The 55,367-nt window shown below is 66.7% G+C and carries 51 protein-coding genes, 1 other RNA gene, 1 pseudogene and 1 riboswitch (1 of these 54 running past the window's edge); of the genes and pseudogenes, 26 read left to right on the top strand and 27 right to left on the bottom strand.

Going from position 1 to position 55,367, the window contains the following annotated elements; translation table 11 throughout:
• The 6 genes from AC13GI_RS14660 to pepQ form a co-directional block, all read left to right on the top strand.
• Positions 1-336: the 3' portion of a VOC family protein gene (locus AC13GI_RS14660; RefSeq protein WP_380657998.1), read on the top strand. The gene continues 51 nt to the left of window position 1, outside the view; 336 of the gene's 387 nt are visible here — the last part of the coding sequence; its start codon lies off the left edge, out of view; its stop codon occupies positions 334-336.
• A complete protein-coding gene (gene rdgB, locus AC13GI_RS14655) occupies positions 336-932 on the top strand; it encodes an RdgB/HAM1 family non-canonical purine NTP pyrophosphatase (protein WP_482996674.1) in 597 nt (198 codons plus the stop codon). Before AC13GI_RS14660 ends, rdgB begins: the two co-directional genes overlap by 1 nt.
• Before the next feature lie 58 nt (positions 933-990).
• Entirely contained in the window at positions 991-2,217 is a 1,227-nt protein-coding gene (gene hemW, locus AC13GI_RS14650; protein WP_482996673.1) for a radical SAM family heme chaperone HemW, read from the top strand.
• A 120-nt stretch (positions 2,218-2,337) separates the two neighbouring features.
• Positions 2,338-4,614, top strand: coding sequence for a DUF1631 family protein (locus tag AC13GI_RS14645; RefSeq protein WP_482996672.1), 2,277 nt, complete (start codon positions 2,338-2,340; stop codon positions 4,612-4,614).
• The gene (locus AC13GI_RS14640; RefSeq protein ID WP_380657990.1) at positions 4,611-4,985 is read left to right on the top strand and encodes a PilZ domain-containing protein; all 375 of its coding nucleotides are present in this window, start codon (positions 4,611-4,613) and stop codon (positions 4,983-4,985) included. The genes AC13GI_RS14645 and AC13GI_RS14640 overlap by 4 nt, the downstream gene beginning before the upstream one ends.
• Positions 4,986-5,060: 75 nt before the next feature.
• Entirely contained in the window at positions 5,061-6,392 is a 1,332-nt protein-coding gene (gene pepQ, locus AC13GI_RS14635) for a Xaa-Pro dipeptidase (RefSeq protein ID WP_482996671.1), read from the top strand.
• A 533-nt stretch (positions 6,393-6,925) separates the two neighbouring features.
• On the opposite strand, the gene AC13GI_RS14630 is transcribed toward pepQ, so the two are convergent.
• On the bottom strand, positions 6,926-8,254 hold the full coding sequence (locus AC13GI_RS14630; protein WP_482996670.1) for an aminopeptidase P N-terminal domain-containing protein: 1,329 nt from the start codon (positions 8,252-8,254) through the stop codon (positions 6,926-6,928).
• Complete coding sequence (locus AC13GI_RS14625) at positions 8,254-8,802, bottom strand: YecA/YgfB family protein (RefSeq protein WP_089236676.1); 549 nt, start codon at positions 8,800-8,802, stop codon at positions 8,254-8,256. The genes AC13GI_RS14630 and AC13GI_RS14625 overlap by 1 nt, the downstream gene beginning before the upstream one ends.
• Positions 8,803-8,955: 153 nt before the next feature.
• Between AC13GI_RS14625 and AC13GI_RS14620 the strand changes: the two genes are divergently transcribed.
• From AC13GI_RS14620 to AC13GI_RS14585, 8 genes are all read left to right on the top strand, one after another.
• Positions 8,956-9,177: a TIGR02449 family protein gene (locus tag AC13GI_RS14620; RefSeq protein WP_025874200.1), complete on the top strand. Its 222-nt coding sequence runs from the start codon at positions 8,956-8,958 to the stop codon at positions 9,175-9,177.
• Complete coding sequence (locus tag AC13GI_RS14615) at positions 9,174-9,470, top strand: cell division protein ZapA (protein ID WP_025874199.1); 297 nt, start codon at positions 9,174-9,176, stop codon at positions 9,468-9,470. Before AC13GI_RS14620 ends, AC13GI_RS14615 begins: the two co-directional genes overlap by 4 nt.
• 97 nt (positions 9,471-9,567) lie before the next feature.
• A non-coding RNA gene (gene ssrS / locus AC13GI_RS14610) (6S RNA) lies at positions 9,568-9,753 on the top strand.
• Positions 9,754-9,836: 83 nt separating this feature from the next.
• Complete coding sequence (locus AC13GI_RS14605; protein WP_482996669.1) at positions 9,837-10,430, top strand: 5-formyltetrahydrofolate cyclo-ligase; 594 nt, start codon at positions 9,837-9,839, stop codon at positions 10,428-10,430.
• Positions 10,427-10,906, top strand: coding sequence for an EVE domain-containing protein (locus AC13GI_RS14600; protein WP_265955900.1), 480 nt, complete (start codon positions 10,427-10,429; stop codon positions 10,904-10,906). Before AC13GI_RS14605 ends, AC13GI_RS14600 begins: the two co-directional genes overlap by 4 nt.
• A gap of 24 nt (positions 10,907-10,930) precedes the next feature.
• Positions 10,931-11,578, top strand: coding sequence for a ribose-5-phosphate isomerase RpiA (rpiA, locus tag AC13GI_RS14595; protein WP_099820806.1), 648 nt, complete (start codon positions 10,931-10,933; stop codon positions 11,576-11,578).
• Between the two features lie 21 nt (positions 11,579-11,599).
• The gene (locus tag AC13GI_RS14590) at positions 11,600-12,046 is read left to right on the top strand and encodes a DUF192 domain-containing protein (RefSeq protein WP_180165848.1); all 447 of its coding nucleotides are present in this window, start codon (positions 11,600-11,602) and stop codon (positions 12,044-12,046) included.
• Positions 12,047-12,366: 320 nt separating this feature from the next.
• Positions 12,367-13,212 carry a SirB1 family protein gene (locus tag AC13GI_RS14585; RefSeq protein ID WP_265952683.1) on the top strand — a complete coding sequence of 282 codons (846 nt, stop codon included), beginning with the start codon at positions 12,367-12,369 and terminating at the stop codon, positions 13,210-13,212.
• A 63-nt stretch (positions 13,213-13,275) separates the two neighbouring features.
• Here AC13GI_RS14585 and AC13GI_RS14580 read toward each other — a convergent pair whose 3' ends face one another.
• A complete protein-coding gene (locus AC13GI_RS14580; protein WP_312705166.1) occupies positions 13,276-13,500 on the bottom strand; it encodes a rubredoxin in 225 nt (74 codons plus the stop codon).
• Positions 13,501-13,534: 34 nt separating this feature from the next.
• On the opposite strand from AC13GI_RS14580, the gene thiE reads away from it, so the two are divergent.
• Positions 13,535-14,170 carry a thiamine phosphate synthase gene (gene thiE / locus AC13GI_RS14575; RefSeq protein WP_482996668.1) on the top strand — a complete coding sequence of 212 codons (636 nt, stop codon included), beginning with the start codon at positions 13,535-13,537 and terminating at the stop codon, positions 14,168-14,170.
• Positions 14,171-14,185: 15 nt separating this feature from the next.
• On the top strand, positions 14,186-15,475 hold the full coding sequence (gene hemL / locus AC13GI_RS14570; RefSeq protein WP_482996667.1) for a glutamate-1-semialdehyde 2,1-aminomutase: 1,290 nt from the start codon (positions 14,186-14,188) through the stop codon (positions 15,473-15,475).
• A 173-nt stretch (positions 15,476-15,648) separates the two neighbouring features.
• Here hemL and azu read toward each other — a convergent pair whose 3' ends face one another.
• Positions 15,649-16,098 carry an azurin gene (gene azu, locus AC13GI_RS14565; protein ID WP_100554198.1) on the bottom strand — a complete coding sequence of 150 codons (450 nt, stop codon included), beginning with the start codon at positions 16,096-16,098 and terminating at the stop codon, positions 15,649-15,651.
• A gap of 122 nt (positions 16,099-16,220) precedes the next feature.
• Between azu and AC13GI_RS14560 the strand changes: the two are divergent.
• Positions 16,221-16,817, top strand: a pseudogene (locus tag AC13GI_RS14560) (HAD-IA family hydrolase); the annotation flags it as partial.
• Positions 16,818-16,967: 150 nt separating this feature from the next.
• On the opposite strand, the gene AC13GI_RS14555 reads toward AC13GI_RS14560, so the two are convergent.
• Complete coding sequence (locus AC13GI_RS14555) at positions 16,968-18,194, bottom strand: acetylornithine transaminase (protein WP_482996666.1); 1,227 nt, start codon at positions 18,192-18,194, stop codon at positions 16,968-16,970.
• A gap of 63 nt (positions 18,195-18,257) precedes the next feature.
• Here AC13GI_RS14555 and AC13GI_RS14550 point away from each other — a divergent pair, with 63 nt between their 5' ends.
• On the top strand, positions 18,258-19,130 hold the full coding sequence (locus tag AC13GI_RS14550; RefSeq protein ID WP_089238093.1) for an ion transporter: 873 nt from the start codon (positions 18,258-18,260) through the stop codon (positions 19,128-19,130).
• A 256-nt stretch (positions 19,131-19,386) separates the two neighbouring features.
• Here AC13GI_RS14550 and AC13GI_RS14545 read toward each other — a convergent pair whose 3' ends face one another.
• Together AC13GI_RS14545 and AC13GI_RS14540 are read right to left on the bottom strand one after the other, a co-directional pair.
• On the bottom strand, positions 19,387-20,379 hold the full coding sequence (locus AC13GI_RS14545; protein ID WP_482996665.1) for a YiiG family protein: 993 nt from the start codon (positions 20,377-20,379) through the stop codon (positions 19,387-19,389).
• A gap of 92 nt (positions 20,380-20,471) precedes the next feature.
• Positions 20,472-21,290 carry an SDR family oxidoreductase gene (locus AC13GI_RS14540; protein ID WP_093817934.1) on the bottom strand — a complete coding sequence of 273 codons (819 nt, stop codon included), beginning with the start codon at positions 21,288-21,290 and terminating at the stop codon, positions 20,472-20,474.
• A gap of 107 nt (positions 21,291-21,397) precedes the next feature.
• Between AC13GI_RS14540 and AC13GI_RS14535 the strand changes: the two genes are divergently transcribed.
• Entirely contained in the window at positions 21,398-22,081 is a 684-nt protein-coding gene (locus AC13GI_RS14535) for a hypothetical protein (RefSeq protein WP_482996664.1), read from the top strand.
• Between the two features lie 47 nt (positions 22,082-22,128).
• Here the strand turns inward: AC13GI_RS14535 and AC13GI_RS14530 are convergent, their stop codons facing one another.
• Together AC13GI_RS14530 and AC13GI_RS14525 are read right to left on the bottom strand one after the other, a co-directional pair.
• Complete coding sequence (locus AC13GI_RS14530; protein WP_482996663.1) at positions 22,129-22,617, bottom strand: DUF2867 domain-containing protein; 489 nt, start codon at positions 22,615-22,617, stop codon at positions 22,129-22,131.
• The gene (locus tag AC13GI_RS14525; RefSeq protein ID WP_099821611.1) at positions 22,614-23,276 is read right to left on the bottom strand and encodes a serine/threonine-protein kinase; all 663 of its coding nucleotides are present in this window, start codon (positions 23,274-23,276) and stop codon (positions 22,614-22,616) included. The genes AC13GI_RS14530 and AC13GI_RS14525 overlap by 4 nt, the downstream gene beginning before the upstream one ends.
• 85 nt (positions 23,277-23,361) lie before the next feature.
• Between AC13GI_RS14525 and AC13GI_RS14520 the strand changes: the two genes are divergently transcribed.
• The gene (locus AC13GI_RS14520) at positions 23,362-25,359 is read left to right on the top strand and encodes a bifunctional DedA family/phosphatase PAP2 family protein (protein WP_099821612.1); all 1,998 of its coding nucleotides are present in this window, start codon (positions 23,362-23,364) and stop codon (positions 25,357-25,359) included.
• Positions 25,360-25,580: 221 nt separating this feature from the next.
• Here the strand turns inward: AC13GI_RS14520 and AC13GI_RS14515 are convergent, their stop codons facing one another.
• The 3 genes from AC13GI_RS14515 to AC13GI_RS14505 form a co-directional block, all read right to left on the bottom strand.
• Positions 25,581-26,159, bottom strand: coding sequence for an LON peptidase substrate-binding domain-containing protein (locus AC13GI_RS14515; RefSeq protein WP_482996662.1), 579 nt, complete (start codon positions 26,157-26,159; stop codon positions 25,581-25,583).
• The gene (gene mpl / locus AC13GI_RS14510; protein ID WP_482996661.1) at positions 26,156-27,520 is read right to left on the bottom strand and encodes a UDP-N-acetylmuramate:L-alanyl-gamma-D-glutamyl-meso-diaminopimelate ligase; all 1,365 of its coding nucleotides are present in this window, start codon (positions 27,518-27,520) and stop codon (positions 26,156-26,158) included. The genes AC13GI_RS14515 and mpl overlap by 4 nt, the downstream gene beginning before the upstream one ends.
• Positions 27,521-27,847: 327 nt before the next feature.
• Positions 27,848-28,411 carry an adenylate kinase gene (locus tag AC13GI_RS14505; protein WP_025874177.1) on the bottom strand — a complete coding sequence of 188 codons (564 nt, stop codon included), beginning with the start codon at positions 28,409-28,411 and terminating at the stop codon, positions 27,848-27,850.
• Positions 28,412-28,547: 136 nt separating this feature from the next.
• On the opposite strand from AC13GI_RS14505, the gene AC13GI_RS14500 reads away from it, so the two are divergent.
• Positions 28,548-29,804 carry a 6-phosphofructokinase gene (locus AC13GI_RS14500; RefSeq protein ID WP_482996660.1) on the top strand — a complete coding sequence of 419 codons (1,257 nt, stop codon included), beginning with the start codon at positions 28,548-28,550 and terminating at the stop codon, positions 29,802-29,804.
• 95 nt (positions 29,805-29,899) lie between these two features.
• Here the strand turns inward: AC13GI_RS14500 and AC13GI_RS14495 are convergent, their stop codons facing one another.
• Positions 29,900-30,403 carry a hypothetical protein gene (locus tag AC13GI_RS14495; protein WP_099821616.1) on the bottom strand — a complete coding sequence of 168 codons (504 nt, stop codon included), beginning with the start codon at positions 30,401-30,403 and terminating at the stop codon, positions 29,900-29,902.
• A gap of 306 nt (positions 30,404-30,709) precedes the next feature.
• On the opposite strand from AC13GI_RS14495, the gene AC13GI_RS14490 reads away from it, so the two are divergent.
• On the top strand, positions 30,710-32,737 hold the full coding sequence (locus tag AC13GI_RS14490; protein WP_099821617.1) for a sodium-translocating pyrophosphatase: 2,028 nt from the start codon (positions 30,710-30,712) through the stop codon (positions 32,735-32,737).
• A gap of 133 nt (positions 32,738-32,870) precedes the next feature.
• On the opposite strand, the gene AC13GI_RS14485 is transcribed toward AC13GI_RS14490, so the two are convergent.
• From AC13GI_RS14485 to AC13GI_RS14465, 5 genes are read right to left on the bottom strand one after another with little or no spacing between them, the layout of a single operon-like run.
• Entirely contained in the window at positions 32,871-33,590 is a 720-nt protein-coding gene (locus tag AC13GI_RS14485; protein WP_482996659.1) for an energy transducer TonB, read from the bottom strand.
• On the bottom strand, positions 33,587-34,012 hold the full coding sequence (exbD, locus tag AC13GI_RS14480) for a TonB system transport protein ExbD (protein ID WP_482996658.1): 426 nt from the start codon (positions 34,010-34,012) through the stop codon (positions 33,587-33,589). Before exbD ends, AC13GI_RS14485 begins: the two co-directional genes overlap by 4 nt.
• Positions 34,013-34,021: 9 nt before the next feature.
• A complete protein-coding gene (gene exbB / locus AC13GI_RS14475; RefSeq protein WP_482996657.1) occupies positions 34,022-34,750 on the bottom strand; it encodes a tonB-system energizer ExbB in 729 nt (242 codons plus the stop codon).
• The gene (locus AC13GI_RS14470) at positions 34,737-35,204 is read right to left on the bottom strand and encodes a YbaN family protein (protein ID WP_482996656.1); all 468 of its coding nucleotides are present in this window, start codon (positions 35,202-35,204) and stop codon (positions 34,737-34,739) included. Before AC13GI_RS14470 ends, exbB begins: the two co-directional genes overlap by 14 nt.
• Positions 35,205-35,235: 31 nt before the next feature.
• Positions 35,236-35,823, bottom strand: coding sequence for a biliverdin-producing heme oxygenase (locus tag AC13GI_RS14465; protein ID WP_088101223.1), 588 nt, complete (start codon positions 35,821-35,823; stop codon positions 35,236-35,238).
• Between the two features lie 108 nt (positions 35,824-35,931).
• Here AC13GI_RS14465 and AC13GI_RS14460 point away from each other — a divergent pair, with 108 nt between their 5' ends.
• Positions 35,932-36,189, top strand: coding sequence for a DUF2789 domain-containing protein (locus tag AC13GI_RS14460; protein ID WP_099785305.1), 258 nt, complete (start codon positions 35,932-35,934; stop codon positions 36,187-36,189).
• Between the two features lie 159 nt (positions 36,190-36,348).
• On the opposite strand, the gene AC13GI_RS14455 is transcribed toward AC13GI_RS14460, so the two are convergent.
• From AC13GI_RS14455 to AC13GI_RS14440, 4 genes are all read right to left on the bottom strand, one after another.
• Positions 36,349-39,267 (bottom strand): TonB-dependent receptor, encoded by a 2,919-nt coding sequence (locus AC13GI_RS14455; RefSeq protein WP_482996655.1) that lies wholly within the window; start codon positions 39,265-39,267, stop codon positions 36,349-36,351.
• Positions 39,268-39,615: 348 nt separating this feature from the next.
• The gene (locus AC13GI_RS14450; RefSeq protein WP_482996654.1) at positions 39,616-40,548 is read right to left on the bottom strand and encodes a FecR family protein; all 933 of its coding nucleotides are present in this window, start codon (positions 40,546-40,548) and stop codon (positions 39,616-39,618) included.
• Positions 40,549-40,652: 104 nt separating this feature from the next.
• Complete coding sequence (locus AC13GI_RS14445) at positions 40,653-41,153, bottom strand: RNA polymerase sigma factor (protein ID WP_482996653.1); 501 nt, start codon at positions 41,151-41,153, stop codon at positions 40,653-40,655.
• 72 nt (positions 41,154-41,225) lie between these two features.
• Positions 41,226-41,699 carry a hypothetical protein gene (locus AC13GI_RS14440; protein WP_380654995.1) on the bottom strand — a complete coding sequence of 158 codons (474 nt, stop codon included), beginning with the start codon at positions 41,697-41,699 and terminating at the stop codon, positions 41,226-41,228.
• Between the two features lie 183 nt (positions 41,700-41,882).
• On the opposite strand from AC13GI_RS14440, the gene ppa reads away from it, so the two are divergent.
• Positions 41,883-42,419: an inorganic diphosphatase gene (gene ppa / locus AC13GI_RS14435; RefSeq protein ID WP_025874161.1), complete on the top strand. Its 537-nt coding sequence runs from the start codon at positions 41,883-41,885 to the stop codon at positions 42,417-42,419.
• Positions 42,420-42,570: 151 nt separating this feature from the next.
• Complete coding sequence (locus AC13GI_RS14430) at positions 42,571-43,692, top strand: HDOD domain-containing protein (RefSeq protein WP_099821627.1); 1,122 nt, start codon at positions 42,571-42,573, stop codon at positions 43,690-43,692.
• Between the two features lie 298 nt (positions 43,693-43,990).
• On the opposite strand, the gene AC13GI_RS14425 is transcribed toward AC13GI_RS14430, so the two are convergent.
• The 5 genes from AC13GI_RS14425 to thiC all read right to left on the bottom strand — a co-directional run bounded on the left by AC13GI_RS14425 (position 43,991) and on the right by thiC (position 53,145).
• Positions 43,991-46,879, bottom strand: coding sequence for a TonB-dependent receptor (locus tag AC13GI_RS14425; protein WP_482996652.1), 2,889 nt, complete (start codon positions 46,877-46,879; stop codon positions 43,991-43,993).
• Positions 46,880-46,928: 49 nt separating this feature from the next.
• Positions 46,929-47,828 (bottom strand): helix-turn-helix transcriptional regulator, encoded by a 900-nt coding sequence (locus AC13GI_RS14420; protein ID WP_099821629.1) that lies wholly within the window; start codon positions 47,826-47,828, stop codon positions 46,929-46,931.
• 115 nt (positions 47,829-47,943) lie between these two features.
• Positions 47,944-50,268 carry a winged helix-turn-helix domain-containing protein gene (locus AC13GI_RS14415; RefSeq protein WP_482996651.1) on the bottom strand — a complete coding sequence of 775 codons (2,325 nt, stop codon included), beginning with the start codon at positions 50,266-50,268 and terminating at the stop codon, positions 47,944-47,946.
• A 259-nt stretch (positions 50,269-50,527) separates the two neighbouring features.
• Positions 50,528-51,199 (bottom strand): ion channel, encoded by a 672-nt coding sequence (locus AC13GI_RS14410; RefSeq protein WP_099821631.1) that lies wholly within the window; start codon positions 51,197-51,199, stop codon positions 50,528-50,530.
• A gap of 101 nt (positions 51,200-51,300) precedes the next feature.
• Positions 51,301-53,145: a phosphomethylpyrimidine synthase ThiC gene (gene thiC, locus AC13GI_RS14405; RefSeq protein WP_482996650.1), complete on the bottom strand. Its 1,845-nt coding sequence runs from the start codon at positions 53,143-53,145 to the stop codon at positions 51,301-51,303.
• 93 nt (positions 53,146-53,238) lie between these two features.
• A riboswitch (TPP riboswitch) is annotated at positions 53,239-53,340 on the bottom strand.
• Between the two features lie 254 nt (positions 53,341-53,594).
• Between thiC and AC13GI_RS14400 the strand changes: the two genes are divergently transcribed.
• Entirely contained in the window at positions 53,595-55,172 is a 1,578-nt protein-coding gene (locus AC13GI_RS14400; protein ID WP_482996649.1) for a BCCT family transporter, read from the top strand.
• Positions 55,173-55,367 lie beyond the last annotated feature (195 nt).

The raw sequence follows: 55,367 nt of genomic DNA, 5'->3' as shown, positions 1-55,367 counted from the left end.
GCCATCGCCTGGTACACCGGCAAGCTCGGCTTCCAGCTGCTGGACGACATCGACCAGGGCAGCAAGCGCTGGGTGGTGGTCGGGCCGACCGATGGCAGCGCCGCCGCCCTGCTGCTGGCCCGCGCCAGCAACGACGAGCAGCGCAGCCGCATCGGCAACCAGACCGGCGGCCGCGTCGGCTTCTTCCTCAACACCGACGACTTCCACCGCGACCACGCGGCGATGCTGGCCGCCGGTGTCGAATTCCTGGAAGAGCCGCGCGAAGAACCCTACGCCACCGTCGCGGTGTTTCGCGACCTGTACGGCAACACCTGGGACCTGTTGGAGCCCCGCTGATGAAGAAGTTGGTACTGGCCAGCCACAACGCTGGCAAGCTGGTGGAAATGCAGGAAATCCTCGCCGACCTGCCACTGCAGATCACCTCGGCCGCCGAACTGGGCCTGGGCGATGTGGAGGAGACCGGCCTGACCTTCGTCGAGAACGCGCTGCTGAAGGCGCGCGCCGCCTGCGAAGCGACCGGCCTGCCGGCGCTGGCCGATGATTCGGGGCTGATCGTCGATGCCCTCGGTGGTGCACCGGGTCTGTACAGCGCGCGCTATGCGGGCCACCCGACCAATGCAGCGGCCAACAATGCCAAGCTGCTGGACGCGATGGCCGACATCGCCGATGGCCAGCGCAGCGCCCGCTTCTATGCGGTGATCGTGCTGCTGCGCCACGCCACCGACCCGCAGCCGCTGATCTGCGAAGGCCGTTGGGAAGGACAGATCATCCGCGAGCTGCGCGGTACGAATGGATTCGGCTACAACCCGGTGTTCCTGGATACCACCCACGGCCTGACCGCCGCGGAAATGGAACCGGCGTTGAAGAATGCCATCAGCCATCGCGCCATCGCCCTGCAGCAGCTCAAGCAGCAGCTCGCGGCCTGGCTCTGATACCCCACCCGATCAACACAGGGAAGCCGGCCCGCGGCCGGCACTACCGATGACTGCCATGCCGCACGCCCACGACCACGACCACTGCAACCACCTGCCCGGCGAGTCCTGCGACCACGACACCCCGCCACGTCTGGTGCCACCGCCGCTGGCGCTGTACGTGCATCTGCCGTGGTGCGTGCGCAAGTGCCCGTACTGCGATTTCAACTCGCACCAGGCCAAGGGCGAACTGCCCTTCGATGCCTACATCGATGCATTGGTGCGCGACCTCGACCAGGACCTGCCGCTGGTCTGGGGCCGGGTGGTCAGCAGCGTGTTCTTCGGTGGTGGCACGCCCAGCCTGTTCCCGCCGGAAGCCATCGACCGCTTCCTGCAGCAGGCCAGCGCCCGCCTTCGCTTCGCGCCCAATGCCGAGATCACCCTGGAAACCAACCCGGGCACCGCCGAGCATGGTCGCTTCGACCGCTACCGTGCGGCCGGGGTGAACCGGCTCAGCTTCGGCATCCAGAGTTTCGATAATGCGATGCTCAAGCGCCTGGGCCGCATCCACGACAGTGGCGAGGCCGAGCGCGCGGTGAAGATGGCGCAGGACGCGGGCTACGACAATTTCAACATCGACCTGATGTACGCCCTGCCGGAACAGACCCTGGCCGGTGCCGAGGCCGACCTGCAACGCGCGTTCGCGTTGCAGCCGACCCACATCTCGCACTACCAGCTGACCCTGGAACCGAACACCGTGTTCTTCGCGCGGCCGCCGCAGGGCATCCCCGATGAAGACAATGCCTGGGACATGCAGGAACACTGCCAGGCGCTGTTGGCGCAGGCCGGTTTCGGCCAGTACGAGGTAAGTGCATACGCCCGCCCCGGTCGGCAGAGCGCGCACAATCTGAATTACTGGCGTTTCGGTGACTACCTCGGTATCGGCGCCGGCGCACACGGCAAGATCAGTTCCGGCGCCGAGGAGCATGTGCTGCGGCGCTGGAAGCACAAGCACCCGCAGACGTTCATGGATACCGCAGGCACCGCCGCATCGTTCGGTGGCGACGAGGTGATCGCCGCCGATCGCCTGCCCTTCGAATACATGCTCAACCTGCTGCGCCTGCACGAAGGCTTCAGCCTGCGCGACTTCGAATCGCGGACCGGGCTGGCGCGCAGCGTGCTGGACGTTGCATTGGCCGAAGCGGTGCAGCGCGGCTGGCTGGTGGTGGCGGACGGGTACGTGCAACCGACCGAGCTCGGCCGGCGCTTCACCAACGATGTGGTCAGCCTGTTCCTGGAAGAATGATCCGCCTGCGGCGCAGCCAGGGAAGGCCGCGCTGAATGAATCGATCGCTAAAGTAGCGCCTTCACCGGCCGACACGGTAGATTCCAAGATCGATCCGCGGGAATCCGGACCCCCTCGCCGATGTCTGCTGTCTTCTCCCTCTCCAGTGCCGACACTGCCCGCCTGGCCGCGGCCGACCTGCCGCCGCGCGTGCGCGAGCTGCTGGGCGCGTTGATCGGCCTGTGCCACCAGGCCCTGACGGCACCGCTGATCCTGACCGTGGAAGCGCTGGAGCAGACCCTGCTGCATGACGCCGACCATGCACGCAACCCGCAACAGCAGGCTGACCTGCTGGCGCAGCGCGGCCAGCTGCATGCGTTCGCCGGCCACTTCAGCGACCGCATGCTCGATGCGCTGGCCGATGCGCTGGCGCGGCTGCGGGAACCGATCATACCGGTCATGGCCGCCACCACCCCACCGCCGTTGCCCGGCATGCTGGGGTTGACCCTGGTGGCTGAGCACGAAGTCGACCGCGACCTGCTGCTGACCGAAATGGTGCGCAGGGAAACGCTGCGTTCGGCCAACGCCTTGAACCTGCTCGGCCAGCGTCTGGGTGTTGTTGCCGGTGCACCAGCCTTTGAAGCCGATACCCTGCCCCTGGCACCGCAGTCCCTGTGCACGATGGTGCGCAAGCTGGCCGAACAGGATGCCCTCAGCGCCGAGGTGCAGATGGCGCTGTACCGGAGCTTCGAGCGGCAGGTGCTGGAGCGGCTGGGCGATGTGCTCGACCGCGCCAATGCGCTGCTGGCACAGCACGGCATCCTGCCCGGCCTGGTCTACACCCCGTACCTGGCGCGTTCTTCCAGCACCCGCCGGATCATCACCCAGTCGGTCGGCAGCGGCCGCAGTGGACGTCCGTCACCGCGCGTGCCCACGCCGATGACCGGTTGGGGGGGCTCGGCACCGGCCGGCTCGTGGTCGACGTTGATGCAGGACGCCTTCGCCGATGCGGCTGCGCCGGGCGCGTCGGCCGGGCTGACGGTACCGGCCAGCAGCGTGCTGCATGAAATGCTGCAACTGGCGCGGCAGGCCCCGCAGACAGCAGTGGATCCGCCAGCCCTGCCCAGTGCGGCAGTGGATGCCGTACTGGCGCGCCTGCAGGGCCAGGCCAGCGCCGCCAGCGCCATGACCGATCTGCAGGCCGCCGTTGTCGCCCAGCTGCGCAGCGAACATGGTGCGCAGGCCAACCTCGGCAGCCACGACCGTGACAATCTCGATCTGCTGCGCCTGCTGCTGCAGCAGGTACAGCAGCAGCAACGACCGGACCCGGTGCCGGCCGCCCTGCTTGCGCGCCTGCAGGTACCCCTGGCGCGCGCAGCGATGGCCGATCCCGGGTTCTTCGTGCGCGACGAACACCCGGCCCGCGAACTGCTCAACCATGTCGCTGAAGCCGGCGCCAGCTGGCTTGGCGATGACGATGTCGATCCGCAGCTGCTGCAACGGCTGGCACAGAGCGTGCAGGGCCTGCTCGGCCAGGATGCGCGCACGCCCGAGGCCTTTGCCGCCGCCAACGAAGAGATACAGCAGCACCAGCGTGCCGCCGCGCATCGCGCCGAACTGGCCGAACGCCGCCATGTGGAAGCCGCGCGCGGCAAGGAAAGGCTGGAACTTGCGCGACGCCAGGCCAATGCACAGATCGACCAGTGCTGCGACACGCGGGAACCGCCACGCTTCGTGCAGACACTGCTGCGCCAGGCCTGGGCGGACGCATTGACGCTGACCCGCCTGCGCCACGGCGAAGATTCGCCGCAGTGGCAGGAGCGCCTGCAGCAGACCGAACGCATCGCCGCGATCACGGCCGAGGCCGCCAGCGAAAGCAGCGCGACCGATGCTCCGCTGGCGACCGAGGTTGAATCGGCCCTGCTGCAGGTCGGCTACCACGCAGAAGAGGCAGCCGCCGTCGCCCGTCGCCTGTCCACGCCGGGCGGTGAAGACGAAAGCACCTCGCGCACCGAACTCAGCGCGCGCCTGAAGGCCCATGCACGTCTGGGCGAGCATGCGGGCACGCAAGCGCTGGCAGATGATGCCGCACCGCGCAGCGAGGCCGAGGAGACCTGCTACCAGCAGCTGTGCGCGCTGCCCTTCGGCAGCTGGTTCGATATCGATGATGGCGAAGGCGCTCTGCGCCGCCAGCGCCTGTCCTGGTACAGCCTGTTGACCGGCCATGTACTGCTGGTCAACGCGCGTGGGCAGAAGATCGGCGAAACCACGCTGGATACGCTGGCCCGGCAGATGAGCAGCGGACGCGCGCAGCTGGTCACCGAAGACAAGGGCCGGCTGGTCGACCGCGCCTGGCAGGCGAGCCTGAGCGCGCTGCGCGCACTTGCCACACGCCGCCAGCAGGAGCCCAATGCATGAGTACACAACCGCCCGTTGATACCCGCCGCGCGCCGCGCCGGCAGGTCTCCGACCTGGTGCCGGTGACCGACCAGATGCGCGACTGCGTGGTTGGACGCCTGGGCAACGTGTCCGAGACCGGCATGCTGATGCTGGCCAGCGCCCCGCTGCGCGACGATGCGCTGTATCAGTTGCGCTTCCCGTTGCCCTCGGCCGAGGGTCGCAGCGAGCTGATCGACGTCGGCGTACACCTGCTGTGGAGCGAACCGGCGCATGCGCCCGGCCAGAGCTGGGCAGGCTTCCGCTTCCTGACGCTGTCACGCGAGCATCGGCAGCTGCTGCGCCGGTGGATCGGCGAAGACAGCGACGAGGCACCGGTTTCGACGGGCTGAGTGCCGGTTCCGGCACAGCGGATTGCGTCGGTATCCGGCAGAATCTAGGGCCGTTTTCCGTGTCGAGCCACCGCAATGATCCAGCAAGACTCCGGCGCCCTGTATCCCGACCACCTGGCCGTGCTGTGCCGACGCGCCGAGCAGGCGCTGGCACGCGGCGGCTTCGACCATCTGGTGGTGCCCAGCGGCACCCTGCACTACCAGGTCTTCGACGACCGTGATTACCCGTACGCGGTCAACCCGCAGTTCAAGGCCTGGCTGCCGCTGACCCGGGTGCCCAACAGCTGGATCGTGTTCACCCCGGGCAAGCGTCCGGCGGTGATCTTCCACCAGCCGTTCGATTACTGGCATGTAGTACCGGACGCCCCGAGCGGCTGGTGGGTCGACCACTTCGACATCCACATCATCCGCACGCCCGAAGAGGCGCTGGCGCTGCTGCCGTCCGATCCGGCGCGCTGCGCGATCCTGGGCGAACCGCAGAGCGCGCTGGGCGCCTATGTGCCCAACAATCCGGCGCCGGTGGTGAACTACCTGGAATGGCATCGCGGCAGCAAGACGCCGTATGAAATCGCACTGATGCGCCAGGCGCAGGTGCTGGGCGTGCGCGGCCATCGCGCGGCCGAAGCGGCGTTCCGCAACGGCGCCGACGAGTTCAGCATCCACATGGCGTATTGCCAGGCCGTGGGACAGGACGCCACTGAACTGCCGTACGGCAACATCGTGGCCCTGAACGAACATGCGGCGGTGCTGCATTACACCGAACTGGGCCGCAGGGCACCGCAGCCGCTGCGCAGCTTCCTGATCGACGCCGGCGCCAGTGCGCATGGTTATGCCAGCGACATCACCCGCACCTACGCCGCCGCCGGCCATGGCGAGTTCGCGGCGATGATCGAAGCCGTCGATGCCGCGCAGCAGCAGATGTGCGCGGCCGTGCGCCCGGGCTTCGACTACAAGCAGCTGCATGTTGATGCGCATCTGTCGCTGATGGGCGTGCTGAAGGACTTCGGCGTGATCAAGGTTTCGCCGCAGACCGCGCTGGAAACCGGCGTCAGCGCCGCGTTCTTCCCGCATGGCATCGGCCACCTGATCGGCCTGCAGGTGCACGACGTGGCTGGTTTCGCTGCCAGCGACGAAGGCGGCCGCATCGAGCGCCCGGCCGGCCATCCGTACCTGCGCCTGACCCGCGTGCTGGAACCGGGCATGGTGGTGACGATCGAGCCGGGCCTGTACTTCATCGACATGCTGTTGAACGAAGTGAAGGCAGCCGGCCATGGCGATACGATCAACTGGGAGCGCGTGGATTTCTTCCGCCCGTATGGCGGCATCCGCATCGAAGACGAAGTGCTGTGCACTGATGGCGAGGCGGACAATCTGACGCGGCCGGTGTTTGCGGCGGCGAACGGCTGAGCCCCTCGTGGTTGGTCGCGTAGAGCGGTTCATGGGTTAGGCGGGGCGGGTGGGCCGTGCAGGGGACGCTGCAAGTACATCCCTGTAAGCTCGATGGCGCCATCCATGGCGCCAACGCCCCTGCACGGCCCACCCGCCCCGCCTCTGACAGTTTCCTGCGCGCGGCCAGCCACGGAAGAAAGAAAGAAAAGCAAAAGCGGGTCGCTCGCTCGCGCCTTCCGCGCCTTTGTAGAGCCGAGCCACGCTCGGCTGCTTTTCGCCTGAAAACCCCCGCGCTTCGCGCGTAAGCCGAGCATGGCTCGGCTCTACAGAAGCGCGTCATCCACGCCGCAGGTCGCGGGAAACTGTCGAAGGCGGGGTACTGTGGGTTTGCGGGGTGTGAGCCGCATGGATGCGGCGACCAAGCCTACAAGGACGTACTTGCGGCGTCCCCGCAAACCCACAGTACCCCGCCATCCCACGGAATGCCGCTGTTGCTGTTGCTTCGGCTGTTGCCTCTGCAGGTGCAGGGCTGCAAGCCCTGCCGAAAACCCTTACCCCGCCATCAACGCTTCGATCTCGTCGGCGCTGCGTTCCAGGCCTTCGGTCAACACCCGATGTCCGTCGTCGGTGATCAGCACGTCATCTTCGGTACGGATGCCGATGCCGCGCCAGCGCGGTTCCACCGTCGTGTCGTCCACGCCGATGTACAGCCCCGGCTCGATGGTGAAGGCCATGCCCGGCTCCAGCAGGCGCGAATCGCCGGCCAGGCGGTAGTCGCCTACGTCGTGCACATCCAGCCCGATCCAGTGCCCGGTCTTGTGCCGGTAGAAACGCTGGTACAAGCCTTCCGTGAGATTCTTTTCCAGCGTGCCCTTCAACAGGCCCAGCTGCAGCAACCCCTCGGTGAGGGTCTGCACCGCCGCCAGATGGCCCATTTCGTACGCTACGCCCGGTTTGGCCTGGGCCAGTGCCGCCGCCTGCGCCGCCCCCACCAGATCATGCAGCGCGCGCTGCTCGGCGCTGAAACGCCCGTTGACCGGGAACGTACGGGTGATGTCGCTGGCATAGCCGCGATACTCGGCACCGGCATCGATCAACACCAGTTCGCCGTCGCGCGAGCGTGCGTTGTTGTCGCGGTAATGCAGGATGCAGGCGTTGCGGCCGGCACCGACGATGCTGCAGTACGCAGGCACCGCGTCGTTGGCGCGGAACACCCGCTCCAGCTCGGCCTGCAGTTCGTACTCGTGAATGCCGGCCTTCGCGGCCTGCATGGCGGCACGGTGCGACAGCACGCTGATGTCGGCCGCGCGCTGCATCAACGCCACCTCGGCACCGGACTTGAACAACCGCTGCTCGTGCAGCAGATGGCCCAGTTCCAGGAACTCATGCGGCGGCTGCGCACCGTGGCGCACCTGCGAACGTACGCGGTTCACCCAGCCGATCAGCTTCAGGTCGAAATCCGCATCGCGGCCGAAGTGGTAGTACACCCGCGACCGCCCTTCCAGCAGGCCCGGCAGGATGTCGTCCAGATCGGTGATCGGGTAGGCATCGTCCATCGCGAACTGGGCCACGGCGCCTTCCTGGCCGGCGCGACCACCATCCCAGGCTTCGCGCTCGGGATCGCGCTCGCGGCAGAACAGGATGGCCTCGCCGTGGCGGCGGCCGGGAATCAGCACCAGCACCGCTTCCGGCTCCGGGAAGCCGGTCAGGTACTGGAAATCCGAATCCTGCCGGTACGGATAATGGGTATCGAGGCTGCGCACCTTCTCCGATGCCGCCGGCAGCACCAGGATCGCGTCTTCGCCCGCCATGTCCATCAGTTGCCGGCGGCGACGCTTGTACTCGCCGGCAGCGATGCCGGTGCGCTGCTTGATATCCATCAGTTCAGGCGCTGCCGATGGCGCGCGGCCAGCACCACGTCACCGTGCAGCAGCAGCACCGCCACGCGGATGAATTCTTCGATCTCCGACAGCGCTTCGTCGTCATCATCACCGCCGGCTTCGAAGTCCTCGCTCGAGGCGCGGGCCAGGCTGGCCAGGTCGTTCAGTGCCTCCTCGCCTTCTTCGGACAGGGTCGGCCGGTGGCCGCCGCTGCCCAGGCCGAAGCCGCCCAGGAAGGAACGGGTCCAGCTGAACATGGCGTCCGCCTGCGCGGCCACGTCGCTGCTGTCGGTCAACAGCAGCTCGAAGGCGAAGTCACGGTCTTCCAGCTGCTTGATGGTGGCCTCCAGCAACTGCGCCAGCGCACTGTCGGCAGCCACCTGCGGCAGATTGTCGTCGGCCAGCACGCGCGCCGGCCAGTCGTTGCCGGGGGCACCGCCGGCGGCCAGCCAGCCGCACAGCCCGCCATGCAGCTCGGCAGCAGTGGCGCCCAGGCCCAGTTCCTGGCTGGCGCGGGTAACGTCGTCGACGGAGGGAAGTTCGGTCATCGTGCGGCTCGTTCGGAAGGGAAACTGCGGAGCGCGCACGCGCGCGCCCGTGAGCCGGGTAGTGTAGCAATCTGTCCGCCTGCGCTTCGTGGCCGTCAGGCCCTGCTGCGACAGTGCTTGACCGCCCTGACCCGGCTTGCCTATCGTGCGGGCATGGAACCCGCCGATCCCCTTGCCCAGTTGCAGGCCTTCGCCGCCCGTGTGGAGGCGTTGCTCGACCGCAACCAGCGGCTGGCCGAGGAGAACCGCAGCCTGCGCCACCAGCAGGAACAGCTGGTGGCCGAGCGCTCGACGCTGCTGGCCAAGAACGAACAGGCGCGGTCGCGGGTGGAAGCGATGATCACCCGGCTCAAGTCCCTGGAGCAGCACACATGAGTGCCGAACCGGTCAGCGTCCGTATCCTCGACCGTGAATACACGGTCGGCGTCGGTGGTGATGAACGCGACAGCCTGATGGCGGCCGCCCGCCTGCTGGATGCGCGCATGCGCGAGATCCGTGGCAGCAACCGGATGGCCGCGGTCGACCGCATCGCGGTGCTGGCAGCGCTCAATCTGGCGCACGAGCTGCAGCTGCTGCGCGACGAGAACGCCCGCCAGGCGGTTGCCCTGCAACAGACCCTGGCCGACCTGAACCGGCGTCTGGACCGGGCAATCGACAGCAGCACGTGAGAAAGGCGCGTATTGCGCCTTCTCTTTTCTGAATTGGCACGCACTGTTGCCGACGAACGGCCTATCCAGATCACCCGCGGTAGCTATAATGGCCACGCGTTCTCTGCGGTACTCGACGGCATGTGCAAACATTCGCCTTGTCCCTTAAGAACGACACCGGGAGCGCGACAGCGCCGGGAGTGCAGGTCCGCCTCGTAGCGGGAAGCCCGATGGTTCTCCAGCGTTCCCACTTGAGCCCCCGGGTTCAAGGTCGTTTCGCATGCATCGACATTGCGGAGAATGCAATATTCCAGCAAGGGCGGCGTCTTCGGGCGTCGCCCTTGTTCTTTCCGGCACAATGACGGCTGATCCTTGCCGCACGCTGCCATGACCGACCCGCGACAGGCCCTGCGCCACGACCTGCGGCAACGCCGCCGCGACCTTTCCGCTCCCGCCCGTATCGCCGCTGCCGAATCGCTGGCCGATGCGCTGCTCGCGCTGCCGTTCGCCCCGCGCGAAGGCGCCGTGGCCGGCTATTGGGCGCTGGATGGCGAGATCGCCCTGCACCGCTGGCAGCTACAGCTGCCCGACACGCTGAGTTACTGCCTGCCAGTACTGCACGGCGACGTGTTGCGCTTCGCGCCCTGGCGCCCCGGCCAGCCGTTGACCAGCAACCGTTACGGCATCCCCGAACCGGACATCGCCATCGAAGACACCCTGGAACCGGCGCAGATGGCCCTGGTGGTGACGCCGCTGGTGGGCTTCGACGCACAGTGCCGGCGGCTGGGAATGGGGGGCGGCTGGTATGATCGCAGCTTCGCCTTCCGCCATGATCGGCCGGCGCCACCCTGGCTGGTCGGCGCGGCATTCTCGGTGCAGCAGGTCGAGTCCTTGCCGGTAGCGTCCTGGGACGTGGCGGTGGATGCGATCTGCACTGAAGCCGGCACCCTGCTCCCTTCCGCTGCCCCCGTGAACGCATGACCGCCCGCAAGCGCTACTGGCTGATGAAGTCCGAACCGGACGCCTTTTCCATCGATGACCTGGCCAAGGTCAAGGTTGAACCCTGGAATGGCGTACGCAACTACCAGGCGCGCAACTTCATGCGCGACGGCATGCAGGTCGGCGACGGCATCCTGTTCTACCACTCCAACACCAAGGTGCCCGGCATCGTCGGCCTGGCCACGGTGGCCAGCGCGGCCTACCCGGATGACACCCAGTTCGATCCGGAATCCGACTACCACGACCCCAAGAGCACGCGCGAAAACCCGCGCTGGATGCTGGTGGACGTGGCCTTCGACCGCAAGCTGAAGCAGGTGATCGCGCTGGACGAGATCAAGCTGCACGCCGACGAGCTTGGCGAAGGCTTCCCGCTGGTTGCCAAGGGCAACCGCCTGTCGGTGTTCCCGGTGACCGCCGCGCAGTGGAAGCTGCTGCTGTCGCTGGAAAAGAAATCCTGATTCCCTGCCTGAGAGCTCCCCGCAATGTCTGAAGCCAAGCGCCTGGCCGCCGAAAAGGCCATCGAGTACGTCGAAGACGGCATGATCGTCGGTGTCGGCACCGGTTCCACCGTCGCCTATTTCATTGATGCGCTGGCCCGCATCCAGCATCGCATCAAGGGTGCGGTGTCCAGTTCCGAGCAGAGCACCGCGCGCCTGAAGCAGCATGGCATCGAGGTGATCGAGCTGAACCACACCGGCACCCTGTCGCTGTACGTGGATGGCGCCGACGAGTGCGATGCCAACAAGTGCCTGATCAAGGGCGGCGGCGCTGCACTGACCCGCGAGAAGATCATCGCCGAGGCCAGCGAGCGCTTCGTCTGCATCGTCGACCCGAGCAAGCAGGTGCCGGTGCTGGGCAGGTTCCCGCTGCCGGTGGAAGTGATCCCGATGGCACGCAGCCTGGTCGCCCGCCAGATCCGCGACATGACCGGCGGCCAGCCAACCTGGCGCGAAGGCGTGGTGACCGACAACGGCAATCAGATCCTGGACATCCACAACCTGCAGATCACCGATCCGGAAAAGCTGGAGCGCGAGCTCAACCAGTTGCCGGGCGTGGTCTGCGTCGGCCTGTTCGCACGTCGCCGTGCCGATGTGGTGATCGTCGGCGGCGAGCCGCCGATCGTGCTCTGACCCTTTCGAAGGACACTGACGATGTCGTTGCTGCGCTCCCTGCTGATGCTCCCGCTGCTGGCCCTGACCGGCTGCGCCACCGATGCCGCCCGCCACTGGGTGGAACTGGGCGGCGCACGCTATGACGTTGAACTGGCCACCAACGATGAAACCCGCGCGCGCGGGTTGATGTTCCGCGACCAGATGGCCGAGGACCACGGCATGCTGTTCGTGCATGACCGCGAGGAAATGCAGGCGTACTGGATGAAGAACACCAAGATCGCGCTGGACATCCTGTACTTCGACAGCGAGCGGCGGTTGGTGAGCCAGCAGCGTGACGTGCCGCCGTGCTCGGCCGGCGACATGTGCCCGCCCTACCCCAGCGGCGGCCCGGCACGCTTCGTGCTGGAGCTCAATGCCGGCCAGGCGGAGAAGCTCAAGCTGAAGGATGGTACCGAGCTGACCTTCGGCCCGGGCATCGAGAAATAAAGGTTCGGCCGGGCTGCGCCCGGCACCCGCCGGATCAACATCAAATGCATCCTCTGGGCGTCCGAGGGATGGCGGGGCGATGTGGGCTTGCAGGACACGCCGTAAACCCATCCCTGGGGGCTCGTAGGCGCCATCCATGGCGCCTGCGGTCCTGAAAGCCCACACCGCCCCACCTCTGACAGTTTCCCGCTGCTGTTGGTGGGTGTCGACCTTGGTCGACACGGTAGATCCACGCCACGCGTGGATGGGGGAAATCGGTGGGATGAGAAATTCACGCCACGCTGCTTGAAACCGCCCACGATTGCCGCCAGTCTGTGGGCATGCAGGACCGGATCACACTCCCCGACTGGGATGCACTGGCCGCCTTCGACGACGAGGCGCTGCCACTGCTGCCGACCGCATTGCTGATCGCGCGCGATGAATATCCCGATCTGCAGCCGTCGACCTACGATGCGCTGGTGCAGAGCCATGTCGAGCACCTGCGCGCCGAGGTGGACAGCATCGAGCACAGCCCGCTGAAGATGGCGGCCATCAACCGGCATCTGTTCGATGAGCTGGGCTACAGCGGCGACCACCAGGAGTACTACGACCCGCGCAACAGCTACCTCAACCAGGTGTTCGAGCGCCGTCTGGGCAATCCGATATCGCTGGCGCTGGTGCAGATGGAAGTGGCGCGACGGTTGGGCATTCCGCTGGACGGCGTGTCATTTCCCGGTCATTTCCTGGTGCGCCTGCCGGTCGACGACGGCGTGCTGGTGATGGACCCGTTCAACGGCGGCCGCCCGCTGGATGTGGACGAACTGCGCGAACGCGCCAAGTCGCACCTGGGCGGGCAGATGCCCGACGACCAGGTGCTGGCGCAGATCCTCGATCCTGCACCGAGCCGCGCGATCCTGATCCGCATGTTGCGTAACCTGCATGGTGTCTATGCCGAGGCCAGCGAGTGGGACCGTGCCGCGCGCAGTGCCGACCGCCTGCTCAAGCTTGCCCCCGAACAGGACGATGCCCTGCGCGATCGCGGCCTGGCCTACCTGCAGCTGGACTACCTGGCCGGCGCGCGCAACGACCTGGGCCTGTACCTGAAGCGAAACCCCGAGGCCAGCGACGCGCAATGGCTGCGCGAGAAGCTGATCGACCTCGGCGGACCGGTACCGCGGCTGCATTGAGTGAGGTTGTCGGGTGTGTGGACCAACGGTCCACACCCACAGGAGGGCCTGGCGGCACCTCCCTCAATCGATCTCGACCATCTCGAAATCGTCCTTGGTCACGCCGCAATCCGGGCACGTCCAGGTCTCTGGAATGTCTTCCCAGCGCGTGCCCGGGGCAATGCCCTCTTCCGGCAGCCCATCCGCTTCGCGGTACAGGAATCCGCAGACCACGCACATCCAGGTACGCAGGGTGGTGGGGGTGGCTTCGGTCATCGGATAATCGGGGCTGGATTCACGGGCCGCCATTGTCCCATCGCGGTCCACTCACCGGTAGCCATCAATGACTTCTGCTTCCCCGACGCCCCGCGGCGTCTACCTGATCACCCCGGATGAACCCGATACCGCCCGCCTGCTGGCGCGAACCGCGCCGCTGCTGGCCGCCGGTGCCACTTGGCTGCAGTACCGCAACAAGACCGCCGGCGATGCCCTGCGGCGGGAACAGGCTACGGCGCTGCAGGCCTTGTGCGCCGCCCACGGCGTGCCGCTGATCGTCAACGACGACCCGGCGCTTGCCCAGGCCATCGGCGCGGCCGGCGTGCACCTGGGCGGCACTGACGGTGACATCGGCGCCGCCCGCAGCCTGCTCGGCGCCGACGCCATCATCGGCGCCTCCTGCTACGACCAGCTGGCCAACGCCGAGCGTGCCGTGGCGGCCGGCGCCAGCTACGTGGCGTTCGGCGCGTTCTTCCCCACCACCACCAAGGTCACCAGCAGTCGCGCCCACACCGACCTGCTGCGGCAAAGCGCCGCACTGGGCGTGCCGCGGGTGGCGATTGGCGGCCTCAGCCCGGACAATGTCGGTCCCATCATCGATGCCGGCGCCGATCTGCTGGCCGTGGTCAGCGGCATCTATGCCGCGCAGGACCCGGTCGCGACCCAGCGCGCCTACCTCGCCCGTTTCGATACGCCGCAGTAATACCCAGGAAACCCCATGAACCACGACCAGTCCCACGCCCTGTTCTCCCGCGCCCAGGAACTGCTGCCCGGCGGCGTCAACTCACCGGTGCGCGCGTTCAAGTCGGTCGGCGGCGAACCCTTCTTCGTCGAGCGCGCCGACGGCGCCTACCTGTACGACGTCGACGGCAACCGCTACATCGACTACGTGGGTTCGTGGGGCCCGATGATCGTCGGCCACAACCACACCGCCGTGCGCCAGGCGGTGAAGAAGGCGATCGACAACGGCCTGTCCTTCGGTGCGCCGTGCGCAGCGGAAGTGACCATGGCCGAGACCATCACCCGTCTGGTGCCGTCGTGCGAGATGGTGCGCATGGTGAATTCCGGCACCGAAGCCACCCTGTCGGCGATCCGCCTGGCGCGCGGTGCCACCGGCCGCAACTGCATCGTCAAGTTCGAAGGCTGCTATCACGGCCACGGCGACTCGTTCCTGGTCAAGGCCGGCAGCGGCATGCTGACCCTGGGCGTGCCGACCTCGCCCGGCGTGCCGGCCGGCCTGAGCGAACTGACCCTGACCCTGCCCTACAACGACTTCGAGGCGGCCACCGCTCTGTTCGAGGCACGCGGCAGCGAGGTCGCCGGCCTGATCATCGAACCGGTGGTCGGCAACGCCAACTGCATTCCGCCGCGCGAGGGCTACCTGCAGCACCTGCGCGCGCTGTGCACGCAGTACGGCGCCCTGCTGATCTTCGACGAAGTGATGACCGGTTTCCGCGTTGCCCTGGGCGGTGCGCAGGCGTACTACGGCATCAGCCCGGACCTGACCACCTTCGGCAAGATCATCGGCGGCGGCATGCCGGTGGGTGCCTACGGTGGCCGTCGCGAGCTGATGCAGCAGATCGCCCCCGCTGGCCCGATCTACCAGGCCGGTACGCTCAGCGGCAATCCGGTGGCGATGGCCGCCGGCCTGGCCATGCTGCAGCTGATCCAGCAGCCGGGTTTCCACGACGATCTGAGCGCGCGCGCCGCACGCCTGTGCGCGGGCCTGGAAGCGGCCGCCGCCGATGCCGGCGTGGCGGTGACCACCACCCAGGTGGGCGCGATGTTCGGGCTGTTCTTCACCAGCGAAAAGGTGGAGACCTATGCCCAGGCCACGGCCTGCGACATCCCGGCGTTCAACCGCTTCTTCCACGCGATGCTGGACCAGGGCGTGTTCCTGGCACCGTCGGCGTACGAGGCTGGCTTCCTGTCCAGCGCCCACGATGATGCGGTGATCGAAGCGACGCTGGCAGCGGCGCGCGTGGCGTTCAAGGCGGCCAAGGGCTGAGATCGGGCCCCGGCGGGTGCCGACCTTGGTCGGCATTGCGGTGGCACGGCATCCACGCGTGGCGTGGATCTACCAGGCTGCGTGCGGCGTTCCACCTGTAGAGCCGAGCCATGCTCGGCTTACCGCGCGGAGCGCGGAGAGCAGTCGAGCATGGCTCGACTCTACAGACGGCATCAACCGAAGACGAACTTGCCCTTCATCATCGCGAAGTGGCCGGGGAACGAGCAGAAGAAGGTGTAATCACCGCCCTTCTGCAGACCCTTCGTGGAAAAACGCACGCGGGTGGTCTCGCCACCACCGATCACCTTGGTGTGGGCCAGAACACGCTTGTCGGCCTTCGGCAGGTAGCTGTCGGCCAGGGTCATGCGCATGCCCGCCATCGCCACCGGCTGGTAGTCAGCGGTGCGGGTCAGCACCCAGTTGTGGCCCATCGCGGTGGCGGCCAGCTTGCCGGTGTGGCGCAGGGTCAGGTCCACTTCGCTGCAATCGGCGGCCACCTTGATCTCGCGGCTGCTGAAACTCATCTGGTCGGTGCTGTCGATGCTCACCGCACACACGCGCGCCATCGCCGACGGCGCCAGCATCAACGCGCCCAGTCCCACCGCTACCATCCAAGCCTTCATCATCGCGTCTCCTGCAGGTTCGATGGCCATTCTAGGCAGCGGCCTGCGCGCCCGGCTGCGACCGTGTGTCGCAGTCGGGGTCCAGGGTTTGCGTGGGGATACGGCAATGGCATGCTCGACGGATGCGGATCGACCTTCTCCTGCTCGATGTCGATGGCGTGCTGGTGCACTACCAGCGCGCGCAGCGCGTGCTGCATCTGGCGCAGGCGCTGGACGTGCCGACCGCGCACGTGCAGGCCGCGCTGTACGACAGCGGACTGGAAGCGGCACACGACAGCGGCACGCTGGATGGCGCGCGCTATCTGGCCCGGCTTGGCGAACTGCTCGGCACAACGGTAACGCTGCCAACCTGGATCGCCGCACGCTACGCGGCCAGCCACCCGCAACTGCCGGTACTGCAACGGCTGCAGGCACTGCAGGTGCCGATCGCGGTGCTGACCAACAACGGTGCGTTGATGGCACAGGCGCTGCCGACGCTGCTGCCGCAGCTGTTTCCTGCATTGCAGGATCGCGTGTTCTGCAGCGCGGATTTCGGCCTGCGCAAACCTGCGCCGGAAGTGTTCCTGCGCACGCTCGCAGCCCTCGGCGTGGCACCGGCGCACACGCTGTTCGTCGATGACCTGTTCGCCAACGTGCGCGGTGCGCGCGCGGCGGGCCTGCATGCGGAAACGGTGCACGATGGCCGCGGCTTGGGCATGGTATGTAACCGCTATCGGTTGGCGTCACCCCCGTTAGCCCCGCCCCCATGCTCGGCTCAACGCGGTATCAGGCAACAGGAGCCGAGCATGGGCTCGGCTCTACAGGGATTCCGCGGCAACGGGGTCAGAGCCCTCTCCGCAGGAGAGGGATCCGACCCCGACGTTGGGGCTTCAGCGTGCTGCGATGAACGCGGCAATCGCCGCGCGCAGGCGCTTCAGGCCTTCGGCCACTTCTTCGTCGGTGATGTTCAGCGACGGCACGAAGCGCAGCACGTCCGGACCGGCCTGCAGGGTCAGCAGGCCCTGCTCGGCGGCGTGGTCGAGGATCACCCCGGCCTGGCCAGCAAAGTCCTTGCTCAGCACGGCGCCCAGCATCAGGCCGCGACCGCGCACTTCGCTGAACACCTTGAACTCGTCGTTGATGCGGGCGAAGCCATCACGCAGCGCCTTCGACTGGCGGCTGACATTGGCGGCGATTTCCGCCGAGGCCAGCTTGCGCAGCGCCACGCGGGCGACGGCCGCGGCCAACGGATTGCCACCGAAGGTGGTGCCGTGGGCACCGAACTGCATGGTTTCGGCCACCTTCGGGCCGGCCAGCATCGCACCGATCGGGAAACCGCCACCGAGCGCCTTGGCCAGGGTCACCATGTCCGGCACCACGTCGTCCTGCCAGTGCGCGAACAGCGTACCGGTACGGCCCATGCCAGCCTGGATCTCGTCGAGCACCAGCAGTGCGTTGTGCTGGTCGCACAGTTCGCGCACGCGCTTGAGGAAACCGGACTTGGCCGGCATCACCCCGCCCTCGCCCTGGATCGGCTCCAGCATCACCGCCGCTACGTCGCCGGCGGCCATTGCCGTTTCCAGCTGCACCTCATCATTGAAGTCGATGTAGCGGAAGCCCCCGGGCAGCGGCTCGTAGCCTTCCTGGTACTTCGGCTGCGCGGTGGCGGTCACCGCGCCCATGGTGCGGCCATGGAAGCTGCCACGGAAGGTGATGATCACACGCTTGTCGGCCGGACGGCCCTGGCTGGAGGCCCACTTGCGGACCATCTTGATCGCCACTTCATTGGCTTCGGCGCCGGAGTTGCACAGGAACACACGCTCGGCGAAGCGGCTGGCCTTCACCAGTTCCTCGGCAAGGTGCAGCGGCGGCGCGCTGTAGAAGACGTTGCTGGTGTGCCACAGCTTGCCGGCCTGTTCGACCAGTGCGGCCACCAGGTCCGGGTCGTTGTGGCCCAGGCCGCACACGGCGATGCCGGCGGCCAGGTCGATGAACTCACGGCCCTGGCTGTCCCACACGCGGGCGCCCTGGCCTCGCTCCAGCACCACCTGGCGGGGCTTGTACACCGGCAGGTAGTAGTGCGACAGGGAGATCAGCGGATCGGTAGCGGCGGTCATGGCAGTCGGCAGGGTTCAGGAACGCCCATTCTCGCGCCGGAACCGGTGCGGCACAATGCACGCATGCGACCGTTTTCCGCCCCCCAGCTGAACCCCGCCACCGAGACCGGCTGGCGCCGCCGGTGGTTCGACATCATCTACCGCCACGACAGCCGGCCCTCGCGCAATTTCGACCTGCTGCTGGTGTACGCGATCATCGCCAGCGTGCTGGTGGTGATGTTCGACAGCGTGCAGCGTTTCCACATCGCCCACGCCGACTGGCTGTACGTGCTGGAATGGGGCTTCACCATCCTGTTCACCGCCGAATACGTGCTGCGCCTGGCGGTAGTGAAGCGACCGCTGCGCTATGCAGTGAGCATCTGGGGCATCATCGACCTGGCCTCGATCCTGCCGACCTACCTGTCGCTGTTCATTCCGGGTGCGCAGAGCCTGCTGGTGGTGCGCGCACTGCGCATCCTGCGCGTGTTCCGCATCCTCAAGCTGACCCGCTACATCGAAGAGAGCGGCGTGCTGATGCAGTCGCTGTGGCGCAGCCGGCGCAAGATCCTGCTGTTCCTGTTCACGGTGGTCACCATCACGATCATCGCCGGCACCCTGATGTACGTGATCGAGGGGCCGAACCATGGCTTCACCAGCATCCCCAGCAGCATGTACTGGGCGGTGGTGACGATGGCCACGGTCGGCTTCGGTGACATCGTGCCGCAGACCGTGCTCGGCCGCTTCGTCACCTCGGTGCTGATCCTGATCGGTTACAGCATCATCGCCGTGCCCACGGGCATCTACACCGCCGAGCTGGCCAGCACCATGCGTGATGCCGAACTGGCCGCGCGTCGCGATGCCCGTGGCTGCCCGCACTGCGGCCTGGAAGGCCACGAACCGGATGCGCGGCACTGCCGCAAGTGCGGCGGACCGTTGCCGGATACGTTCAGCCACTGACGGGAATGCCGGCCAGCGGCCGGCACTACCAATGCCTGCGACAGTAGGTCCACGCCATGCGTGGATGCAACGTGCTGCATCCACGCACGGGGTCGATCCACCGGCGCAATCCATGCCGTTGCAGGTGGTCAGCAGGTTGCTGGTGGTCAGCAGATGGTTGCAGGCCGCGACCACCCTCGACGGTATCCCTCAAAGTGCGCTGCCCCGGGGCGCCTCATCCAGTTCGTGCAGGCCTGGAAAGGCGCTGGCGTGCCGGTTACTGGCGGTTGCTCTGGAAAACGAGCGAGTTATATTCCTGCATCAGCTTGCCGGCAGAACCACGCGGCGCCATCGAGGGCGAATCAAGCATGCGTCGTTCGAAGTCGGTGTAGGGCGTGTTGGCGCTGACGCGCTGCAGCCGCTCCTTGCCTTCACGGCGGAAGTTCTCGGCCTCGCGTTCGAAGCTGTTCCAGTCCAGCTTGCCCGGCTCCTGGTCGGCGACCTTGGCATGCGCTTCATCGGAAATGCGGTTGAAGGCATCCAGGCGTTCGCGCGCCTTGGCCTGATCGAAGTCGTCCTCGGTCATCAGCTCCACGATGGCCTTGGCTTCCAGCATCATCGCCAGACGGTAGTACCCGCGCGTGCGCCCTTCGGCCTGTTCCAGCGCTTTGAGCTGTTCGCGCTGGGCAGCGTCGTTCTGGCGCTCCAGTTCGGCGTTGAACGTTTCACTGGCAACCACGAAATCCTTGAAGGCGGTCATCAACGGCGCGTGCAGCTGCTTGCCCTTGGCAAACCTGTCGTCTTCGTAGTCCTGACGCTCGTAGTAGTCGTGGGCTTCCTTGCTGATCGGCACCAGTGCCTTCAGCGCCTGCTGGTACTGACCTGCAGCGGCATCGAGATCGGCAAGCGCCGGCTTGGCGGCGATCGCTTCGGTCACGGGGGCGTCGCATTGCTTCAAGTCGTAATCGCTGATCTCGAACGGCCCGTACACGTTCGTCTCGCGCCCGCTCGGGCCGGCATCCACGTCCTTGATCCAGCGCGTATAGGACTGGATGCTGCCGTGCGTTTTCGAATCAAGCGCGTTGAAGCAGCCAATGTAGGCGTTGAGCTTCGCGGTCAACTGCTGCTGGGCGTCGGCCGGCGCCGCGTTGGCCTCCGGCTTTCCGGAAGAACCCGCGCCGCCAGCGGCTGTGGGTGCCTTGTCGCCGCAGGCGGCCAGGATCAACGACAGCGAAGCGGCCAGCGCCGCGATGGAAAGAGTGCGTGACATGGGCTCACATCCCTGTTGAAAACGATTACAGCCGCGCATTCTAGCGCAGCGGGCCGAGGGCCGCAGCCGTCGGCCTCTTTCCACCGGCGGGCTCAATCCAGGAACAGATCCGGCAGCAGCGGACGCGACGCATCCACCGCATACCCGGAAAGATCGGTCACGCCGGCCTCGGCCAGCACCTCGTCATCGATCAGGAAACGGCCATGGAAGCCGGCCGCTTCGCGCACCAGCACCGCGTGCGCAGCATCGGCCATGATCTGCGGCGTACGGCAGCCGCCGACGTCCACGCCGGGAATCATGTTGATCGCATCGGTCGCAATGACCGTGCGCGGCCACAACGCATTGACCGCCACGCCCTGCGGGCCGAACTCGGCAGCCAGGCCGAGCGTGACGAAGCTCATGCCCATCTTCGCCAGCGTGTAGCCGGTGTGCGCGCCCCACCACTTGGGATCGAGGCTCGGCGGCGGTGCGAGGGTCAGGATGTGCGGATTCGGCGCCTGCAGCAGGTAGGGCAGGCAGGCCTGCGCACAGAGGAAACTGCCGCGCGAATTGACCTGCTGCATCAGGTCGAAGCGCTTCATCGGCGTGTCCAGGGTGCCGCGCAACCAGATGGCGCTGGCGTTGTTGACCAGGATGTCGATGCCACCGAAGGTGTCCACGGTGGCGGCAACCGCCGCCTGCACCTGGTCTTCTTCACGGATGTCGCACTTCAGCGCCAGGCCCTGGCCACCGGCTGCGGTGACGGCCTCGGCGGCGCTGTGGATGGTGCCCGGCAGCTTCGGATTGGGCACCGACGACTTGGCAGCAATGGCGACGTTGGCGCCATCGCGCGCGGCGCGCAATGCGATCGCCAGGCCGATGCCACGCGAGGCACCGGTGATGAAAAGGGTTTTGCCCTGCAGACTGCCCACGTTCCACACTCCAGCGTATGCAATGAGCCGCTAGTATGCCGCGCCGACGCGGAGTTCACCGCACGTTGACGATACTGGCGGCCCGGTCACTGCACGAGGTCCACGCCATGCGCTGTTCCCGCCTGTTGTTGCCTGCCTTGGGCCTGGCCCTGCTCACTGCCTGCCAGGGCCGTTCGCCTGAACCCGGCAGCGCGCCGGCCAAGGATGACGCCGCCAGCGTCGACAAGGCAGCTGGCGATGGCAAGCTGCGCTGGAGCGAGGCCGTTGTCTGGGATGGTGACCTCAATGCCTGCCGCCAGGGCGACAGCGCGGCCACCCGCGATTGCCTGCGTGATGCGATGCGTGCCGGCGGCGCCAGTGCCGATGCGGTCACTGCCGCCGAACAGCTCTCCACCGGTGGCGAACTGGCCTACGTGACAGCCTGGCATGAACACGATGGCTTGGGCGTGGTCACCGTCGAATACCCATTCCGCGCCAACACCAATGAAGGCACCCGCCTGGTCGATGCCGCAGGCAAGCGTATCGACGTGGATGCAGTACAGCTGGACGACACGCTGCGCGCCGATCCCGGCGTGCAGGAGGTGCTGAAGGCGAACCCGCAGGCCACGCCGTTCGCGCCGGCCCAGGCCGCCGGTACCGCAGCGCTGGATGGCGGTGGCATCCGCCTGCTGTACCGCACGCCGCTGCGCGATTGCCATGCGTGCCCGGATGTGGGGCAGCTGCAGATCGGCTATGACTTCGATGGCAAGCGCAACTTCATCGGCCAGCAGGTGGTGCCGGTGACGCCGTAGGAGGCCGCCGCGCCATTCGGCAAAGCGCATCCACGCAGGGCGCGGATCTACCGATACCCGCGCACCTGCTTGTTCAGCAGGTGCGGCGCGATCCAGCGATGCACCGGCGCAACCGGCAGCATGTACAGGCGACCGAACGCGTTGTGGGTGTGCACCACCGTCGCCACTTCCAGCGCATCGCCGTGCCACTGCAGCGCCAGCTGCACGCGCAGATGGCGGTCGTCGTCTTCCAGCACGATGGCATCTTCGCCCAGCGCCTGCAGGGTGAAGATGCCGAGGCGTTGCCCGGGCTGTGGATCGACGGTCTGCTGCACCGCGCGCAGCGAGCCGAGATCCTTCATGCGCAGCAGCCGCATGCCACGGTTGCGCAGGCCCATCAGCCCGTCGAACCAGCCCGGCACCGCCGCTGCCATATCGCGGTAGGCCTGCAGCGCCGAACGCCCGTTGCGCGGCGCCGCCTCTTGGCAGGCGTGGACGAAATCAGCACCCGGCAGTTGCGAACGCAGCACACTGCCTTCGCTCAGCAGCGTGCTCACGGCTTGGGTCCCTGCCCTTCGTTGTCTTCCCAATGCAGGATGCGGCGGGTGACGAAGCGGTAGACCGGCTTGCCGGTGGCGAACCATAGGTCGCGCACCCACGACGTGCGCTTGAGCACGCGCTTCTCCACCGGTGTCAGCGACGCGCGGCAGTACATGCGCTTGTGCTTGAGCAGGTGGCGCAGGTCTTCGCGCGCCAGCAAGCGCATCCAGCGCGAGCGCGGGTCGCCGATCACCGCCAGCTGGAAGTCGATCAGCGCCGGGCGACCGTCCTCGGTCACCAGCCAGTTGGCTTCCTTGGCCAGGTCGTTGTGGGCCACACCGCGTCGATGCAGCTGTTGCAGCAGGCGACGCGCGGCGCGGAACCAGGCCACATCACCGCGCGGCGGGCGCTGGTACATCGCATCGCCGGCCATGAAGCTGCGGTCCAGGTTGCGGCCATTCCAGTCCAGCAGTTGCGGCACGTCGGCCATGCCGTGGATGTGCTTCAGCGCACGCGCTTCGCGCCGCGCCAGCCACCACGCAGGCAGCCGCAGCCACAGCGGCGTGGCGCTCAGATCACGGCGCACGAAGGGGCCTTCAGGCCCCTGCACGAGGAGGATCCGGCCAAAACTGTCGGCCTTCAGTGCATGCGTTGGCGCGTTGTTGGATACAGGCATGGCGACATTCTAGGCGATGGCGATGGTTGCAAACGGTCACCAAGCGGCTGGGAACCAGTCACCTTCACGCCTCTATAATCGGGAAATGGACTCTTCATGGATCGACGCCACCCTCGCGTGGATTGCCGCTCATCCCGTGTTGGCGGGTGCGGTCATCTTTCTGATCGCCTTCTGCGATGCGGTCATCATTCTTGGCGCCATCGTGCCAGCGCTGCCGTTGCTGTTCGCCGTCGGCGTGTTCATCGGCCTGGGCCAGATCTCCGGGCCGTATGCAGTTGCGGCTGCGGCGCTGGGTGCGTTCGCCGGTGATGGCATCAGCTACTGGATAGGGCGGCGCTGGGGCGACCGCCTGCGCGGCGTCTGGCCGTTCAGCCGCTACCCGCAGCTGCTCGACCGGGGCGAGAACCTGTTCCGCCGCAATGCGTTCAAGAGCATCCTGATCGCCCGCTATGTCGGTGCCATCCGCCCATTCGTGCCCGCCATCGCCGGCATGATGAAGATGCCTGCCAGCCGTTACGTGCAGGCCAGTGGCATCGCCAGCATCTCCTGGGCCGTGCTGTTCCTGGCCCCGGGCTGGATCCTCGGCGAAGCCTATGACGCCGTCGCTGCGGTTGCCGGCCGGCTGGTCGTGGTGGCCGGCCTGCTGGCGGTGATCCTCAGCCTGGTCTGGGCCATCGTGCTGTACGGCTATCGCTGGTCGGCCGCACGCATGGACAACTGGCTGGCCCGCCTGCTCGACTGGTCCAACCGGCACCCGACACTCGGTCGCTACACCGTCGGCGTACTCGACCCCAAGCGCCGCGAATCGGTGCCGCTGGCGATGCTGGCGCTGATGCTGCTGCTGTTGGGCTGGGGCTGGTTCGCCCTGTTGACCGTGGTAGTCGCCCACGGCGAGCCCCTGGCGGTGGATCTGCTGGTGCACCAGGCGATGCTGGCGCTGCGCAATCCGCTGGCCGACTACCCGATGGCCGCCCTGGCCTCGTTGGGTGCATGGCAGGTGCTGCTGCCGGCAACCGCTGCAGCGATGGGCTATCTGGTCTGGCGCCGGCGCTGGATGGCGGCCGCCCATTGGCTGGCCGCATTGGCCTTCGGCCTGGCTCTGACCAAACTGCTCGGCGCCACCGTCGACGTGGTGCGCCCGATCGATGCCAGCAGCGGCTTCGGCTTCCCGTCGGTGTCAGTGACCATGGCCACCATCACCTTCGGCTTCTTCGCGGTGCTGATCGCCCGCGAAATGCCCGGCCGCACCCGCGTCTGGCCGTACCTGGTATCGGGCATCGTGGTCAGCCTGATCGGCTTCTCGCGCTTGTACCTGGGCGCGCACTGGCTGAGTGACGTCATCGGCGGCATGTTGTTCGGCACGTTCTGGCTGCTGGTGCTGGGCATCGCCTATCGCCGCCGCTTCAACCGCTCATTCTGGGTGAAGCCGGTGGCATGGCTGTTCTACGGCGTCTTCGCGGTGGCGGCGATGTGGTACGCACCGCGCAACATCGCCATCAAGCTGGAACGCTTCGAGCCGACCTTGCCGGCACCGCTGGCGATGGACGCGCAGGCCTGGTGGCAGCACGACTGGGCGAAGCTGCCGGCGCGTCGCAACGAGTTCGACGATGACCAGCGCTGGCCGCTGGATGTGCAGGTGGCCGGTCCGTTGGCGCAGCTGCAGGCGCAGCTGGAAGCGCGCGGCTGGCAGGTGCAGGCGCAGGCCGGCTGGCAGGAAGCGCTGCTGATGCTGGACAAGAACACCGGCGCCGATGAACTGCCGGTGCTGCCGGCGACCTTGGATACGCGCGTCGAAGCGCTGCTGATGGTGCGCCAGGGCGCACAGGCCGATGAGCGCTACGTACTGCGCCTGTGGCAGGCGCCAGCGCAGCTGCAGCCGGGCGACACCCCGTTGTGGCTGGGCAGCGCGCAGACCCTGCGCTACGAGCGTCACTTCCAGTGGATCGGCATGTGGCACCCGGTGCGCGGGATCGATCCGGCGTTGAACGCGGTGAAGGAAGCGGTGCAGGCGCTGCCTCAGCAGGAAGCCGTGCACCCGGAAACCGGCCTGCCGGTGCTGCGGTTGAAGACCACCGCGCCCTGATGGATCCGCCGGGCATGGCCCGGCGCTACCGCCTCTGTCCTGGTAGTCGCCAACCTTGGTTGGCGCTTTCGGGCAAAGGCTGCCAACCAAGGTTGGCATCTACCGGTTCTGCTCCGTTCTGGTAGTCGCCAACCTTGGTTGGCGCTTGCGCGAAAGGCTGCCAACCAAGGTTGGCATCTACCGCCGCCAGGCCATGTCCGGCGAGCGCTGCGGCCGCTTTCTTACGGCATCCAGCCCAGCAGCTGCTGCAGGCGCTGGTGCGGGTCGTCCAGCTGCAGCAGCTGCAGGCGCTGCTGTTCGCTCAGCGGCAGCAGCTCGGCCAGCCGCCAGCTGACCCAGCTGGCTTGGTCCATCAATGCTGGCGTGGCCGGTGCGAACGCCGTGCCCGCCTGCTCGATGATGTGGTCCAGTACCGTCGCCAGCAGCGCATGCTGCGGACGCAGTTCGTCATCGGGATCCTCATCGCACCAGCGCACATCGGCCACCACCAGCCCGTTGTCGCGCACGCGCGTGCGCTCGACATGGAAACGGCGGGTGCCGCGCAATCGCAGCTGCAGCACGCCGTCGGCGCCGACATCGAAATCCTCGATCTTCACCTGCACGCCGAAGGCGGCCGGCGTTGCCGGCGCGCCCACTTCGTGCCCGTCCAGGATCAGGCAGACGCCGAAACCTTCGCCGCTGCGGCCAGTTTCGCGGACCAGATCCAGGTAGCGTGGCTCGAACACGCGCAGGCCGATCGCCGCGCCGGGAAGCAGCGTCGTATGCAGCGGGAACAGCGGCAGCGAACCCTCGCCGCTCATCGTGCCTGCAGTCCTGCCAGGAAGCGGCGCGGTGCGCCGTCGAAGCCGCCGTTGGACATGAACACCACATGGTCGCCGCTGCGCACGTCGGACTGCAGTTGCGCCAACAGCGCATCGGTGTCGGCCACCGCGTGCGCCTCACCGCGCACCGCGGCGATCACTGCGGCCGCATCCCAGGCCAGCTCCGGGCGGTGCAGGAACACCACCTCATCGGCGAGTGCCAACGACGGTGCCAGCGCTTGTGCGTGGGCCCCGAGCCGCATCGAATTGCTGCGCGGCTCCATCGCCACCACGATGCGCGCATCACCGACCCTGGCACGCAGGCCTTCGAGGGTGGTCGCAATCGCGGTCGGGTGATGGGCGAAGTCGTCGTAGACGGTGATGCCATCGTGGTTGCCGATCACTTCCATGCGCCGCTTGACGCTGCGGAAGCGCGCCAGCGCCGGGATCACCTCGGCCGGCGCGACACCCACTGCATGTGCAGCGGCCAGTGCGGCCAGGCCATTGAGCACGTTGTGGCGGCCCAGCAGCGACCAGTGCACATCGCCCAGTGCCTGCCCGCGATGATGGACGCGGAACGCGCTGCCATCGGCGGCCAGCAGCTCGGCGTGCCATTCCAGCGACGGATCGAAGCCGAAGCGTTCGACCGGGGTCCAGCAGCCCATCGCCAGCACTTCGGCCAGGTGCGCATCTTCGCCGTTGACGATCAGGCGGCCACGCGCCGGCACCGTCCGCACCAGATGGTGGAACTGGCGCTGGATCGCCGCCACGTCGGGGAAGATGTCGGCGTGGTCGTATTCGAGGTTGTTGAGGATCGCCACCAGCGGCCGGTAGTGCACGAACTTGCTGCGCTTGTCGAAGAACGCGGTGTCGTACTCATCGGCTTCGACGACGAACTCGCGGCCCTGGCCCAACCGGGCAGACACGCCGAAGTCCTCGGCGACGCCGCCGATCAGGAAGCCGGGGGAGCGACCGGCGTTCTCCAGCAGCCAGGTCAGGATGGTGGTGGTGGTGGTCTTGCCATGGGTGCCGGCCACGGCCAGGGTGTCGCGGCCCGGCAGGACCTGCTCGGACAGCCACTGGGCGCCGGAAATGTAGCGCTGGCCGGCATCCAGGACGGCTTCCACGGCCGGATTGCCGCGCGACAGCGCGTTGCCGATCACCACCTGCGCGGTGCCTTCCGGCACGCTGTCGGCGCGGTAGCCCTGGTCCAGGGTGATGCCCAGCTGCTCGAGCTGGGTCGACATCGGCGGATAGATGGCCTGGTCGCTGCCGCTGACCGGGTGGCCCAGTTCCCGTGCCAGGGCGGCCACGCCACCCATGAAGGTGCCGGCGATTGCAAGGATATGTACGCTGCTCATGACCGGGGATTGTGACCGATCACGGCTGTATAGGGCCATTGTCGGCAACAGGGTAAGAGAACCCCTACAGTCACTGTGAGAAAACTCCAATCGCATGTCAGGGAATTCCCGATAGCGATGTTCTGTGAACCCGGACACAATTCAGGATGCCAGCCGCAGTACCCGAACCGGTCCTACTCCCCAAGAGGCCATCCCCAAGGGAGCTCATGCTGTGGGGGCCCTGAGCAAGCCCTTTGCTGGCACCTATGAAATGAAACAGGCCTGATCCTCGCGGATCAGGCCTGTTTTTCTGCGCCTGCGGCAGCCGGCATCGACCGCCCGAACGGCTCAGCGCTTGATCGCCGCCAGGATGCGGGCTTCGATCTCGTCCAGTTCGCCGACGCCATCGACGCGGGCCAGGGTGCCACGGCCAGCGTAGAAGTCGACCACCGGAGCGGTCTGCTCGGTGTAGACCTGCAGGCGCTTGCGCACCGATTCCGGATTGTCGTCGGCGCGGCCCTGTTCCTGCGCACGGCCAGCGATACGCTCGACCAGCAGTTCGGTGGCCACGTCCAGCTGCACCACGGCATCCAGCGGCTGGCCGATCTCGGCCAGCATGCCGTCCAGCGCGTTGGCCTGGGCCACATTGCGCGGATAGCCGTCAAGGATGAAGCCCTTGGCGACATCGGCCTGGGCCAGGCGCGACTTCAGCATGCCCAGCAGGATCTCATCGGACACCAGGTTGCCGGCATCCATCACCGACTTGGCCTGCTTGCCCAGCTCGGAGCCGGCGGCGATTTCCGCGCGCAGCATGTCGCCGGTGGAAATGTGGGCGATCTCGAGCTTTTCCTTCAGGCGCGTCGCCTGTGTCCCCTTGCCCGAACCGGGCGGTCCCAACAGAACCAATCGCATTGACCTGACTCCAACGTGTTGAAAATAAAGAAGGTTCGCGTCCCGGACGGTCCGGTATCGCTGCACCGCAATAGCGCCACTTTAGCGCATCCGGGTAATGTCCCTGCAATGTCCCCTCCCCTGAGCAGGTAGAAGCATGCGCAATGGCACCCTCCTTTACGCCCAGTCCGGCGGCGTCACCGCCGTCATCAACGCCACTGCCGCGGCGGTGATCGAACAGGCCCGCGCCAAGGGAATCAAGGTCCTGGCCGCGCGCAACGGCATCCTCGGCGCCCTGCGCGAGGAGCTGATCGACACCAGCAAGGAGAGTACTGCGGCCATCCGCGCCCTGGCGCACACCCCCGGCGGCGCATTCGGCTCGTGCCGGGTCAAGCTGAAATCGCTGGAGGCCGACCGTGCCCGTTACGACCGCCTGCTGGAGGTCCTGCGCGCCCACGACGTGCGCTGGTTCCTCTACAACGGCGGCAACGACTCGGCAGATACCGCACTGAAGGTGTCGCAGCTGGCGAAAAGCTCCGGCTACGACCTGACCTGCATCGGCGTGCCCAAGACCATCGACAACGATCTGGCGGTGACCGACACCTGCCCCGGCTTCGGCTCGGCGGCCAAGTACACGGCCGTGTCCGTGCGCGAAGCGGCGTTGGACGTGGCGGCCATGGCCGAGACCTCCACCCGCGTCTTCATCTACGAGGCGATGGGCCGCCACGCCGGCTGGCTGGCCGCGGCCGCCGGCCTGGCCGGCACCGGCGAGGACGATGCCCCGCACATCATCCTGCTGCCCGAGCGCGCCTATGACGAGGCCGCGTTCCTGGCCAAGGTCAAGGCTGTGGTCGCACGCGTGGGCTACTGCGTGGTGGTGGCGTCGGAAGGCATCGCCACCGCCGATGGCCGCTTCGTCGCCGACGCCGGCGGTGGCAAGGACTCCTTCGGTCATTCGCAGCTGGGCGGCGTGGCCGCGCACCTGGCCGGTCGGGTCAAGGACCAGCTGGGGCTGAAGGTGCACTGGGCCCTGCCCGACTACCTGCAGCGATCGGCCCGCCACCTAGCCAGCAGGACCGACTGGGAACAGGCCCAGGCGGTGGGCAAGGCCGCCGTGCAGCTGGCGCTGAAGGGCCAGAACGGGGTGATGCCGGTGATCGTGCGCAGCAGCGATGCGCCGTATCGCTGGAAGATCGAAGCCGCACCGCTGTCGAAGATCGCCAACCATGAGAAGAAGATGCCGGCCAGCTTCATCCGCCGCGATGGATTCGGCATCACGGCCAAGGCGCGTGCCTACCTGCAGCCGTTGATCAAGGGCGAAGCACCGTTGCCCTACGGTAGCGATGGCCTGCCGAAGTACGTGACGCTGAAGAACGTCGCGGTGAAGCAGAAGCTGCCAGCGTTCGAAGGCTGACCCACAAAGGGATTGATCACGGGGTTGCCGGCCAGCGGCCGGCACTCCCCGGGTCTCCCCTCCCGTAGATCCACGTCATGCGTGGATGCAAGGCCTCAGTTGCAGGCCTTGCCTTCCATCTGCAGCTGCGCGGCGAACATCGTCACCTGCGGGATCTTGCCGGCGGCGGCCTGCTTCTTGGCTTCTTCCAGATAGATGCGCGACTGGCCCTGCCCATCCAGCGCCTGCGCGTTGTTCACCGGCAGACGCCACACGCGCACCACCGCCTGCTGCGCCGGGCACGCCGCATTCGGCACACGGATCACGTCATTGAGCTTCCAGCCCTTGTCGGCGCTCGGCTGTGCCTTGGCATAGTCGACAAAGCGGGCGCGCGGCTGGCACTGCTCGCTGGTGCGCACCGCCGAGAAACGATAGGGCTCTGCGGCCTGGCCGGTGAACGCGCCTTCCAGGCGCGCACAGGCTTCGGGAATCTGCCGCAGCGTATGCACTGCACCGACCGCCTGCGGTGCACCGACAGCGCGCTGCAGTTCGGGTGCTTCCGCCGCGAAGGCAGGCAGGGCCGGGGCCAGGACGGCAAGCATCAACAGGGACAGACGCATGGGGATTCTCCGACAGGACTGCGCGCAGGCTTGCAGAGGTTGGCTTAACGGGGTGCAAAGGTAGTGATGGGGACGACGGATATGGCGTCGGTGCAACAACCGCTGCGCTCGCCGGGCACGGCCCGGCGCTACCATCCGGGCGCGGGTGCACGCATACTGCGGACACCAGGGAATGCTGAACACCGCCATACGTCGGACGACCACCAAGGTCGGTACGGGTTGGTTCCAGGCTGCAGCCCGTCGTCCCCCTCGTGGTGCAGTTCATCGCCACTGGATGCTTGTCCATCCATTCTGCGGAGGGGTCTAATGCTGGAACGTCACGGGCTGTCATTGGCGCTGGGCTGCGCCATTCTCGCGATCCTGTACGGAATCGTCTCGGCGCGCTGGATCCTGCGCCAACCCACCGGCAATGAACGCATGGTCGCCATCGCCACGGCCATCCAGGAAGGCGCGCGCGCCTACCTCAACCGCCAGTACCTGACCATCGGCATCGCCGGCGTGGTGCTGTTCGTGCTGGTCGGCATCTTCCTGAGCTGGTACACCGCGATCGGCTTCGCGGTCGGTGCGGTGCTGTCCGGTGCAGCGGGCTACATCGGCATGAACGTGTCGGTGCGCGCCAACGTACGCACCGCAGAGGCCGCGCGCCGCGGCATCAGTGCGGCGATGGACGTTGCGTTCCGCGGCGGTGCGATCACCGGCATGCTGGTGGTCGGGCTGGGCCTGCTCGGCGTGGCGGGTTACTACGCGCTGCTGCTGCGCATGGGCCTGCCGATGGAACAGGCGCTGCATGCGCTGGTCGGCCTCGCCTTCGGCTCATCGCTGATCTCGATCTTCGCGCGCCTGGGCGGCGGCATCTTCACCAAGGGCGCCGATGTCGGTGCCGATCTGGTCGGCAAGGTCGAAGCGGGCATTCCCGAAGACGACCCGCGCAATCCGGCGGTGATTGCCGACAATGTCGGTGACAACGTGGGCGACTGCGCCGGCATGGCCGCCGATCTGTTTGAAACCTACGCGGTCACCGTGATCGCCACCATGCTGCTGGGCAGCCTGATGCTGGCCGAGGCCGGTGCCAATGCGGTGCTGTATCCGCTGGTGCTGGGCGGTGTGTCGATCATCGCTTCGATCATCGGCGCGCTGTTTGTGAAGGTGAAGCCCGGTGGCTCGATCATGGGCGCGCTGTACAAGGGCGTGATCGTCTCAGGCGTGCTGGCGGCGATCGCGTTCTATCCGATCACCACCGGACTGATGGCCGACAACGTGCATGGCCCTCTCGCCCTCTACGGCTGTGCATTGATCGGCCTGGTGCTGACCGGACTGATCGTGTGGATCACCGAGTACTACACCGGTACCCAGTACAAGCCGGTGCAGCACGTGGCGCAGGCCTCGACCACCGGCCACGGCACCAACATCATCGCCGGCCTCGGCATCTCGATGAAGTCCACTGCGCTGCCGGTGATCGCCGTGTGCGCGGCGATCTGGGGCGCGCATGCCCTGGCCGGGTTGTACGGCATTGCCATCGCCGCCACTGCCATGCTGTCGATGGCGGGCATGATCGTCGCGCTCGATGCCTACGGGCCGATCACCGACAATGCCGGTGGCATCGCCGAGATGGCCGAACTGCCCTCGGAGATCCGCGACATCACCGATCCGCTGGATGCGGTGGGCAACACCACCAAGGCGGTGACCAAGGGCTATGCCATCGGCTCGGCGGCACTGGCCGCGCTGGTGTTGTTCGCCGACTACACGCACAACCTGCAGGCGGCCAATCCCGGCCAGGAGTTCCGCTTCGACCTCAGCGACCACACGGTGATCATCGGCCTGCTGATCGGTGGCCTGATTCCCTACCTGTTCGGCGCGATGGCGATGGAAGCGGTCGGTCGCGCGGCCGGCGCGGTGGTGGAGGAAGTGCGGCGGCAGTTCCGCGAGATCCCCGGCATCATGCAGGGCACCGCCAAGCCGCAGTACGACCGCGCAGTGGACATGCTGACCCGCTCTGCGATCCGCGAAATGATCGTGCCGTCGCTGCTGCCGGTGGCGGTGCCGGTGGTGGTCGGCCTGCTGCTGGGGCCACGCGCGCTGGGCGGACTGCTGATCGGCACGATCGTCACCGGGCTGTTCGTGGCCATTTCGATGACCACCGGCGGCGGCGCCTGGGACAACGCCAAGAAGTACATCGAGGATGGTCACTTCGGCGGCAAGGGCAGTGAGGCACACAAGGCGGCGGTGACCGGCGACACCGTGGGTGATCCGTACAAGGACACCGCCGGCCCGGCGATCAATCCACTGATCAAGATCATCAACATCGTGGCGTTGCTGCTGGTGCCATTGCTGTAGATCCACGCCATGCGTGGATAACGGCGCCACTGGGGTCAGAGCCCTTTCCTGCGGAAAGGGATCCGACCCCGATGCCGGTCAGCGGCGTTCGGGTAGATCCACGCCATGCGTGGATGGCAGCCCCCGATCCCGTTCAGCGCCCGCGCAGGAAGAACGACACCGGCACCATCACGTCCACCGGGTCGCCGGCCACTTCGGCCGGCGGCACCGGTACCGGGCTGGCGCGCTGCACGGTGTCCAGCGTCTCCTGGTCGAGCAGTGCGAAGCCGCTGCTGCGGCCCAGCCGCACGCCGGAAACTGTCCCATCACGGGCCACCGCGAAACGCACATGGACCACGCCCTGCTGGCGCAGCCGTTCGGCCTGGCGCGGATAGCGCCGATGCTTCTGCAGGTGCCCGAGCAGGCGCCCTTCCCAGCTTGCCTCGGCATGGCTGCGCTCACCGGCCGTGGTCTGCGGTGCGGTGTAGCGTGCGGCGGCATCGGCGGCGACCTGCGGCGGTGCACTGGTCTGGGCGACATTGGCCTCGGCGGTGTCCGGCGAGGGTGTCGGTTCCGGTGTGCGTGGCGGCGGCAGCTCACCCTGCGGCTGCACGGGCGCCTTCGGTTGCTCACGCAGCGCCGGCTTCGGCGCCTGCCGCTGCTGTTGCTGCTGCAGTGGCCCGCTGGCGACCTCGCGGGGCGGCACCGGCGGCGCCTGTGCCATCGGTGCCAGTTCCAGCATCAGCGCTGCGGGCGGTGCAGTGGCCGCCAGCGCCGGCGCACGTGCCGCCCACCAGCAGGCCGTGCCGATCAGCAGCGCATGTACCAGCAGCACGATCGCCAGGCTGGTCGCCCAGCGTCGCAGTCCTTTCATCGCGCACCCTGCTCCAGGCCAACCAGCGCCACCTTCAGATAGCCCGCGGCACGCAGCGCATCCAACGTCGCCATCAGTTCGCCGTAGGGCACGCGGGTATCGGCACGCAGGAACAGGCGCTGCGCGGTGTCACCGTCGGTTGCCGTCTGCAGTGCCGCGGCCAGCCCATCACGCGCGACCGCCTGCTCGCCGACGCGCAGTGACAGGTCGGCCTGCACGGTCACGTACACCGGCGCCTGTTCCGACGGCGTGGCACTGGCACTGCTGGCCGGCAGCTGCACCGGCACTGACACGGTCGCCAGCGGTGCTGCCACCATGAAAATGATCAACAGCACCAGCATCACGTCAATGAACGGCGTGACGTTGATCTCGTGGGCTTCTTCCGGTGTGTCGTCACGGTCGGACGCGGTCCTGATCGCCATCGTCGCGCCTCAGTGCACCGCACGCAGCGACGTGGCTGCGGTGCGCGGCGCGGCGCGGTCGAGATCACGCGAGACCAGTTGCTGCACCGCCGCCGACAGATCGCCGAGCAGGCCGCGCAGGCCGGCCAGCACGCGGCTGAAGTGGTTGTAGACCAGTACTGCGGGAATCGCCGCGACCAGGCCGAGCGCGGTTGCCAGCAGCGCCTCGGCGATGCCCGGCGCAACCACCGCCAGATTGGTGGTGTTGCTGTGGGCGATGCCGATGAAACTGTTCATGATGCCCCACACCGTGCCGAACAGACCGACGAAGGGCGCCACCGCGCCGATGCTGGCGGGTACGCCGATGCCGCGCCGCTGCACGCGCGCGGCTTCCAGTTCGATGCGGTCCAGGCGTGAGGCAACGCGCTCCCTGATGCCGTCGCGGCCATCCAGATCCCGCGACAGGCGCAGTTCGGTGCGTGCGGCGTCCAGCATTGCCAGCGCGGTGCCCTGTGGCAGGCTTGCGTCTTCGCTCTGCGCCGGCAGCTGTGCGGACTGCAGCAGCAGCGCGCGCGCCGCGCGCAGCTGCCGCGCCTGCCGGGCCAACTCCCAGCCCTTGGCCAACAACACGGTCCAGGTAGCCAGCGAGGCCACTGCCAGGGCGATCATCACCCCTTTCACCACCACGTCGGCGGCCAGGTACATGCCCCACGGGGTCAGTGCAGGGGCGGCCACGGGGGCCAGGTCAGCAGGCAGCATCGTCTCGGGTTCCATCAGAATCAGGGGACGCAGCACGGCGACGGGCCGTGCGCGGATCATGGGCGTCGTCCACTTCCACCAGCGGCGTGGGCTCCACCCGTGGTGCTGGTCGACTGAGCACATAGCCGGCGCTGACCGCGAAGAACAGGCCCACGCCCAGCAGCAGGCGCCAGGACGGGTGTGCGCCCCAGCAGAACATCGCGAACCCCACCGCCATGCCGGTGCTGGCGAACGCTTTGCCCTTGCGCGACACCGCGCCTTGCTCACGCCACAACCGCAACGACGGGCCGTAGCGCGGATGCGCCAGCAGGCGCTGCTCGAACTTCGGCGAGCTGCGCGCGAAGCACCCCACCGCCAGGATCAGGAAGATGGTGGTCGGCATCACCGGCAGCAACGCGCCGATCACGCCGAGGCCGACCATCACCCAGCCCAGCGCGAACCAGAGCCAGCGCATCAACCCTGCGCCTGCGCGCGGTCGGCGTTCATCAGGCGAATTCCACTTCGACGTGGCCGTGCACGCTGCGGAACGCAGCATCGGCCGCATCGATCACCTGCTGCTCCTGCTCGGCACTCAGCGGTACCGCGTCCAGCGCAGCAGTGAACGCACGCCAGTGACGCGCGGCGCCATCCGGATGCGCGGCCAGGTGGCGGGCACCGAAGTCGCGGTCCAGGCCGAGCCTGGCCGCCATTTTGTACAGCACGGTGCCGCCCAGGTTGGAGCCTTCGGCCACGTACAGCCAGCCCAGCGCTGCGGGCAGCGCCAGGTGCAACGGCAATGCGGGGATGTCGGCGTCCGGCAGGGTCTGTTCAAGGTCCTGCAGGTCGCGTGCGACCTGTGTCAGCCGCCGGCGCTCTCCGAGATCGGGCAGCAGTGCGTCCAGCGCGGGATTGCCATACAGCGCATCGATGCTGCGGTGAAAGCGGTACTGCACGCGCAGGAAGCGGGCGAAGTTGCGGCGGTCGGCGAAGATGTCGCCGGCCATGATGCGCTTGTCCAGCGCGCCGTGGCTGTCGCGGGTGGCGGCCTTGAGCCGCACGCTGCGGCTGTCTTCGGGAGCGATGTGTGCGTTCATGGGGGAATGCCAGGAGGGTCGTCGTGCTGTAGACGTCTGCTGCGGGGCTTTCCCCAAGCCCGTGTGCGCCGATAATGGGCCATCCCCTTCTTCCACCCGGAGCCGACGATGATCACCACCGAACCGCGCATGACCAACCTGTTCCTGCAGCTGGGCCTGGATGCCAGCGCCGAGGGCATCGCCCGTTTCATCCGCGAGCACCAGCTGGCCACCGACGTTGAAGTGGTCGAGGCGCCCTACTGGAACGATGCCCAGCGCCAGTTCCTGAGCGAATCGCTGCAGGCCGATGCGGCGTGGACCACTGTGGTCGACGAACTGAACGAAGCGCTGCACGAAGAGGCGGTGAAGGCAGCGACCGGGCTGTAAGCATTCGCCGGGCATGGCCCGGCGCTACCGTTTCATCTGCGCGATCCGCCGGGCATGGCCCGGCGCTACCGGTTGTTCGGTAGATCCACGCCATGCGTGGATGGCCGGACCCGATGGGGTCGGAGCCCATTCCGCAGGAAAGGGATCCGACCCCGCCGATCAGTACTTCCAGGTCAACGCCAGGCGCGCGGTGCGGCCCGGTGCCGGCATCACGCCCAGGGCCAGCGGGTCCAGGTAGTAGCGGTCGGTGAGGTTGTCCACGCCCGCTTCCACCGACAACTGGTCGTTGAAGCTCCAGCTGCCGAACAGGTCGACCAGGGTGGTCGGCCGATACAGCTGCTGGATCGCCGACAGACCTACGTTCCAGTCCTTGTCCAGCTTGCTGATCGGGCCGGCGTTGTGGACCACGCGGGTTCCAAACGTCAGCCGCTCGTCGAACAGGCGCGAGCCCAGGGTCAGGTTGACCATGTAGCGCGGCGGGTTCTGCGTGTTGGTGTACGAACCCTCGAAGCCACCGTCCACACAGTTGGGCGTATTGGCCAGCTCGTCATTCTTGCGCTGTGCGCCGTAGGCACGACGCTCGGCGGCGATGTCCGGCGCGCAGGTCTTGGCCTTGAAGTAGTAGTGCGCGGACAGGTCGGCGAACACCTTGCCGCTGTCATAGCTGGACTGGAACTCCATGCCCGAGACCTTGAACTGGTCGACGTTGCGGATCAGGCCGGCCGACAGCGTGCGGTAGTCACGGGTGATCAGGTCGTCGATGCGGGTATCGAAGTACGCCAGCTTCAGCGCCAGGCGGTCGCCGGCAGTGAACAGGTCGTAGCGGATGGTGCTGGCGCCGATTTCCCAGCTGCGCGCACGCTCCGGCTTCAACTCGCCCACCGGCTTGGCGGCGGTGAACAGGCCCAGCGTGGTCTCGAACAGGCTCGGCAGCTTGGTGCCTTCGGCGTACTTCACGTAGACCATGGTGTCTTCGCTGAAGCGGTAGGCCACGCTGGCGGTCGGCGAGAACGCGGTGTCGCGACGGCGGATCGGCTGCGACCAGGTCCAGCTGACCGGCACTTCCAGATCCTGTGCCTTGCCGGCATCGTAGAAGTTCCAGCCACCGATGTCGCCGACCGTGCCCTTCTTGTACGGCGAGGCCAGCAGCGATTCCTGGGTGAAATTGCCGTTCGCATCCGGGTACCAGTTCAGCAGCGCGATGCGCTTTGCGCGCCACGACGGCAGCTTGGGGTTGCCGTTGAGCAACTCGGTGTAGCGGTATTGGCCCTGCACCTCGTACGCATCGGGCGTGGCCAGGCGGTTGCGGTCATGCACATCCACCCGGTTCCATCGACCACCGGCCAACAGCTCCCAGTGTTCGTCGGGCTGCCACTTCAGCGACGCCACGGCACTGTATTCCTTGCGCTCGGCATTGCGCAGGAAACGGTTGTTGACCAGATCATCGTGCATGACCGGTCCCGAGCTCCCCGGGGCGATGTCTTCGTCACTGTAGGACAGGCCGTAGTCGAGCGTGAACGCGCCGGCACGGGTGTCGAACGTCGAGGTGTTGCTGGCATCCAGGCCGAAGCGCTTCTGCCGCAGCGGGTTGCGATAGGCATCCTTGTAGCCGGGGTCACCACTGAAACTCGGCGCGTCGTACCACTCGGTGCGGCGGTCGAAGTACCACGGGGTGATGCCGGTCAGGCTGTTGTACATCACGCTGTCGGTGTCGGTGTACGAAGCGTTCACGCGCAGATCGATCAGGTCGCTGTCCGGGTTGAAGCGGTAGCGCAGGCTGTAACTGTCCATGTCGACATGGCCCGGGTCCCACTGCGGGATGCGGTCACGGTCGACGCGGATGATCTGCGAGGCCATGATCTCGCCGGCGGTGCCTTCGTAGCGGCGATAGCCGGCTTCCAGCGTCTGCGCGTCGTCGATGCGCCAGGTGCCCTTGAGCAGCGCCGACTTCGAGCGTGCAGACGTATTGAATACCTCGGTACGCGGCGGATTCAGCGGCGCCAGCGTGCGCCGGGTCTGCGGGAAATCATCGTAGCCATGCTTGCCGGAGAAGTAGTTGCCGTTGTCGCGGTACGCGTAGGCAGCGACCAGATCGAAGCGGTCCCAGTGACCTGCCGCAGCCACGTTGAAGAACTGGCTGCCGGTGGCGCTGCGATCCGTACGCGGCGTGGCACTGTAGGCCGGCAGGTTGTTGGCACTGGCGTTGGCCAGGCCGCCACGCACGCGCACGCCGACGTCGCGGCCCTCGCGCAGCACGTCGCCGATTTTCAGCGTCTCCATTTCGACCACGCCACCGATCCCACCGGAGGCATTGGCCTGCAGGCTCGGGCCCTTGGTGATGGTCAGGCTGGAGATCAGGTCCGGGTCGAGATCGGTGCGCTGCGACTGCCCGGCATAGCCCCGATAGGTGTCCATGCTGGACTGGCCGCCGTCGATGATCACCGGTACGCGACCCTGGCCCTGGATGCCGCGGATGTTGACGTCGAAGCCGTTGCCCACGCGCGGGTCTCCCGCAGTGACGCCGGCCACACCCTTGACGATGTCGCCGTTGGAGGTGCCGCGGAAGCGCTCCAGGTGCGTGCGGTTGAGCGTGGTGCTGGAACCGACACTGCGGTAGCTGTCGAGCAGGCGCGCTTCATCACTGGTAGCGCTACTGTCGACAACGTCGCCGGCCACGCTCAGCGTATCGGTGACGATCACACCGCTGCCGGCCTGCACCGGCGGTGCCGCTTCGAGGGTGACCGCATCGGCGCTGACCCTGCGCATTGCCACGCCCGTGCCCTGCAGCAGGTGCTGCAGCGCCTCGCTGGCCGACAGGCTGCCACTGACCGCGCGCGAGGTTGCGCCCTGCGCCAGCGATGCGGGATACACCACCTGCACGCCGGACTGGCGCATGTAGCTGCGCAATGCTTCGTCCAGCGGCTGCGCCGGGATGTCGAAGCGCTGCACGGCAGCGTGGTCGCCGCTGGCGCTCTGCGCCAGTACGGAGGGTGCGGCACTGGCAAGACCGGCAGCCAGCAATGCGATGCACAGTCGGGACGGGCGCAGCATGCGGCGCGGGCGGTGGGAGTCGAACATGGGGGAGCCTGTCAGGTAATCGGTGCCGCGAACGCGGCGTCATCCACGGCGGACGTGGACACGGCGACGTACGTGGCGGCGGCGGGTACGTTCGCGGGGTAAGACGGATGGGCGCGCGGCAACCCCAAGAGGGATTTGCGGTCGCAGTGGGTGCCGACCGTTGGTCGGCTGGTCGCGGCGGTGGGTGCCGACCGTTGGTCGGCTGGTCGCGGCGGTGGGTGCCGACCGTTGGTCGGCTGGTCGCAGCGGTGGGTGCCGACCGTTGGTCGGCTGGTCGCAGCGGTGGGGGCCGACCGTTGGTCGGCACACTGGGATGATTCGCGATGATCATCCACGCATGGCGTGGATCTACTGAACGATGGCGACGCCGAACGGAAGACGGGTGACCTGCAGCCCTGCAGTTGCGGCCAGCGCGTCCAGCGCCTGCTCCGGGCGATCGATGCGCAGCGCCGCGCTCACCGCCGGCAGCCGCGACAGATCGCCACGCACGAAGGTCGGGCCGGCGCGATAGCGCCCCACCCATCGCACGGCATCGGCGACGCTGGCCTGGTCCAGCAGCAGTTCGCCCTGCCGCCATGCGCCCACGCTGTCGGCCGGCACATCCTGCAGACGCATCACCCCGCTGTGTTCGCCATAGGCCGCACGCTGGCCCACCTGCAGGTATGTCCAGCCGCCGTCGGCCGGGCTGGCCACGCGCACGCTGCCCTGCCCGACCTGGGTCTCCACCCGGTCATCGCCGCGCGCGACGGTGAACGCGGTCGAGATGTCCTCGATCACGCCATTGCCCGCGTGCACGCTGAAGCGCCGCTGCGCATCCGGACTGACCTGGAACCAGGCACGCCCGCGCAGCAGCTCGATCTGGCGTGCGTCCGCATCGAAGCGCACGGCGATTGCACTGTCCGCATCCAGCACGGCACGGCTGCCATCAGGCAGCTGCACGCTCTGCACGACATGCGTGCTGCGGTGGTCGGCCTGCAGGCGCAACCAGGCTTCCGGCCATGCCACCAGCATCACCAGCGCGGCCGTGGCCGCCATTGCCCAGCGCAGGCGATTCGGCCTGCGCCGCTCGACGGGCGCAGCCTGCGGGCGTGGGCCGACACTGCGCCACAGCGCGCGCTCGTGCTCGAAGGCCCGACGGTGTCCCGGCTGTTGCAGCCAGCGCTCGAACTCGCGCATGCGCGCATCGCAGATATCACCGGATGCCAGCCACGTGATCCAGCCCTGGGCCTGTTCGGCCAGGGCATCGTCATTGGCGGCGGGCAGCATGTTCGGCGGGCTCATCGGCTGGCAGACAGGCGCATTCAAGCGCGGGCGGGGGAACTAGACCGCATCCACGGTCCAGTAATCAAGACGTTTCAGCGAAGCTCATCCCCAAGTCCGGTCGATCATCGACCGTTGCGCGCCCAGGCCAGGCGTTGCAGCGCGGTACGCACATGGTTCTCGACCGTGGTCACCGATACACCAAGACGCCGGGCGATCTCGGCCTGGGTCAGGCCCCGCAGGCGATTGAGCCGGAAGATGGTGCGGGTCGGCTCCGGCAGGTGCCCCGCCGCGTCAAGCACGCGCTGCAGCTCGTCCTGTGCCATCACCTGTTCCTCGGTCGAAATCACCTCGTCCGGCCCCCACAGGTAGTGGTCGGCCAGCAGGCGGTTGCGCCGGGTCGATTCGCGGCCATGGTCCGTGGCCAGATTGGTGGCCAGCCGGAACAGGTAGGCGCGCGGGTTGTCGATGGCCTGGCTGTCGTCCACCCCGCGGGCCTTGAACCACACCGCCTGGATCACATCCTCGGCACCATTCTCGCCGCCGAGGATGCGCTGCACCCGGCGCAGCAGCGCAGGCCGCTCGCGAATCAGCAGTTCGGTGAGGGCGGCGACATTGGAGGACATGCGCGGAACCGGGACGACAGACGGAAGGCGCCGCGGATGCTACTCCGTTAATGCGAATCAGTCACGTTCTCATCAATGGATGCAGTCGGTCAGGGCGTCGTAGATGCTCTGCGCGGTGCCGGGCAGCGGGTCATGCAGCGGGTCGCGGGCGGCGAGTGCGGTGTGGAAGGCCTCCACCGGAGTACCCGGCTGCAGCGGCAGGCGGCACAGCCAGGTCGGCTGCCGGGCCACCACTGTGCCGTCGTTGCGGGAGACTTCGAGATCGCTGGCGGCAAACGCCCACAGGCACTCGCGAACGGTGCCGCGTACCGCATCCACCGAACAGCGCAGGCGCAGGGCATGGATATCGCTGTACTCGCCTTCGCAGAAGGTGTCGCCGCAGATCGCGTCGAAGCCATGCTGCAGGCGCCCCTCCAGGGCAAAGAAGCGGTCCCAGTTGGCTTCCTGGTGCGGGTAGTGGATCAGATCGACGTAGGGGAAGGCGTGGGCCGAAGGCGCGGCCAGCAACGCACAGAACAGGCCAAATGGCAGGGCGGACACGTTCATGCGGCAACTCCTCGGGAAGGTGCGTCCAGCCTGCCGGCCCGGCCGCGCCGCCCCCATCGGTGAACCCCGGCCGCCGGCGTGGGCCCCCGCCGCGCGGTGCCGTCAGCCCCCCCACTCTGCACAGCGACCGGCAAAGGCATAAAATGGAGAGCTATCCGTCTACACCCCCACCTGGAGCACACCATGGGTCTGGAACTCGTCTCGCCCGGCAAGAACCCGCCGGAAGAAATCAACGTCATCATCGAGATCCCGAAGGATTCCGAGCCGGTGAAGTACGAAGTGGACAAGGAAACCGGTGCGATCTTCGTCGACCGCATCCTCTCCACCCCGATGCGCTACCCCTGCAACTACGGCTACGTGCCGAGCACCCTGTGCGGGGACGGCGATCCGGCCGACGTGCTGGTGGTGCTGCCGCTGCCGCTGGTTCCGGGTTCGGTGGTGCGCTGCCGTCCGGTCGGCGTGCTGAAGATGAGCGATGAGGCAGGCAGCGACGAGAAGATCCTGGCCGTGCCGGTCACCAAGGTGTTCGGCGGCTACGCCCACGTGGAAGACATCGAGCAGGTGTCCAGCCACTGGCTGGAGCGCATCGGTCACTTCTTCGAGCACTACAAGGATCTGGAGAAGGGCAAGTGGGTCAAGCTGGACGGTTGGGGTGGCGCGGCTGAGGCCAAGCAGATCCTGATCGAGGCGCACCAGCGCCACCTCGACAGCAAGGCCTGAGACTGAACAGCATTGCTCCGGCGCACGGCGTCGGAGCGATGCGGGTCACGTTTCATGACGGCGGCACATCACCTTTGCCGCCGTATTAGGTAAATTGCGTCACTTCACACGTCGTCGACATCGACCGTCGAGACAGCCAGGGGAATGTGTCGTGCGTATTCTGCTTGTTGGGGATACAGCCAGCCTGCCGGCTGAGCTGACCGAATTCATTGCCGATCTTGGGGAAGACTGGCAGCCGTTGACCGCCACCGATGGCCATACCGCGATGACCGCGGTCGCCACCCAGGGCGTGGACGCGGTGATCGTCTGCCCGCAGCTGCCCGATCTCAACGCAACGACGTTGCTGGGACAGATCCGCACCTTGCGCCCGGAGACCATCCGCATCGCACTGGTCGACGCGCAGCATGGCAACCGGCCGCCGCCGGCACGCCTGATCGGTGTCGCCCATCGCTTCCTGCCCTTGCCGTTGGCACCGGAAGTACTGCTGGAAGCATTGACCAGCCTGGAAGAGCTGCGCGACGTGCTGGACAGCCCGCGCCTGCGCGATGCCATCGGCCGCATCGAGAAGCTGCCCTCGCCGCCGCACCTGTACCTGAGCCTGACCCAGGCACTGGAACATGACGACGACGCCGACAGCGCCGACGTTGCCAAGCTGGTCGCCGCCGACCCGGCGATCGCGGCCAAGGTGCTGCAGCTTTCCAATTCGGCGTTCTTCAGCCAGGGCCGCACCATCGCCGACCTGCGCACGGCCGTGACCCGGCTGGGCCTGGCGACGCTGCGTGACCTGGTGCTGGCCAGCGAAGTGTTTTCCGCGCCGACCTTGTCCGGTGCCGAACGCAACTCGCTGCAGCAGCGCGCCTTGATGGCCTCGCGATTGGCCGCACGCCTGCTGCCCGACTCCAGCGCCGAACTCGGTGCCACCGCCGCACTGCTGGCCGACATCGGCCTGCTGCTGCCGGGCGTGCGCAACGAGCGCAGCGAAGCCGAGCCGGCGGACGACGACCGCCCCGGCCATGCCGAAGCCGGCGCCTATCTGCTGGGCCTGTGGGGCCTGCCGATGCCGATCATCGAGGCAGTGGCGTTCCATCTGCAGCCGCAGCGCGCCAACACCCGCAGCTTCTGGGTGACCGGTGCGGTGCACGTGGCGCTGGCGCTGGTCAACGGTGATCCGGTGGATGAAGAGTATCTGCAGCGCGCCGGTGTGCTGAACAAGCTGCCGCAGTGGCGCGAGCACGCCAACAGCCTGATGGGGCTGGTGCCGAGCGACGCCTGAGGCGTAGCGGCAGGCAAGTAGGAATGGGACGAAAGGCAGGCCAGGAGGCCTGCCTTTTTTAGTTGTGCCGGAAGATCCATCCACGCATGGCGTGGATCTACTGAAGTATCCGGAAGTTCGTCCGCGTGGCGTGGATCAGCCGTTGGTGAGCGGAGGTTCGTCCGCGCGCGGTGTCGGGTAGTCGCGGGTGACCGAAAGTTCGGCGCGCGGCGTGGGTATCCGCGTTGCCCGATCGCGCAAACAAGAAGGGCGGACCTTGCGGCCCGCCCTCCTCTTTCTGCTGTCACGCTTCGATCGATCAGAAGCGCTGGGTATACTTCATGTAGTAGTAGCGACCGATGTCGAAGCCACCGTAGTACGAGAAGCTCGAGTTCGGCTGGCTGTACATGACCGGGCCTTCGTGGTTGAACACGTTGTTGGCGCCGACCGAGACCGTGGCCTGCCACGGCAGGGTGTAACGCACCTGCACATCGTGGAAGGTGTTCGAACCGACCTTGCGGGTCGGCTGACCCAGGGTGTAGGCCGAGTTGAAGTCAGGCAGGTTGCACTCGGTGTCGTAGGAGCACGGCTCCTTCATGCTCGAGTAGTAACGCACGGCCCAGTTGACGCCCAGGTTGCCCAGGCTCCAATCGACATTCAGGTTCGAACGGACGCGGAAGTTCGCACCCCAGTCGCCGGTTGCCCAGCTGGTGTGCTGCTCGACCGGGGTCTCGGCTTCGTTGTCGCGCTTGTACTCGAGGTAATCGACGTAGGTGGTCTTCCAGTCAACCACGATCTTGCCGAAGGAGAACTCCGGCAGGCGGTACTTGATGCCCAGGTCGTAACCTGCGGTTTCCTGGTAACCACCGTTGATCAGGGTACGGGTAACGTCGACCACCTGGTTGACGGTACGGCCTTCGGTACCGCGGCTGAAGCGGTCACACGCCGACGCAACGCCCAGCACGTAGCACTGGTTGAGGATCGAGGTCACCGACTCGGCGGCGATCACGTTGTTGATGCGGATCTTCCACCAGTCCAGGCTGACGTCCAGGCCCTGCACGAAGTTCGGGCTGTAGACCAGGCCAGCCGTCCAGGTCTTGGAGGTTTCCGGCTGCAGTTCCGGGTTGGAACCGGACTCGAAGGCGCTGTAGGACTGGGTGCCCGGGCCGGTCGACTGTGCGCCACCGGAGGTGATCTGGCGGAAGTTCGCCGGAACGCCACGTGCACCGCAGGCCGCGGCAACCGACGGGTTGCGCGAGGCCGAACCGAAGCTGCTGTCGCACGGATCGGTATAGGCGTCGAAGGTCTGCGAGGTGCCGCCGTACATGTTGGCGATGTTCGGCGCGCGGAAGCCCGTCGAATAGGTCGCACGCACCAGCAGGTCGTCGATCGGCTTCCACTTCAGGCCGAACTTGCTGTTGATGGTGTCGCCGAAGGTGTTGTAGTCCGAATAGCGACCGGCCATGTCGAGCGACAGTTCCTTGGCGAACGGCATGTCAGCCAGCACCGGCACGTTCAGTTCGACGTAGAACTCGTCGAGCTTGTAGCTGCCCTTGGTCGGCGCGCCGGCCAGGTCGGTGCTCAGGCCCGACTGCAGCAGTGCATCCGGGTTGTACTCGCCGCTTTCCTGACGGTGCTCGTAACCAGCAGCGATGGCCAGGTCACCGGCCGGCAGCGTGAACAGCGAACCGGAGATGTTGGCGCTGTAAGCCTTGGTGGTGTTGGTGTAGGTGTCGTGGCTCGGCAGGAACAGGTAGGCCTGCAGTGCCGGGTCAGCCAGCGAACCATTGCCGGTGGAGCCGTACGGTGCCAGCGGGTTCCACGGGGTGCAACCGGCGATCACCTTGCCCGGGGTACCGCAACGGGCGACGTTGCCGTCCATGAAGGACGGACCGACGGCGTTCTGCACGTTCGGGATGAACAGGTTGCCGGTACCGGTCTTGACGCCCTTGTTCTGGTTGTAGACGTAACCCACGTCCCAATCCCAGAACTTGTCAGCGAACTCGAACGAACCTTCCAGGCCGGCCGAGAAGCGGAAGGTTTCCTGCTCGGATTCGGTCTGGCGCGGGAACTCGGAGGTGCGACGGATGAATTCCGCGTCCTTGCCCAGCGGGTTGTAGATGCTGTCGGCCGACAGCGGGGTGCCGTAGACCTCGGACTGGTACGGGTAGCCGGCAATCTGCGAGGTCGCGGTGCGCTTGGTGTACAGCACGTTCGCGGTGGCGCGGATGTTGTCGGTCAGGTCGTAGTTGCCGTTGGCGAACACCGAGCGACGGGTCAGCTTGTTCTGCAGCCACATTTCACGGCTGGCATTGGTGTAATCACCGGTGCCGAACTCGCGGAAGTCGCCGATGCCGTTGCCGGCACCGGTATTGGCGCGGGTGTACCAGATGTCATCGTCGGCATCCTTCGGGGTGCCCATGTCATCGATCAGCACGCCCTGGTTGGATGCCGGCGACCAGCCATTGGCATCGTCGGCGGTCGGGTTCGGATGGAAGCGACCGTTCGGGTAGCGGCTGAAGGAGCGATCCTTGGCCTGGACCTCGTCTTCCTTGCTGTACTCGGCGCCGAAGGTGATCGAACCGCGCTCACCGGTCTGGCCGTAGACGAAGTTGTAGACCTGCTTCTGGCCGTCGCCCTGGCCGTACTGGCCACCGTAGACGCTGGCTTCCAGACCGTCGAAGTTCTTGCGGGTGATGATGTTGACCACGCCGGCGATGGCGTCGGAACCATAGATGGCCGATGCACCGTCGGTCAGCACTTCGATGCGTTCCACGACCGAGGTCGGGATCGAGGCCAGATCGGTGTAGCCGCCGGTGCTGGTGCCCATGCGCTTGCCGTCCAGCAGCACCAGGGTGCGCTCCGGGCCGAGGTTGCGCAGGTCGACGTACTGGCCGCCGACTTCTTCGCCCGAGCTCAGGGCATCGGCGCGGCTGATCGCCGGCGAACCGGTCGCCGACAGGTTCTGCACGATGTCGGCAACGCTGGTGAAGCCCTGCTTTTCAATGTCGGCGCGCTGCAGCGCGATCACCGGCTGCGCGGTTTCCATGCTCGCCTGGCGGATGCGCGAACCGGTGACCGAAATGCGGTCCAGGTCGGTCGTGCCGCCGGCAGCTGCGTCCTGCGCCGAAGCGAAGGACGGTGCCAAGGCAAGCGCAATGCCGGCCGGCAACAAGCCGAGCCGCACTGCGGGAATACGAACGTTCATCAATCTCTCCAAGGTACGTGTTAGTAGCGTGTTAAAACGCCGTAGCACGTTACGATTGCGTTGCAGCGCTGTATTTGCGCGACACAACCGGAGACTTTGCGGAGTGTGGCGGAAGCTGCCCGTCGTTCTCGCGGAAGCGCGAAGCGGACTGCCCATAGCGGGCGCGGAAGGCGCGCGCGAAGCTGCAGCAGTTGTCGAAACCGCTGGCGGCAGCGACTTCGCCGACCATCATGTCGGTGTCGCGCAGCAGATCTGCCGCGCGCTCAAGGCGCAACCGTGCCGAAAGCGACTGCGGGCTTTCCTCGTACAGGCTCTGGAACGTCTTGGAGAGATACCAGCTGGAGAAGTTGGTCAGCTCGGCCAGTTCGCCGATGCGCACCACACGGTGGCTGTTGCCTTCCAGGTACAGGCGCGCGCGCTGCATGCGACCGAACACCTGGCGCTTGCGGCTGCGCGAGCGGCCCGGGCAACGCTGTACGTTGTCGGCCAGGCTGCGCTGCAGACCGGCCAGATGCAACAGCAACGGACGCAGCGCCTGCGCCGGCTGCCCGCTGGCGAGGGCGTCACGCCACAGGCGCAATGCCACGCGTGCATCGGCACGGTTCATCAGGCCGCGGCCGGCATACAGGCCGCAGTCGGCCATCTCGGTCAGCACGCGCAGCGCTTCGACATTCAGGTTCATGCCGACGCACAAGCCGTTGCGTCCGGCCTGGACCAGCGGCCTGGACTCCTTCTCGAACGCGATCCACTCGCCCTGCCGGAGCCGGAACCGTCCTTCCTTGGCTTCCACCCATGAGGTGCCGCGCACCTGCATCCACACGCTGAAACTGGTGCCGGCGGTCTGCAGGCTGCCGAGGCGGGCAACGCCCATGCAGGTCGGCGCGATATCGTCGATCGCCTTGTCCAGGGATAGGGTTTGGCCACGATCAGCCAGCGAGAGTTGACGCATGAGGGCACCACGGATTTGCCAAGTACAGGCCTCCGTTTTGCCAAATCAGGTGGCAGCGCGTCAGGAAAGACGGCCGAGATCGCCACGAAATCGCGGCGAGATCGTCACGAAGAAATTACGAAGGCCCTTTCTCGTTCAAGATCAACAGCTTGGAGAACGCCGGGAACAGCGCGGGGGGTTGCTCGGGCAGGCGCATCACACCGATGTCGGCTCCATCGCTGATCGCCAGGGCAAGGTACAGGCTGCTTCCGTCGGCGCTGGCGCTGAGTCCATTGCCCGCGCTCAGGCGCTGCGCGTCCAGGCAGCGCTCCGCTTCTTCGCGGCCGGACTGGATACGGACCAGCGTGGTGCCGCAGTCGGCACTGCTGCCAAGGTAGTCGATGCTGCCGTTGCCGGCCACGGTCCAGGTCCGGTAGCGCCAGCGGCTCGGCCGGTCCTCGCTGACCTGCTGCACGCTGGCCGGGGTCAACGCCGTGTCCACCGACCACAGCCCGCCGGCTGCCAGCCGAGTGAACAGTACCCGCCCGGTACTGCGGTCGAAACGCGCCTGCGACACGCCTTCCAGACTGGCCAACCGCCGCCATGGCTGCGCACTGCGGTCGAACAGGCTCAACCGGGTGTGCTGGTCGGCATCACGTTCAACCACCAGCAGCTGCTCCGCGTCTGCGCCGTACAACGCCTGCAACGGTTGCTCGGCGGGCACCGGAAGGCGATGCAGCTGTTCGTCGCGCGGGGCGATCTCGTAGACAACCGCTTCGCCATGCTCATCGCGGCCCACCACCAGCAGATGCCTGCTGTCGGCTGACCAGTCCGGTGCCTGCCGCGCTTCCGGCTTCAGCCCTTCGATCGGTCGCAAGGACTCCGGCCGCTGCATATCGGCCCACCACAGCGCAAAGCTGCCGGAACGATCGGAACTGAACACCAGTTGCCGTCCATCCGGCGCCACCATCGGTTGCCCGTCGCGGCCGCTGGAGGCGAACAGACGCTCGCCGGCACCGCCCTGCGCGGGCATCCTGAACACACCGAACTGCGCGCGCCGATGCACGAATGCCAGCATGTCGCCGCGCCGGGAGACGGCCGGCCACTGCGCATCGTCGAGCCCGGCGTCGCGCAGCGTGCGGCGCTCGACGTCGAGGTAGTACAGGCGTGCCTCGCTGTCCACGCGACGACCGAACACGATATGTCGACCGTCGCCCAGCCATGCCCAACCGCGCAGCTCGGCCGATTCGGTCGTCAATTGCTCCGGTGTGCCGCCGCTGGCAGGCATCCGCCACAGGTCGCCCAGCTGAGGGTTGCGGACAAACACCAGCCATTTGCCATCCGGCGAATAGCGCGGGGCGTAGTCGAAATCATCCTCGTCGACCGCGTAGTCCAGCGCCCGCCATTGGCCACTGGCCAGATCGAGCACGCGGATACCGCGATGGGCATAGCGACCGACCATGCTGCCGAAGACCAGGCCGCGGCCATCGGGCGTCCAGTCGAAACTGAGCAGTTCGGTGCCGTCGCAGCGTGTGGCCTGGCGCACGGCGCCGCCGGTGGCGCTGGCGATCAGCACCTGGCAGCTGTCATCGGCGCCAAAGCGGGCGAAGGCGATTTCGCGGCCATCCGGCGACCAGTTCGGGAAGCGGTCGCTGGCACCTGCCGGCGGCGACAGCAGCTGGCGTGCGGGCGCATTGCCGGAGGTCTGCACCTTGATGGCGTTGCCACCCTTGCCGTCGTCGTTGGCGCCTTCGTAGGCAACCTGCGATCCGTCAGGCGAAAGTGTGGGATAGGTCTCAAAACCGGCTGTCGCGGTGATCAACCGATATGGCCGTTCAGGGCTTCCGATCACCCGCGTGCCGTTCTCCACGGCGGCGTCCACCGGAGAATTCACCGGCGCCGGGCGGCGCAGCAGCAGTACGCTCAACACCACCAGCGCAAGCAGCATCACCACGCCCAGCGCCAGCAGCAGGCGCCGGCGCAGGCGCCGCCAACGACGGCTGCCACGTTCAACCACGGCCGCGCCGGCGGGGGCCACGGCATCCGATGCAGGCGGCTGCGATGCCGCCGACTCCTCTGCCGCAGCGATCGCATCGGTCTCGTGGTCCGCCAGCGGCTGCACCGGTACCAGCAAGCGGTAGCCGGTCTTGGCGATGGTCTCGATGTACGCCTGGCCATTGTCGTCGTCGACGCTGAACGCCTTGCGCAGCTGGGTAACCGCCTGGGTCAGCACATCGTTGGTCGGCAGTGTGTCCGGCCACACTTCGGCGAACAGTTCGTCACGGGTCACCACCCGCCCGGGCTGCCGCATCAACATGCGCAGCACGCCCAGCGACTTGGGCGTCAAACGGCGTGTACGGCGGGCACCGGCGACTTCGACCTCACGCGAGGACAAAGTAACGATGCACTCGCCGACGCGGACGCGGTCGGATTCAGGCGACTGGATTTCGCTGTTGATCATTCGTTGCTATGGGGTTGAAACAGGCCGCAAACACTGTTCACCATCGATCCCTTCCCATCCTTGGCACAGCAAGAAGCCAGATTCCGCACAAAGCATCGGCGCATACCGCAAAAAAAACGAAGCCTCCGGATATTAGCCTATGCGAGTTACCTCGCCTATCGCGTGGTCGACATCAGGCTCTCTCTCGCCGACGCATTCACATAATAAGCATCATCATTCGCGCCCTTTCGGGCGCGATATTTTTATCTGGCGTTCATTTTCAGAAGCGTTTCAGCATGGTCAGGCCGACCAGCCGCGAAACCACCAGCGCGACATACATGACGCCGGAAAACTGCTCCAGCATGACCAGCGCGCGGGCCTGCGGATGCAGTGGCACGACATCACTCAGCCCAACGCCTGACAATAAGCTGAAGCTCAGATAAAGCAGCTCCATCCACGTGCGCTGCGGCCCACCACTGGCGCCCTGGAAACTGCCCGGATACCACTGCTGACATACCGCAAAGGTAAAAGCGAATGCCCATGCCAACAACGTGAACGTGGCGCCGGCGGCAAACAGTTCGTCGCGGGTCACCTTGTGGTCCTGCAGCATGTAGGCGATCAGCGCACCCGCGGTATAGAAATACAGCAGGCTTTCCAGCAGCTGTGCGGTGATGCCCAGTGCCGGCCGGTCGAGCAATGCCGCAGAGAGGGAAAACACCACCGCCGGAATGGCCAGCACCAACGCCAGCCAGGTGCCCAGCGGGCTGCGCTGCACCACCCACAGGGCCAGGCCGAGCACGGCCATGCCGAACACCCCTACTGCCGCGCGCCCGGCAGCGGTTTCGTCCAACGCCGGGTACAGCAGTACCGACAGCAGTTGAGCCCCGAGCAGCCACGCAGAGGGATGACGGCGGGCGATGGCCAGCCAGCGGGTGGTCACGGCAATGGGCATGGTTCCTTGTCCCCGGGGAACGATGGGCCGAGGATAGCGGCATGTCCGTGAGATGGGTGATGGGATGACGCCGGGCATGACCCGGCGCTGCCCCTCTGCGATCAGCCCTGCTGGTAGACCTCGGCGCCGGCTGCACGGAACTGCTCGGACTTCTCCTGCATGCCCTTCTCGGCGTACTCGCGCACGTCCTGGGTGATCTTCATCGAGCAGAAGTGCGGGCCGCACATCGAACAGAAATGGGCCAGCTTGTGCGCGTCCTTGGGCAGGGTCTCGTCATGGAATTCCTTGGCCTTCTCCGGGTCCAGGCCGAGGTGGAACTGGTCTTCCCAGCGGAATTCGAAGCGTGCCTTGCTCAGCGCGTTGTCACGCACCTGCGCACCCGGATGCCCCTTGGCCAGATCAGCAGCATGGGCGGCAATGCGATAGGCCATGATGCCGTCGCGCACGTCCTGGCGGTTGGGCAGGCCCAGGTGCTCCTTCGGCGTGACATAGCAGAGCATCGCGGTACCGAACCAGCCAATCATCGCCGCGCCGATCGCGCTGGTGATGTGGTCGTAGCCCGGCGCGATGTCGGTGGTCAGCGGGCCGAGCGTGTAGAACGGGGCCTCGCCGCACTCGCGCAGCTGCTTGTCCATGTTCTCCTTGATCAGCTGCATCGGCACATGGCCGGGGCCTTCGATCATGGTCTGCACGTCGTGCTTCCAGGCGATCTTCGTCAACTCACCCAGCGTTTCCAGCTCGCCGAACTGCGCCGCATCGTTGGCATCGGCAATACAGCCCGGGCGCAGGCCATCGCCCAGCGAGAAGGTCACGTCGTAAGCCTTCATGATTTCGCAGATGTCTTCAAAATGCGTGTAGAGGAAGTTCTCCTTGTGGTGGGCCAGGCACCACTTGGCCATGATCGAACCGCCGCGGCTGACGATGCCGGTAACGCGCTTGGCGGTGAGTGGCACGTAGCGCAGCAGCACGCCCGCATGGATGGTGAAGTAGTCCACGCCCTGTTCGGCCTGTTCGATCAGGGTGTCGCGGAAGATCTCCCAGGTCAGCGCTTCGGCGCGGCCGTCGACCTTCTCCAGCGCCTGGTAGATCGGCACCGTACCGATCGCCACCGGTGAGTTGCGGATGATCCACTCGCGCGTTTCGTGGATGTGCTTGCCGGTGGACAGGTCCATCACCGTGTCACCGCCCCAGCGGATCGCCCACACCAGCTTTTCCACTTCCTCGGCAATACCCGAGGACACCGCGCTGTTGCCGATGTTGGCGTTGATCTTGGTGAGGAAGTTGCGACCGATGATCATCGGCTCGCTTTCCGGGTGATTGATGTTGTTGGGCAGCACCGCACGGCCGCGGGCGATTTCATCGCGCACGAATTCCGGGGTGATGATGTGCTGGATCGATGCGCCGAAGGATTCACCGGGATGCTGCTGCAGCAGCGCGGCATCACGGATCGCCTCCAGCCGCTGGTTCTCGCGGATGGCGACGAATTCCATTTCCGGGGTGATGATGCCGCGGCGCGCGTAGTGCATCTGGGTGACGTTGGCACCGGCCTGCGCGCGGCGCGGCAGGCTGCGCGCGGGGAAACGCACCGGATCCAGCTTGGGATCGTGCTCACGCGCGCGGCCGAACGAGGAGCTGAGGCCATCAAGCTGTTCGGTGTCGTTGCGCTCCTCCACCCACGCACGACGCAATGCGGGCAGGCCTGCGGAAAGATCGATAGGGACCTGCGGATCGGTGTACGGGCCGGAAGTGTCGTAGACGGTGACCGGTGCGTTCTCTTCGCTACCGAACACGGTGGGCGTGCGGGTCAGCGCGATCTCGCGCATCGGCACCTGCAGGTCCGGCCGCGAGCCGGGCACGTGGATCTTGCGCGAGCCGGGTATGGGCCTGGTCACGGACTCGGAGAGTTGCTGGGCCTGTTGCTGCAGGGCAGAGAGCTGTGCGTTCATCGGGCATCGTCCAGGAAGGTCAGGGACGAAGCGGCGGCGCACTGCGCCCGCGCCCGGACAGCACCAAGGCGGTCCTTGGGCGTGGTCGGGGCACGGCTGCATTGCAAAGCTTCCCTACGCCGGTATGAGCCGGATCAGGTTCCAAGGGACTATCTCAACCGTGGCCACAAGGCCGCGGTACCCCCGCTTCTTGGTGCGCATTAGAGCATAGACCGCCTGCCTCCGGGGTCAGATCCGGTTCCTGCGGAAAACGGATCTGACCCCAATCGCCATTCGTTAACAGAACCGTGACGTCGCATTCAGTAACGTGCACGCGCACCGCACCGTCGCAAGCGGTGCATTCCCTGCCGCCATCGCGGCGCCTGTCCGGTGTGCGCACGCTGTCGCTGGACCACTCCCTGCAAGCTTTCGCTCGCTCCCCTCAATCCCTTGATCGGAGAAGCTCCTTCATGGTGTTTCGCATTTCCATTGCACTGGTGTTTGCCCTGGTGCTGCTGGCCGGCCTCGCGCCCGGCCCCTTCAATACCGTCGTGCAGGCGGCGCTGGGCGATGTCATCCGCAGCGTCGGCTGGCTGTACCTGCTGGTGGTATTCCTGGCGTTGGTGTTCCTGATGTACCTGGCGTTCGGCCGCTTCGGCAACCTGCGCATCGGTGGCGAAGACGCCGAGCCCGAGTTCTCGCGCGCCAGCTGGATGTCGATGCTGTTCGCTGCCGGCATGGGCATCGGCCTGGTGTTCTGGGGAGCGGCCGAGCCGATTTCGCACTTCACCAAGCCACCGGAAGGCATTGAACCGCAGAGCATGGACGCCGCACGCGCCGCGATGCGCTACGTGTTCTTCCACTGGGGCCTGCATCCGTGGGCGATCTATGCGCTGATCGGCCTGGCGATGGCCTGGTTCCAGTTCAACCGCAACGGTGGTGGCCAGATCAGCGACATGCTGCAGCCGATCATCGGCCGACACCATCGCGGCTGGATCGGCAAGGTGGTCAACATCTCCGCCGTGGTCGCCACCGCAGTGGGCGTGGCCACGGCACTGGGTTTCGGCACGGTGCAGATCGCCGCCGGCGTAGAACGGGTGTTCGGGCTGCACGCAGGCATACCGCTGCAGCTGACCATCATTGCAGTCGCGTTCGTGCTGTACATGGCCTCCTCGCTGAGCGGCGTGGGGCGTGGCATGAAGTGGCTGTCCAACGTCAATCTGGCGCTGGCGGCATTGCTGCTGGCATTGGTGCTGGTGCTCGGCCCGACTGGCGCCATCTTCAACACCTTCACCACCACGCTGGGTTCCTATCTCAACCAGTTGGTGACCATGAGCCTGCGCATGTCGCCGTTCTCGTCCAGCACCTGGGTGGCGGACTGGACGATCTTCTATTGGGCATGGTGGATTTCGTGGGCACCGTTCGTCGGTTCGTTCATCGCGCGCATCTCGCGCGGCCGCAGTGTCCGCGAGTTCGTGGTGGGCGTGGTGCTTGCGCCCACCCTGCTCGGTTTCTTCTGGTTCTCGGTCTTCGGTGGCACCGCGATCTGGTCGCAGATCTTCGGCCACGCCGACCTGGTGCAGGCGCTGGGCAACGGCTATGAGACGGTGCTGTTCACCCTGTTCGACAGCCTGCCACTGCCGTTGCTGCTATCGAGCATCGCCTTGGTGCTGTTGATGATCTTCTTCGTGACTTCGGCTGATTCGGCGGTGCTGGTACTGGCCACGATGTCCACCGACGATGCGGGCGAGCCATCGCGCAGGCACAAGATTGCGTGGGGCGTGGGCATCGCACTGATCGCGGGTGCGTTGCTGCTGGCCGGTGGTCTGGAGGCGCTGCAGGGAATGATCACGATCGCCGCGTTGCCGTTCGCGCTGTTGATGGTGCTGGTGATGGTGTCGCTGTACCGCGTGCTGGACCAGGAGTACACGCGCGAGCGGCGGCAGGCGCAACGCCAGCGACGCATGATCGATGCGTGGATCGCGCGTGAGATGGCGGCGCAGGAAGAGACCCAGGCGGAGGCGGTGCGCGCGCAGGATTCGGATTGAGGGTGTTTTGCAGCCTGCGGCTGCACTGCTTTTTTCAAGCAAGAGCCAAGTTCAAATTCAAAAGCGGCTCTGGGTTTCTGCTGGTTGGGCGAGGCGGTGTGGGTGGGCAGGACACGCCGTAAACCCGTCCATGGGGGCTCGATGGCGCCATCCATGGCGCCAACGGTCCTGCCCCCCCCCCCCCCCCCACCCCCC

It is taken from the genome of Stenotrophomonas sp. 82F1 (assembly GCF_056861525.1).
The sequence above is the reverse complement of the archived record's forward strand: the minus strand, read 5'-3'. Positions and strand labels throughout refer to the sequence as shown.

What these genes read in the sequence shown, in the direction of transcription:
- rdgB (WP_482996674.1), top strand. Translation starts at nt 336, where the DNA reads ATGAAGAAGTTGGTACTGGCCAGCCACAACGCTGGCAAGCTGGTGGAA.
- hemW (WP_482996673.1), top strand. Translation starts at nt 991, where the DNA reads ATGCCGCACGCCCACGACCACGACCACTGCAACCACCTGCCCGGCGAG.
- AC13GI_RS14645 (WP_482996672.1), top strand. Translation starts at nt 2,338, where the DNA reads ATGTCTGCTGTCTTCTCCCTCTCCAGTGCCGACACTGCCCGCCTGGCC.
- AC13GI_RS14640 (WP_380657990.1), top strand. Translation starts at nt 4,611, where the DNA reads ATGAGTACACAACCGCCCGTTGATACCCGCCGCGCGCCGCGCCGGCAG.
- pepQ (WP_482996671.1), top strand. Translation starts at nt 5,061, where the DNA reads ATGATCCAGCAAGACTCCGGCGCCCTGTATCCCGACCACCTGGCCGTG.
- AC13GI_RS14630 (WP_482996670.1), bottom strand. Translation starts at nt 8,254, where the DNA reads ATGGATATCAAGCAGCGCACCGGCATCGCTGCCGGCGAGTACAAGCGT.
- AC13GI_RS14625 (WP_089236676.1), bottom strand. Translation starts at nt 8,802, where the DNA reads ATGACCGAACTTCCCTCCGTCGACGACGTTACCCGCGCCAGCCAGGAA.
- AC13GI_RS14620 (WP_025874200.1), top strand. Translation starts at nt 8,956, where the DNA reads ATGGAACCCGCCGATCCCCTTGCCCAGTTGCAGGCCTTCGCCGCCCGT.
- AC13GI_RS14615 (WP_025874199.1), top strand. Translation starts at nt 9,174, where the DNA reads ATGAGTGCCGAACCGGTCAGCGTCCGTATCCTCGACCGTGAATACACG.
- AC13GI_RS14605 (WP_482996669.1), top strand. Translation starts at nt 9,837, where the DNA reads ATGACCGACCCGCGACAGGCCCTGCGCCACGACCTGCGGCAACGCCGC.
- AC13GI_RS14600 (WP_265955900.1), top strand. Translation starts at nt 10,427, where the DNA reads ATGACCGCCCGCAAGCGCTACTGGCTGATGAAGTCCGAACCGGACGCC.
- rpiA (WP_099820806.1), top strand. Translation starts at nt 10,931, where the DNA reads ATGTCTGAAGCCAAGCGCCTGGCCGCCGAAAAGGCCATCGAGTACGTC.
- AC13GI_RS14590 (WP_180165848.1), top strand. Translation starts at nt 11,600, where the DNA reads ATGTCGTTGCTGCGCTCCCTGCTGATGCTCCCGCTGCTGGCCCTGACC.
- AC13GI_RS14585 (WP_265952683.1), top strand. Translation starts at nt 12,367, where the DNA reads ATGCAGGACCGGATCACACTCCCCGACTGGGATGCACTGGCCGCCTTC.
- AC13GI_RS14580 (WP_312705166.1), bottom strand. Translation starts at nt 13,500, where the DNA reads ATGGCGGCCCGTGAATCCAGCCCCGATTATCCGATGACCGAAGCCACC.
- thiE (WP_482996668.1), top strand. Translation starts at nt 13,535, where the DNA reads ATGACTTCTGCTTCCCCGACGCCCCGCGGCGTCTACCTGATCACCCCG.
- hemL (WP_482996667.1), top strand. Translation starts at nt 14,186, where the DNA reads ATGAACCACGACCAGTCCCACGCCCTGTTCTCCCGCGCCCAGGAACTG.
- azu (WP_100554198.1), bottom strand. Translation starts at nt 16,098, where the DNA reads ATGAAGGCTTGGATGGTAGCGGTGGGACTGGGCGCGTTGATGCTGGCG.
- AC13GI_RS14555 (WP_482996666.1), bottom strand. Translation starts at nt 18,194, where the DNA reads ATGACCGCCGCTACCGATCCGCTGATCTCCCTGTCGCACTACTACCTG.
- AC13GI_RS14550 (WP_089238093.1), top strand. Translation starts at nt 18,258, where the DNA reads ATGCGACCGTTTTCCGCCCCCCAGCTGAACCCCGCCACCGAGACCGGC.
- AC13GI_RS14545 (WP_482996665.1), bottom strand. Translation starts at nt 20,379, where the DNA reads ATGTCACGCACTCTTTCCATCGCGGCGCTGGCCGCTTCGCTGTCGTTG.
- AC13GI_RS14535 (WP_482996664.1), top strand. Translation starts at nt 21,398, where the DNA reads ATGCGCTGTTCCCGCCTGTTGTTGCCTGCCTTGGGCCTGGCCCTGCTC.
- AC13GI_RS14525 (WP_099821611.1), bottom strand. Translation starts at nt 23,276, where the DNA reads ATGCCTGTATCCAACAACGCGCCAACGCATGCACTGAAGGCCGACAGT.
- AC13GI_RS14520 (WP_099821612.1), top strand. Translation starts at nt 23,362, where the DNA reads ATGGACTCTTCATGGATCGACGCCACCCTCGCGTGGATTGCCGCTCAT.
- AC13GI_RS14515 (WP_482996662.1), bottom strand. Translation starts at nt 26,159, where the DNA reads ATGAGCGGCGAGGGTTCGCTGCCGCTGTTCCCGCTGCATACGACGCTG.
- mpl (WP_482996661.1), bottom strand. Translation starts at nt 27,520, where the DNA reads ATGAGCAGCGTACATATCCTTGCAATCGCCGGCACCTTCATGGGTGGC.
- AC13GI_RS14505 (WP_025874177.1), bottom strand. Translation starts at nt 28,411, where the DNA reads ATGCGATTGGTTCTGTTGGGACCGCCCGGTTCGGGCAAGGGGACACAG.
- AC13GI_RS14500 (WP_482996660.1), top strand. Translation starts at nt 28,548, where the DNA reads ATGCGCAATGGCACCCTCCTTTACGCCCAGTCCGGCGGCGTCACCGCC.
- AC13GI_RS14495 (WP_099821616.1), bottom strand. Translation starts at nt 30,403, where the DNA reads ATGCGTCTGTCCCTGTTGATGCTTGCCGTCCTGGCCCCGGCCCTGCCT.
- AC13GI_RS14490 (WP_099821617.1), top strand. Translation starts at nt 30,710, where the DNA reads ATGCTGGAACGTCACGGGCTGTCATTGGCGCTGGGCTGCGCCATTCTC.
- AC13GI_RS14485 (WP_482996659.1), bottom strand. Translation starts at nt 33,590, where the DNA reads ATGAAAGGACTGCGACGCTGGGCGACCAGCCTGGCGATCGTGCTGCTG.
- exbD (WP_482996658.1), bottom strand. Translation starts at nt 34,012, where the DNA reads ATGGCGATCAGGACCGCGTCCGACCGTGACGACACACCGGAAGAAGCC.
- exbB (WP_482996657.1), bottom strand. Translation starts at nt 34,750, where the DNA reads ATGCTGCCTGCTGACCTGGCCCCCGTGGCCGCCCCTGCACTGACCCCG.
- AC13GI_RS14470 (WP_482996656.1), bottom strand. Translation starts at nt 35,204, where the DNA reads ATGCGCTGGCTCTGGTTCGCGCTGGGCTGGGTGATGGTCGGCCTCGGC.
- AC13GI_RS14465 (WP_088101223.1), bottom strand. Translation starts at nt 35,823, where the DNA reads ATGAACGCACACATCGCTCCCGAAGACAGCCGCAGCGTGCGGCTCAAG.
- AC13GI_RS14460 (WP_099785305.1), top strand. Translation starts at nt 35,932, where the DNA reads ATGATCACCACCGAACCGCGCATGACCAACCTGTTCCTGCAGCTGGGC.
- AC13GI_RS14455 (WP_482996655.1), bottom strand. Translation starts at nt 39,267, where the DNA reads ATGTTCGACTCCCACCGCCCGCGCCGCATGCTGCGCCCGTCCCGACTG.
- AC13GI_RS14450 (WP_482996654.1), bottom strand. Translation starts at nt 40,548, where the DNA reads ATGAGCCCGCCGAACATGCTGCCCGCCGCCAATGACGATGCCCTGGCC.
- AC13GI_RS14445 (WP_482996653.1), bottom strand. Translation starts at nt 41,153, where the DNA reads ATGTCCTCCAATGTCGCCGCCCTCACCGAACTGCTGATTCGCGAGCGG.
- AC13GI_RS14440 (WP_380654995.1), bottom strand. Translation starts at nt 41,699, where the DNA reads ATGAACGTGTCCGCCCTGCCATTTGGCCTGTTCTGTGCGTTGCTGGCC.
- ppa (WP_025874161.1), top strand. Translation starts at nt 41,883, where the DNA reads ATGGGTCTGGAACTCGTCTCGCCCGGCAAGAACCCGCCGGAAGAAATC.
- AC13GI_RS14425 (WP_482996652.1), bottom strand. Translation starts at nt 46,879, where the DNA reads ATGAACGTTCGTATTCCCGCAGTGCGGCTCGGCTTGTTGCCGGCCGGC.
- AC13GI_RS14420 (WP_099821629.1), bottom strand. Translation starts at nt 47,828, where the DNA reads ATGCGTCAACTCTCGCTGGCTGATCGTGGCCAAACCCTATCCCTGGAC.
- AC13GI_RS14415 (WP_482996651.1), bottom strand. Translation starts at nt 50,268, where the DNA reads ATGATCAACAGCGAAATCCAGTCGCCTGAATCCGACCGCGTCCGCGTC.
- AC13GI_RS14410 (WP_099821631.1), bottom strand. Translation starts at nt 51,199, where the DNA reads ATGCCCATTGCCGTGACCACCCGCTGGCTGGCCATCGCCCGCCGTCAT.
- thiC (WP_482996650.1), bottom strand. Translation starts at nt 53,145, where the DNA reads ATGAACGCACAGCTCTCTGCCCTGCAGCAACAGGCCCAGCAACTCTCC.
- AC13GI_RS14400 (WP_482996649.1), top strand. Translation starts at nt 53,595, where the DNA reads ATGGTGTTTCGCATTTCCATTGCACTGGTGTTTGCCCTGGTGCTGCTG.